The 57,671-nt window shown below is 58.8% G+C and carries 53 protein-coding genes (1 of these 53 cut by a window edge); 30 read left to right on the top strand and 23 right to left on the bottom strand.

Annotated features, from left to right (window positions below; all coding sequences use genetic code 11):
- Nucleotides 1-88: 88 nt before the first annotated feature.
- On the bottom strand, nt 89-991 hold the full coding sequence (locus tag ASB66_RS03860; protein ID WP_060717483.1) for a LysR family transcriptional regulator: 903 nt from the start codon (nt 989-991) through the stop codon (nt 89-91).
- Between the two features lie 313 nt (nt 992-1,304).
- On the opposite strand from ASB66_RS03860, the gene ASB66_RS03855 reads away from it, so the two are divergent.
- The 5 genes from ASB66_RS03855 to ASB66_RS03835 all read left to right on the top strand — a co-directional run bounded on the left by ASB66_RS03855 (nt 1,305) and on the right by ASB66_RS03835 (nt 5,109).
- Entirely contained in the window at nt 1,305-1,958 is a 654-nt protein-coding gene (locus ASB66_RS03855) for an RraA family protein (RefSeq protein ID WP_060717482.1), read from the top strand.
- A gap of 72 nt (nt 1,959-2,030) precedes the next feature.
- Complete coding sequence (locus ASB66_RS03850) at nt 2,031-2,867, top strand: ABC transporter substrate-binding protein (protein ID WP_234612824.1); 837 nt, start codon at nt 2,031-2,033, stop codon at nt 2,865-2,867.
- Between the two features lie 65 nt (nt 2,868-2,932).
- A complete protein-coding gene (locus ASB66_RS03845) occupies nt 2,933-3,628 on the top strand; it encodes an amino acid ABC transporter permease (RefSeq protein WP_060717481.1) in 696 nt (231 codons plus the stop codon).
- Between the two features lie 9 nt (nt 3,629-3,637).
- A complete protein-coding gene (locus tag ASB66_RS03840; protein WP_060717480.1) occupies nt 3,638-4,387 on the top strand; it encodes an amino acid ABC transporter permease in 750 nt (249 codons plus the stop codon).
- Nucleotides 4,384-5,109, top strand: coding sequence for an amino acid ABC transporter ATP-binding protein (locus ASB66_RS03835; RefSeq protein ID WP_060717479.1), 726 nt, complete (start codon nt 4,384-4,386; stop codon nt 5,107-5,109). The genes ASB66_RS03840 and ASB66_RS03835 overlap by 4 nt, the downstream gene beginning before the upstream one ends.
- Nucleotides 5,110-5,155: 46 nt before the next feature.
- On the opposite strand, the gene ASB66_RS03830 is transcribed toward ASB66_RS03835, so the two are convergent.
- From ASB66_RS03830 to scpA, 5 genes are all read right to left on the bottom strand, one after another.
- Nucleotides 5,156-6,037 (bottom strand): efflux RND transporter periplasmic adaptor subunit, encoded by an 882-nt coding sequence (locus ASB66_RS03830; protein WP_060717478.1) that lies wholly within the window; start codon nt 6,035-6,037, stop codon nt 5,156-5,158.
- Nucleotides 6,034-6,243 (bottom strand): DUF1656 domain-containing protein, encoded by a 210-nt coding sequence (locus tag ASB66_RS03825; RefSeq protein WP_060717477.1) that lies wholly within the window; start codon nt 6,241-6,243, stop codon nt 6,034-6,036. The genes ASB66_RS03830 and ASB66_RS03825 overlap by 4 nt, the downstream gene beginning before the upstream one ends.
- Nucleotides 6,244-6,248: 5 nt before the next feature.
- Nucleotides 6,249-8,324, bottom strand: coding sequence for an FUSC family protein (locus ASB66_RS03820; protein ID WP_060717476.1), 2,076 nt, complete (start codon nt 8,322-8,324; stop codon nt 6,249-6,251).
- 5 nt (nt 8,325-8,329) lie between these two features.
- A complete protein-coding gene (locus tag ASB66_RS03815) occupies nt 8,330-8,794 on the bottom strand; it encodes a MarR family winged helix-turn-helix transcriptional regulator (RefSeq protein ID WP_060717475.1) in 465 nt (154 codons plus the stop codon).
- A gap of 104 nt (nt 8,795-8,898) precedes the next feature.
- Nucleotides 8,899-11,037 carry a methylmalonyl-CoA mutase gene (gene scpA / locus ASB66_RS03810; RefSeq protein ID WP_114386237.1) on the bottom strand — a complete coding sequence of 713 codons (2,139 nt, stop codon included), beginning with the start codon at nt 11,035-11,037 and terminating at the stop codon, nt 8,899-8,901.
- Nucleotides 11,038-11,155: 118 nt separating this feature from the next.
- Here scpA and ASB66_RS03805 point away from each other — a divergent pair, with 118 nt between their 5' ends.
- Together ASB66_RS03805 and ASB66_RS03800 are read left to right on the top strand one after the other, a co-directional pair.
- Nucleotides 11,156-11,425, top strand: a complete 270-nt coding sequence (locus tag ASB66_RS03805) for a type II toxin-antitoxin system ParD family antitoxin (protein WP_060717473.1) — start codon at nt 11,156-11,158, stop codon at nt 11,423-11,425.
- Nucleotides 11,415-11,777: a type II toxin-antitoxin system RelE/ParE family toxin gene (locus tag ASB66_RS03800; protein WP_060717472.1), complete on the top strand. Its 363-nt coding sequence runs from the start codon at nt 11,415-11,417 to the stop codon at nt 11,775-11,777. Before ASB66_RS03805 ends, ASB66_RS03800 begins: the two co-directional genes overlap by 11 nt.
- Before the next feature lie 26 nt (nt 11,778-11,803).
- On the opposite strand, the gene ASB66_RS03795 is transcribed toward ASB66_RS03800, so the two are convergent.
- The 6 genes from ASB66_RS03795 to ASB66_RS03770 all read right to left on the bottom strand — a co-directional run bounded on the left by ASB66_RS03795 (nt 11,804) and on the right by ASB66_RS03770 (nt 20,781).
- Entirely contained in the window at nt 11,804-13,804 is a 2,001-nt protein-coding gene (locus tag ASB66_RS03795; RefSeq protein WP_060717471.1) for an acetyl-CoA carboxylase biotin carboxylase subunit, read from the bottom strand.
- A 2-nt stretch (nt 13,805-13,806) separates the two neighbouring features.
- On the bottom strand, nt 13,807-14,181 hold the full coding sequence (locus ASB66_RS03790; RefSeq protein ID WP_060717611.1) for a hypothetical protein: 375 nt from the start codon (nt 14,179-14,181) through the stop codon (nt 13,807-13,809).
- A 39-nt stretch (nt 14,182-14,220) separates the two neighbouring features.
- The gene (locus ASB66_RS03785; RefSeq protein ID WP_060717470.1) at nt 14,221-14,598 is read right to left on the bottom strand and encodes a hypothetical protein; all 378 of its coding nucleotides are present in this window, start codon (nt 14,596-14,598) and stop codon (nt 14,221-14,223) included.
- Between the two features lie 79 nt (nt 14,599-14,677).
- Nucleotides 14,678-16,210 (bottom strand): acyl-CoA carboxylase subunit beta, encoded by a 1,533-nt coding sequence (locus ASB66_RS03780; RefSeq protein ID WP_060717469.1) that lies wholly within the window; start codon nt 16,208-16,210, stop codon nt 14,678-14,680.
- 254 nt (nt 16,211-16,464) lie between these two features.
- Nucleotides 16,465-19,620, bottom strand: a complete 3,156-nt coding sequence (locus tag ASB66_RS03775; protein ID WP_060717468.1) for an efflux RND transporter permease subunit — start codon at nt 19,618-19,620, stop codon at nt 16,465-16,467.
- Between the two features lie 3 nt (nt 19,621-19,623).
- Complete coding sequence (locus ASB66_RS03770; RefSeq protein WP_060717467.1) at nt 19,624-20,781, bottom strand: efflux RND transporter periplasmic adaptor subunit; 1,158 nt, start codon at nt 20,779-20,781, stop codon at nt 19,624-19,626.
- Nucleotides 20,782-20,921: 140 nt separating this feature from the next.
- On the opposite strand from ASB66_RS03770, the gene ASB66_RS03765 reads away from it, so the two are divergent.
- The 4 genes from ASB66_RS03765 (at nt 20,922) to ASB66_RS03750 (ending at nt 24,851) form a co-directional block, all read left to right on the top strand.
- Nucleotides 20,922-21,563 carry a TetR family transcriptional regulator gene (locus ASB66_RS03765; RefSeq protein ID WP_147274006.1) on the top strand — a complete coding sequence of 214 codons (642 nt, stop codon included), beginning with the start codon at nt 20,922-20,924 and terminating at the stop codon, nt 21,561-21,563.
- A 206-nt stretch (nt 21,564-21,769) separates the two neighbouring features.
- Nucleotides 21,770-22,888 carry an acetylornithine deacetylase gene (argE, locus tag ASB66_RS03760; protein ID WP_234612826.1) on the top strand — a complete coding sequence of 373 codons (1,119 nt, stop codon included), beginning with the start codon at nt 21,770-21,772 and terminating at the stop codon, nt 22,886-22,888.
- Nucleotides 22,889-22,903: 15 nt separating this feature from the next.
- Nucleotides 22,904-23,260: a cupin domain-containing protein gene (locus tag ASB66_RS03755; protein ID WP_012654000.1), complete on the top strand. Its 357-nt coding sequence runs from the start codon at nt 22,904-22,906 to the stop codon at nt 23,258-23,260.
- 127 nt (nt 23,261-23,387) lie between these two features.
- Complete coding sequence (locus ASB66_RS03750; protein WP_060717465.1) at nt 23,388-24,851, top strand: aldehyde dehydrogenase family protein; 1,464 nt, start codon at nt 23,388-23,390, stop codon at nt 24,849-24,851.
- Nucleotides 24,852-24,932: 81 nt separating this feature from the next.
- Here ASB66_RS03750 and ASB66_RS03745 read toward each other — a convergent pair whose 3' ends face one another.
- The 3 genes from ASB66_RS03745 to ASB66_RS03735 form a co-directional block, all read right to left on the bottom strand.
- A complete protein-coding gene (locus tag ASB66_RS03745) occupies nt 24,933-25,115 on the bottom strand; it encodes a hypothetical protein (RefSeq protein WP_060717464.1) in 183 nt (60 codons plus the stop codon).
- Nucleotides 25,116-25,300: 185 nt separating this feature from the next.
- Nucleotides 25,301-26,575 (bottom strand): NAD(P)/FAD-dependent oxidoreductase, encoded by a 1,275-nt coding sequence (locus ASB66_RS03740; protein ID WP_060717463.1) that lies wholly within the window; start codon nt 26,573-26,575, stop codon nt 25,301-25,303.
- 2 nt (nt 26,576-26,577) lie between these two features.
- A complete protein-coding gene (locus ASB66_RS03735) occupies nt 26,578-27,246 on the bottom strand; it encodes a haloacid dehalogenase type II (protein ID WP_060717609.1) in 669 nt (222 codons plus the stop codon).
- 315 nt (nt 27,247-27,561) lie between these two features.
- Between ASB66_RS03735 and ASB66_RS03730 the strand changes: the two genes are divergently transcribed.
- The 7 genes from ASB66_RS03730 (at nt 27,562) to ASB66_RS03700 (ending at nt 36,134) form a co-directional block, all read left to right on the top strand.
- On the top strand, nt 27,562-28,407 hold the full coding sequence (locus ASB66_RS03730; RefSeq protein WP_060717462.1) for a GNAT family N-acetyltransferase: 846 nt from the start codon (nt 27,562-27,564) through the stop codon (nt 28,405-28,407).
- Between the two features lie 19 nt (nt 28,408-28,426).
- The gene (locus ASB66_RS03725; RefSeq protein ID WP_060717608.1) at nt 28,427-29,800 is read left to right on the top strand and encodes an aspartate aminotransferase family protein; all 1,374 of its coding nucleotides are present in this window, start codon (nt 28,427-28,429) and stop codon (nt 29,798-29,800) included.
- Between the two features lie 247 nt (nt 29,801-30,047).
- The gene (locus ASB66_RS03720) at nt 30,048-30,764 is read left to right on the top strand and encodes an HAD-IA family hydrolase (RefSeq protein ID WP_060717607.1); all 717 of its coding nucleotides are present in this window, start codon (nt 30,048-30,050) and stop codon (nt 30,762-30,764) included.
- An 82-nt stretch (nt 30,765-30,846) separates the two neighbouring features.
- A complete protein-coding gene (locus ASB66_RS03715) occupies nt 30,847-32,460 on the top strand; it encodes an ABC transporter substrate-binding protein (RefSeq protein ID WP_114386280.1) in 1,614 nt (537 codons plus the stop codon).
- Between the two features lie 187 nt (nt 32,461-32,647).
- Nucleotides 32,648-33,604, top strand: coding sequence for an ABC transporter permease (locus ASB66_RS03710; protein WP_156545073.1), 957 nt, complete (start codon nt 32,648-32,650; stop codon nt 33,602-33,604).
- Nucleotides 33,605-33,606: 2 nt separating this feature from the next.
- Entirely contained in the window at nt 33,607-34,476 is an 870-nt protein-coding gene (locus tag ASB66_RS03705; RefSeq protein WP_060717461.1) for an ABC transporter permease, read from the top strand.
- The gene (locus tag ASB66_RS03700; RefSeq protein ID WP_060717605.1) at nt 34,476-36,134 is read left to right on the top strand and encodes an ABC transporter ATP-binding protein; all 1,659 of its coding nucleotides are present in this window, start codon (nt 34,476-34,478) and stop codon (nt 36,132-36,134) included. Before ASB66_RS03705 ends, ASB66_RS03700 begins: the two co-directional genes overlap by 1 nt.
- Before the next feature lie 18 nt (nt 36,135-36,152).
- Here ASB66_RS03700 and ASB66_RS03695 read toward each other — a convergent pair whose 3' ends face one another.
- Nucleotides 36,153-36,836 carry a GntR family transcriptional regulator gene (locus tag ASB66_RS03695; RefSeq protein ID WP_060717460.1) on the bottom strand — a complete coding sequence of 228 codons (684 nt, stop codon included), beginning with the start codon at nt 36,834-36,836 and terminating at the stop codon, nt 36,153-36,155.
- A gap of 342 nt (nt 36,837-37,178) precedes the next feature.
- Between ASB66_RS03695 and ASB66_RS03690 the strand changes: the two genes are divergently transcribed.
- From ASB66_RS03690 to atzF, 10 genes are read left to right on the top strand one after another with little or no spacing between them, the layout of a single operon-like run.
- Nucleotides 37,179-38,303, top strand: coding sequence for a BMP family ABC transporter substrate-binding protein (locus ASB66_RS03690; protein ID WP_060717603.1), 1,125 nt, complete (start codon nt 37,179-37,181; stop codon nt 38,301-38,303).
- A gap of 19 nt (nt 38,304-38,322) precedes the next feature.
- Nucleotides 38,323-39,486, top strand: a complete 1,164-nt coding sequence (locus ASB66_RS03685; RefSeq protein ID WP_234612831.1) for an ABC transporter permease — start codon at nt 38,323-38,325, stop codon at nt 39,484-39,486.
- Nucleotides 39,486-40,412 carry an ABC transporter permease gene (locus tag ASB66_RS03680; RefSeq protein ID WP_012653985.1) on the top strand — a complete coding sequence of 309 codons (927 nt, stop codon included), beginning with the start codon at nt 39,486-39,488 and terminating at the stop codon, nt 40,410-40,412. The genes ASB66_RS03685 and ASB66_RS03680 overlap by 1 nt, the downstream gene beginning before the upstream one ends.
- Nucleotides 40,413-40,427: 15 nt before the next feature.
- Nucleotides 40,428-41,444 carry a formamidase gene (locus tag ASB66_RS03675; protein ID WP_060717459.1) on the top strand — a complete coding sequence of 339 codons (1,017 nt, stop codon included), beginning with the start codon at nt 40,428-40,430 and terminating at the stop codon, nt 41,442-41,444.
- An 8-nt stretch (nt 41,445-41,452) separates the two neighbouring features.
- Nucleotides 41,453-42,154: a biuret amidohydrolase gene (gene biuH, locus ASB66_RS03670; protein WP_060717458.1), complete on the top strand. Its 702-nt coding sequence runs from the start codon at nt 41,453-41,455 to the stop codon at nt 42,152-42,154.
- Nucleotides 42,151-43,212 carry a cyanuric acid amidohydrolase gene (atzD, locus tag ASB66_RS03665; RefSeq protein ID WP_060717457.1) on the top strand — a complete coding sequence of 354 codons (1,062 nt, stop codon included), beginning with the start codon at nt 42,151-42,153 and terminating at the stop codon, nt 43,210-43,212. Before biuH ends, atzD begins: the two co-directional genes overlap by 4 nt.
- Nucleotides 43,209-44,735, top strand: coding sequence for an ABC transporter ATP-binding protein (locus ASB66_RS03660; RefSeq protein ID WP_114386235.1), 1,527 nt, complete (start codon nt 43,209-43,211; stop codon nt 44,733-44,735). The genes atzD and ASB66_RS03660 overlap by 4 nt, the downstream gene beginning before the upstream one ends.
- Nucleotides 44,735-45,403 (top strand): cysteine hydrolase family protein, encoded by a 669-nt coding sequence (locus tag ASB66_RS03655; RefSeq protein WP_060717601.1) that lies wholly within the window; start codon nt 44,735-44,737, stop codon nt 45,401-45,403. The genes ASB66_RS03660 and ASB66_RS03655 overlap by 1 nt, the downstream gene beginning before the upstream one ends.
- A complete protein-coding gene (locus ASB66_RS03650) occupies nt 45,396-45,740 on the top strand; it encodes a cupin domain-containing protein (protein ID WP_060717455.1) in 345 nt (114 codons plus the stop codon). The genes ASB66_RS03655 and ASB66_RS03650 overlap by 8 nt, the downstream gene beginning before the upstream one ends.
- Nucleotides 45,741-45,743: 3 nt before the next feature.
- Nucleotides 45,744-47,540, top strand: a complete 1,797-nt coding sequence (gene atzF, locus ASB66_RS03645; protein WP_060717454.1) for an allophanate hydrolase — start codon at nt 45,744-45,746, stop codon at nt 47,538-47,540.
- Between the two features lie 180 nt (nt 47,541-47,720).
- Here the strand turns inward: atzF and ASB66_RS03640 are convergent, their stop codons facing one another.
- From ASB66_RS03640 to ASB66_RS03610, 7 genes are all read right to left on the bottom strand, one after another.
- A complete protein-coding gene (locus ASB66_RS03640; RefSeq protein ID WP_060717453.1) occupies nt 47,721-49,106 on the bottom strand; it encodes an amidase in 1,386 nt (461 codons plus the stop codon).
- Between the two features lie 25 nt (nt 49,107-49,131).
- Nucleotides 49,132-50,124: an ABC transporter ATP-binding protein gene (locus ASB66_RS03635; protein WP_060717452.1), complete on the bottom strand. Its 993-nt coding sequence runs from the start codon at nt 50,122-50,124 to the stop codon at nt 49,132-49,134.
- Nucleotides 50,121-51,119: an ABC transporter ATP-binding protein gene (locus tag ASB66_RS03630; protein ID WP_060717451.1), complete on the bottom strand. Its 999-nt coding sequence runs from the start codon at nt 51,117-51,119 to the stop codon at nt 50,121-50,123. The genes ASB66_RS03635 and ASB66_RS03630 overlap by 4 nt, the downstream gene beginning before the upstream one ends.
- On the bottom strand, nt 51,116-51,982 hold the full coding sequence (locus ASB66_RS03625; RefSeq protein WP_060717450.1) for an ABC transporter permease: 867 nt from the start codon (nt 51,980-51,982) through the stop codon (nt 51,116-51,118). The genes ASB66_RS03630 and ASB66_RS03625 overlap by 4 nt, the downstream gene beginning before the upstream one ends.
- Entirely contained in the window at nt 51,979-52,929 is a 951-nt protein-coding gene (locus ASB66_RS03620) for an ABC transporter permease (protein ID WP_114386233.1), read from the bottom strand. Before ASB66_RS03620 ends, ASB66_RS03625 begins: the two co-directional genes overlap by 4 nt.
- A gap of 141 nt (nt 52,930-53,070) precedes the next feature.
- A complete protein-coding gene (locus ASB66_RS03615; RefSeq protein WP_234823914.1) occupies nt 53,071-54,546 on the bottom strand; it encodes an ABC transporter substrate-binding protein in 1,476 nt (491 codons plus the stop codon).
- 194 nt (nt 54,547-54,740) lie between these two features.
- On the bottom strand, nt 54,741-55,643 hold the full coding sequence (locus tag ASB66_RS03610; protein ID WP_060717448.1) for a LysR family transcriptional regulator: 903 nt from the start codon (nt 55,641-55,643) through the stop codon (nt 54,741-54,743).
- 400 nt (nt 55,644-56,043) lie between these two features.
- Here ASB66_RS03610 and ASB66_RS03605 point away from each other — a divergent pair, with 400 nt between their 5' ends.
- Together ASB66_RS03605 and ASB66_RS03600 are read left to right on the top strand one after the other, a co-directional pair.
- Nucleotides 56,044-57,228: a transporter substrate-binding protein gene (locus ASB66_RS03605; RefSeq protein ID WP_081088981.1), complete on the top strand. Its 1,185-nt coding sequence runs from the start codon at nt 56,044-56,046 to the stop codon at nt 57,226-57,228.
- Nucleotides 57,225-57,671, top strand: partial view of an ANTAR domain-containing response regulator gene (locus tag ASB66_RS03600; RefSeq protein ID WP_012653969.1) — the 5' portion only. Its footprint extends 159 nt past the window's final position; the window shows 447 of its 606 coding nt (coding positions 1-447); its start codon is at nt 57,225-57,227; its stop codon lies off the right edge, out of view. The genes ASB66_RS03605 and ASB66_RS03600 overlap by 4 nt, the downstream gene beginning before the upstream one ends.

The following is a 57,671-nucleotide window of genomic DNA, read 5'->3' as shown; positions in this document are numbered from 1 at the left end:
TCACCACAGGGCACGAATATCATTGCAGGCGAGGCAACACGACTGACGAAAAGAGTGTCGCTCAAAACACAGGACGACACTCATTCGTTCAGCTCTGCAATTGCCGTGAAAAGTCGCAGATGTCGCACATCAGATCGGCAATAATCGCCGTGAATGCCGAGGGACGATCATTCCTGTAAACGGCGCTATAGGGAATCGGCGGAAGGACAGGTCTGGTCGGGATCACCACAAGCCGACCCTCATCGACCAGCGGTCGAAGACATTGTCGCGGCAGATAGGATATGCCAACGCCCGCTATCGTGAACCCCACCAGTGCCATGAGGTTGTCACTGGCAATCGCCTGCGGAAACACAAGGCCCTGAGACCGCAGCCATCTATTGTAGAACAAGCCCGTGCCTGAGCGTCCACCCTGAATGACCGCGGGATATTTGGAAAGTTGCTCAAGCGTCAGCGCCTCATCGGTCGGGGCCACCAGTCCGGGCCGGGCCATCCATGCGTTGGACACATCAGCCAGCCGCACGCAGATGACTTCATCGGAAGGAAACACTTCCGGGATCACAATCAAATCCAGTTCATCATCGCGCAGCATGGCATCCAAGGCACGGCTGGTATCCACATGTGGCTCAAGGCTGACCTTGGGATAAAGCTCGCGGATTTTTGAAATGAGCCGTGGAAACCAGGTCATGGCGGAGAGTTCTGTGACCCCCAGTCGCAGGCGTCTGGCGGGGGTTTCGCCGGAGGTCTTGAGTTCCAGAATCTGCTCCTGAAGTCGCAAGATTTCCTCGGCCATGGCCAGCAAGTGCTCGCCCTTTTCGGTCAGCCGCGCCCCCCGCTGATTTCTGTCGAAAACGGCAAGGCCGACGACCAGCTCCAGCTCCTGAATCCGTTTGGATATCGCTGATTGCGTGGTGTTGAGGCGCGTTGCGGCCCGCTCAAACGTACCCAGATGGGAAATCCAGTAGAGGGCCTCCAGCTGCCGCAGTGTGATCATGGCGCTTACCATTCCCGAAAGAGATCGACTTTAATTCCTTTTAATCTTTTTTTTTACTGTGAAAAGATCACGGATTTTGGCTTCACTGCATCGGGTCCCTTTTCCCGACAGAAACAGCCTATTTCTTGCTTTTTTCAAAAGACAATCATGATTGTTTATTGATCATGCGCCCTGTTGTTAAGCACCCGTGCAGAGCATGCTATCTCAGTTTCATTCCTAAAAGAGATCAAAGAACATTAAATAATATCGCTTTCAGAAAAGTGCGTCTGTCCTTATTTTTTCATTCAACAGAATAGAATTTTCGAGGCAAGCAATGGCGATTGAACGAAACCCCAGCGCGCAACCTGCCGACGCAGCCTTGATTGAAGGCTTTCGGCTGGCAGCAACAGCGGTTATCAGTGATAACCTATTGCGTCTTCCCGGTGCAGTCGGCCTGCTGCCCTATCATCGGGTCAGCGGGGTCATGGTGGGCACGGCCTTCACGGTGCGCACCCGCCCCGGCGATAATCTTGCCCTGCATGAAGCCCTTGAGCACATCCGCCCCGGCGACGTTCTTGTGGTTGATGGCGGCGGCGATACAAGCCGCGCCCTGATTGGCGAAATCATGATGAATATTGCCATTCACCGCAACGCGGCTGGCATGGTGATTGATGGCGCTATCCGCGATGTGGCTGCCATTGCGCAGATGGACCTGCCTTGTTTTGCCCGTGGCACCACCCATCGCGGGCCTTATAAGGATGGGCCGGGGGCGCTGAATGTGCCGGTGTCGATTGGTGGCATGGTGGTGAACCCCGGCGATATCGTGGTGGGTGATGAGGATGGCATTGTCGCCTTTTCTCAATCGATAGCGCCAGACCTGCTTCAGGCCGTGCGTGCGCAAGAAGCGCGGGAAGCCGAGATTATCAAATCCATTCAGGAAGGCCGCTACAAAGGCGCTTACGGCAAGCCGTCGCAAGCGGCTGAATAATAATAAGAAATTGAACGTTAAGAGCTCTGCAAAGGAGCCAAACTATGAACCGAAACCAGAGGGACTGAACGTATGATCTCCATGAAAACACTTTGCGGCGCGGTCGCGCTTTCCATTTTGGCGCTGTCTGCTGCCAAGGCCGACCAACTGGCCGACATCAAAGCCAAAGGCACATTGGTGTGCGGCACAATGGGCACGTTTGAGCCCTTCAGCTTCCCCGATCCCAAGACCCGTGAAACGGTGGGATACGAAGTGGACCTGTGCCAGAAAATCGCCGACGCTTTGGGCGTCAAGCTCGAACTGAAGCTTTTGGCGGTTGAAGCCCGTATTCCAGAACTGACACAAGGCCGCGTTGATATTCTCTCGGCAGCACTTGGCTATTCTGATGATCGGGCCAAGCAGATTGATTTCAGCACGGCCTCTTTCGTCAGCAACCAGATGTTTCTGACCAAATCCGCCAGCGGCATCAGCTCGATTGCCGATCTGAAGAAAGACAAGATCAGCGCCCCCAAAGGCTCCAGCTCGGAAAAATATGTCCGTGCGCTTCTGCCTGATGCGACGCTGTTGACGTTCCAAGACCCACCAAGCGCCTTCCTTGCTCTGCAACAGTCCAAGGTGAAGGCGATGATCCTGTCGGAACTTGCGCTGATCAAGTTCCAGCAACAGGCTGGCGATGGCTATAGCTTTATCAAACAGCCTGCCGCCATTGAATATTGGGGTCTGGGCGTGCGCAAGGGCGAATCGGCTTTCCTGTCTGCGGTGAATGCCGCCCTGAAGACGCTGGAAACCTCCGGCGACGGGCAAAAGATCTTCGACAAGTGGCTTGGCAAAGACACAGCCTATAAGATCGAGCGCACATTCACTCTGGATAAGCCTGCGGGAAATCCGGTGCTTGCTGACCTGAAGTAATCCAACCCCCTACCAGCACGTTTGCCTTATTGCGCGAGCGTGCTGGTTTATCATGGAGTCCTTCGATGCATGCACTCGACTTCTCCGTGGTCCTCACCGGGGATCATCTGGATTGGCTCATCAGCGGGTTTATTCTAACCATTGAGCTGGCCGTTGCCTGCTGGCTGCTGGCGTTTTTCACAGCCGTTGTGCTTTTGCTGCTGCGCAATTCCAATTTCAAGCCGGCCCAATGGTTTGTGGCCGCCTATGTGGAGGTACACCAGAACATCCCGCTGCTGGTGCAGGTGCTGTTTTGGTATTTTGCCGTGCCCGAACTCTTGCCCGAGGCGGCACGCATGTGGCTGAACGAGCGCAACAGCGAGTTTCTTCTGGCCATGTTTGCCATCTCGTTTTGCATGGCGGCCTATATGTCGGAGGCGCTTCGCAGCGGGCTAAGAGCCATTCCACCTACGCAATACGAGGCGGGTCGTGTGCTTGGCTTCGGCTATCTGCGCACCATGCGCTATATCGTCATGCCGCAGGCCATCAAATATGCCATTCCACCCCTGATCAATTATTCGCTGCTTTTGTTCAAAAACACCAGCATTGCCATGGCCATCGGGGTGCATGATCTCACCTATCAGGGCCGCCAGATTGAGAGTGATACGTTTCGCACGTTTGAAACCTTTGCCGTCATCACCGGCATTTATCTGGCCATTTCTTTCTTCATCATGGCCGCTGGCGCACTCTATGAGCGGCGACAGTTGCTGCCAAAGCGATAGGGGGTGGCTATGATTGATATTCTCCGCGACAACTGGCTACTTTTGCTGATTGGCCAATATCCCAACGGCCCTCTCGGGGGGCTGGTTGCCACCCTTCTGCTTGCCATTCTTGGCCTGCTTTTGGCGCTGCCATGCGCTTTGCTGTTGGCATTGGGCCGGGTCAGTCCCTATCGCAGCCTGCGGTTTTTATCGGGCACCATAGTGCATACGCTGCGTGGAACACCGTTTTTGATGGTGATTTTCTGGAGTTATTTCGCACTGCCGTTTTTGGTGGGCCAATCTATCAGCGGGTTTTGGACATTGGTGGGCGCTCTGGTGTTGTATGAGAGCGCTTATCTCGCCGAGGTTCTTCGCGCCGGCATCGAGGCCTTGCCGCGCGGCCAGACGGAGGCTGCCCGATCTCTCGGCCTCAGTTATCGCAGAACCATGCTTTATATCGTACTGCCGCAGGCTGTTTATAACTCCCTGCCCAGCCTGCTCAGTCAATTTGTCTCGCTGATCAAGGAAACCTCACTGGGCTATGTGATCAGCGTCAATGAGTTCACGTTTGCAGCCGCACAGGTCAATACACAGCTTCTAACCAAGCCGGTGCAGGTGTTCTCGATCTTGGCCGCCATCTATTTTCTGTTGTGTTTCTCTCTAACGCAAACCGCCAGAACCATTGAGCGGCGGATCGCACAACGACGTTTGGGAAGGTCTTCGCCCAAAAATCCAGTGACTTCCCTCAGCAACCCTCTGACGACGGAGCCAGCACCATGATTGAATTCCAGAATGTCAACAAATGGTATGGCCATTATCAATGCCTGAACAATATCACGGCAACGGTTCCCAGCGGGCAGGTGGTGGTGCTGTGCGGCCCTTCCGGCTCCGGCAAGACAACCCTGATCCGCACCATCAACCGGCTCGAAGCCATCGGGGATGGCAAGATTATCGTCAATGGTGAGGATGTGCATCGTCCCAAGATTGATATTAACAAGCTGCGCACCTCGATTGGCTTTGTCTTTCAGCAGTTCAATCTCTTTCCCCACATGTCGGTGATGGACAATCTGACCCTTGCGCCACGCAAGATCAGGGGACTGTCGCAAGAGGAAGCGACCGAGAAAGCCAAGGCGCTGCTGGATCGTGTTGGCTTGTCCGGCAAGGCCGATGCCTATCCGGGGCAATTATCCGGCGGCCAAAGCCAGCGTGTTGCCATTGCCCGGGCACTGGCAATGGAGCCACCAATCTTGCTGTTTGATGAGCCAACCAGTGCCCTTGATCCCGAAATGGTTGGCGAAGTGCTTTCCGTGATGAAAAGCCTGGCCCACAGCGGCATGACGATGATGTGCGTGACCCATGAAATGGGATTTGCGCGCGAGGTGGCGGATCGCGTCTGGTTTTTGGATGGCGGTGTGCTTTTGGAGGATGCAACACCGGAGGCGTTCTTCACCAATCCCCAGCACCCGAGAGCGCAGAAGTTTTTGTCTGACATTCGCCACTAGAACTTGTCCGTAAAAGCGGAAACCGGCTTTCGTCCGAACTCCACAGCTACTTCTGACCAGCCTGCACTTCCGGCAGGATGTCCACTGTCGCCGTCAGACCCGAGATCAGCCTTGTACCATCAGGGACATTTTCGAGATGAATGCGCACCGGCACGCGCTGCGCCAGCCGGACCCAATTGAATGTCGGAGTGATATTGACCAACAGGCCGGAGCTTGAATCGCGCTCGCGGTCCTGGATGCCTGTCGCCATGCTTTCTACCCGGCCAGTCAGCACAGTTTTCTGTCCCATGATCCGCACGGAGGCGCGGTCGCCTTCACGAATGCGCTGCAATTTGCTTTCCTCGAAATAGGCCTCGACCCGCAGTGTATCGGTGTTGACGACAGCCACAGTAGCCGTGCCTCTATTGACGAAATCGCCGACCTGAAGAGAGAAATTGCTCACCGTGCCGTTAACGGTGGACTTCACTTCGGTGCGATCCAGATCCAGCTTGGCAACATCGCGGCTGGCAAGGGCCTTGTTATAGGACGCCTGGGCCTGCTCCTGGGCGGATACCGCCTTATCACGCGCCTGGGCCGAAGCGGAATCGCCAAGCCGCTCTTCGCGTTGGCTTTCGCGGACAGCCTCATCCAGCGAGGATTTCGCCTGATCGAGATCGGCCTGCGCCTGCTCCAGCGCCAGTTCGAACCGCTTTGCATCAACCCGGAACAGAACATCGCCCTTACGGACTGTTTGGTTGTCCTTCGCCAGCACGTCGCTGACGGGGCCGGTGACATCAGGAGCAATCTCGGCGACATCGGCGCGCACGCGCCCGTCGCGCGTCCACGGCTCTTCCATATAATAAACCCAAAGGTGGTAGCCGGCGAAGAGCGCGGCGACAACGACAACCAGGGTGACAACGACCCTACCGAGAGACTTCAACATCGTCATGAGACAAACCAGCGTGTTAGAAAGGAAAGACCTGCCGTCAGCAGGACAAAGAGCGCAACATCGAAAAGGCCACGATGCCAGATGAGCCCATAAGCACCCATCCAGGCCAGCAGCTTGCGGACCACCATGCTGATCAGCAACGCGATCAGCATCACCACGAAAAGGCGCGGGATATAGACGCCATAAATATCAAATTCGGTCGGCATTGACGTTACTCTGCTGCGAAAGAAAGTGGGTGGGGGCCGGACTGCGAACCACCAACCTGCGGGGACAGGCTTGGCGGTGGCGATTGACCAAACAGCACGCGCCTGAGACCAACCAACGCGTCGGTCACACGGCGCCCGCCATCGCCCTCGTTGCGCATGATCGTCTCGAGCGCCCGGTCAATCGTCTCCTGCAACTGTGGCTGCGCTGGCCCGGCCCCACCTGTCTTCAGTCGGCGGCGATAATGGTCTGCAATGCCAGCCAGAACCTGTGAGATGAGCGTGCCGCTGTCCTGCCCAAGCGACGACCGCTGCTGTTGCAGCGTCACCACGTTGAAGCCAAGCCGGACATCGGCAAAGCCATCGACATCGCCGAGATCGCGCACATTCAACGCCGCCAACCGGGGGACAAGCTGCCCAAGCCGGTCGAGACTGCGGCTGGAAAGGCGGCCGACATCTCCCGACCGTGATCCAGAGGCCGTATCGGCAAGATCCCGCCATCCCGACTTCATCAGTCGCCGAGCCGCCAGTTCAGCCCCAAAAGGCTGGGCGACAGTGACCCAGAGTTGGGCAAAACCGAGGCCAAGCAGGGTCGCCAGCCCGCCATTGGCAAAGCTGGTCAGATCGGCGGAATACTGATCCTGAATGGCGATCAGCGTGGCACTATTGACCGCCAGCAGCATGAAAAACATGCCCATTTGAGGATTGCTCATCTTCAAGCCGATGAACAGGAACATCGGCGCCAGCGTCAGCACCAGCATTTCGAAGGACGTGACGGCCGGAAGAATGGCGAAGAGATAGACAAACGCCACCACAATCGACAGGGCTGTCCAGATCAGCATTTTGCGGATCATCGGCGCTGGCCGGTCCTGGGCGGCAAAAAACGAACAGGACACGGCGACCATGGAGACGAAACTCGCGCCCTGGCTCCAGCCGCTGGCAATCCAGAATGCGCAGGCCAATAGAATGCCCACCACAACGACAGCCACTTTCATGGCCAGCAGTGCATGATCGAAATGCCGTGAGCCCGCCAAAATACGGCGCGTGTGCAGGAGCGGCACAGTCTCCGCAGCATGACCGCCGCTGGCGATGTGATCGCGCAGTGTCAGGCAATCCTGCCAGAGTTCAACGACATCCTTCAACCGTGTCAGCAGGCTCGACATGACGAGATCATCCCAGCTACCTGGCTTATCCTGCTTCTGCAGGGCGTCGATCCGAGCCAGCAGGTTCGCGCCTGCCTTTTCCGTCTCGACGCCGCCACCCAGCTTGAACCAATCGGCGACATCATTAAGCAGCGCAATGAGGGTGTCATCCAGGCCGGATTGCTGTTTGACAGCATGCAAGCGGTCTGCCAGCGACGAAAACACAGGCAGCAGCATCAAAAGCCGGCCGCGAAGCTCGCGCGCCTGGCCGACGACATCCTTGGTTCCCGGATCGTAACTCAACTGGCTGATCATCAGGTCAAGACTGGACACGTCAGAGGCCAATTGCTGGCGTTTCAGCGGTGTAGACGGTGTCGCACCTTCGCCGCGCAAGATATCTTCGGCCCAGGCACCGGCATCGGCCAGCCAGACATTAATCCGATCACTGAACAGTCGCCCGATACTGGAAGGAAACACCACCTGATTGACGAGCGTGGCGCAGAGAATGCCGAGCGTGATTTCCTCCGACCGCGCCAACGCGACATCGAAAACGCCGCCGGGATCGCTGACGCTGGGCAAGGCAATCAGCGGCAGCGTGTAACCGGCCAGCATGAAAACATAGGCACGCGCCGAACGGTCGAGCATCGACAAAAACAACAGAGTTCCGGTCCAAAGCGCCACCACCAGGGATAAAAGCTCCGGGGCATTGACGAAGACCGGCACGAACAAAACCGCAGCACTTGCACCCAGCAATGTGCCAAGCACACGGTACAGTGCCTTGGATTTAGTGGCGCCCGCGAAGGGATTGGAAACGATATAGACCGCCGACACAGCCCAATAGGGCCGCGACAGATCAAACATCAGGGCAAGATAAAGGGCCAGCATGGCAGCCGCAAAAGCCTTGCCGGAAAACACCCAGTCTCTCCAGGTTGGTGCGACCATCGACCCTAGTCCTTCTTGTCTCGGCTCGCCCGCAGATCAACGCAGCGCTGCTGAAACTCCATTAAAACGCGCAGGGCCGTTTCAAGATCCGCCTGGGAAACGCCTTCAAAGGCCCCTGCCCGTTCGTCGTCCAGCACAGCCTCTATCCGTGCTGCCATGCGCGTGCCTTCCGGCGTCAGCCAAAGGCCCTTGGCGCGTCTGTCGGTGGGATCGTCCTTGCGCATGACCATGCCCGAGGCTTCAAGCTGATCGAGCAGCCGCACCAGCGAGGGCCCTTCGATGCCGACATGTTCGGCAAGGGTGATCTGGCGAATACCGCCCCCTAACCGCCCGATCCATACCAGCGGTGAAGCACAGGCCTCGGAAATTCCATGCTCGGCCAGCACGACATCAATCGTCCGGCGCCAGAGGCGCGCGGCCGAAAACAGCTGACTGGTCAAACGTCTGCGCGTGTCGAGATCATTGCTCATAATCGCTAGGTAGCACAGATATAATTAGTATTCAAACTATTTTGATAAAAATAATATCTCGTGCTCTATGCTGTCCAAAAAACCTCTATCGCTTCAGGGAAGCATTATTGGTTTCGCAACCGACCTTGCATGAGATCAATCACTGCTCTTGCGGCTTCGAGCACGTTTGTTCCTGGGCCGAAGACGGCTGCGACGCCGTGGTCGAGGAGGAATTGATAGTCCTGCCTTGGGATCACACCGCCAACCACGACGATGATGTTTTCGGCACCTTTGTTCTTGAGCGCCTCGACCAATTGCGGCGCAAGGGTTTTATGGCCAGCCGCCAGCGAGGACATGCCGACGACCTGCACCTTGTGGCTGACGGCCAGATCGGCGGCTTCTTCCGGGGTTTGGAACAACGGACCGGCGATGACATCAAAGCCGATATCCCCAAACGCCGAGGAAATGACTTTCGCACCCCGGTCATGGCCATCCTGGCCAAGTTTGGCCACCATAATCTTCGGCTTGCCCCCCAACGCCGTGGCAAAGTCCGATAGCTGACCGACAAGCGTCTGATATTCGGGATCGTCGTGATAGCGGTCGCCGTAAACCTTGGACACCACTTTTGGCACGGCGGTGTGGTCGCCAAACACCGCCCGCATGGCATCCGAGATTTCACCCACGGTGGCGCGCGCGCGGGCGGCATCGACCGCAGCGGCCAAAAGATTGCCTTCTCCGGTTTTGGCTATGCGGGTCAGCTCCACCAGGCTCGCCTCCACCGCTTTTGCATCCCGGCGGCGCTTGGTGTCTTCAAGGCGCTTGATCTGACCAAGGCGGACAGTGGCATTGTCGATATCGAGAATGTCGATCTCGTCTTCGGTTTCCAGCCGGTATTTGTTGACGCCAACGATCACCTCCTCGCGGCGGTCCACAGCCGCCTGGCGGCGGGTGGCGGCCTCTTCGATCAGTCGTTTGGGCAGGCCGTCAGCCACCGCCTTGGTCATGCCACCCAGGCTTTCCACCTCTTCGATCAGCGCCCAGGCCGCATCCGCCAGTTCCTTGGTCAGGCTTTCGACATAGTAAGAGCCAGCCAGCGGATCGACCACCTTGGTCACCCCTGTTTCATGCTGCAGGATCAATTGGGTATTGCGGGCAATGCGCGCGGAGAACTCGGTGGGAAGCGCAATGGCTTCATCGAAGGAATTGGTATGCAGCGATTGCGTGCCACCCAGCACTGCCGACATCGCCTCAAACGCCGTGCGGACAATGTTGTTATACGGGTCCTGCTCGGCCAGCGACACGCCTGACGTCTGACAATGGGTGCGCAGCATCAGCGAGCCCGGATTTTTGGGGTTAAATTCCTGCATGATCCGGGTCCACAGCAGCCGGGCGGCCCGCAGTTTTGCGGCTTCCATAAAGAAATTCATGCCAATGGCAAAGAAGAACGACAGCCGGCCTGCGAAGGCATCGACATCCAGGCCCTTGGCCAGCGCTGCCCGCACATATTCGCGGCCATCGGCAAGGGTGAAGGCCAATTCCTGCACCAGCGTCGCGCCCGCCTCCTGCATGTGATAGCCGGAGATCGAGATCGAGTTGAACTTCGGCATTTCTCTGGCGGTATAGTCGATAATATCAGCGACAATCCGCATCGAAGGCTCAGGCGGATAGATATAGGTGTTGCGGACCATGAACTCCTTCAGAATATCGTTCTGAATGGTGCCCGACAATTTATCCCGCGAAACGCCCTGTTCTTCGCCCGCCACAATGAAATTCGCCAATATCGGAATGACCGCGCCATTCATCGTCATCGACACCGACATTTCACCCAGCGGAATGCCGTCGAATAGGATTTTCATATCCTCGACACTGTCGATTGCCACACCCGCCTTGCCGACATCGCCTTCGACGCGCGGGTGGTCGCTGTCATAGCCGCGATGGGTGGCAAGGTCGAAGGCAACGGACAGTCCCTTCTGTCCAGCCGCCAGATTGCGCTTGTAAAAGGCATTGGAGGCTTCCGCCGTGGAAAACCCGGCATATTGGCGGATCGTCCAGGGCCGCCCGGCATACATCGTCGCGCGTGGCCCACGGGTGAAGGGCGCAAAGCCAGGCAGGCTATCGAGATGGTCCATGCCGGCAAGATCGTCGGCCGTATAAAGCGGCTTGACGGCAATGCCTTCCGGCGTTTGCCAGGTCAGGCTGTCCGGGCTGGCTTTCAGCTCCTTTTCGGCAAGCGACTGCCAATCTGCAACCGTCTTCTTCGACATCGATTAATCCCTCCACCCTTGCAGACGAAAGACGACATTCCAGCGCCTCTCCGTTCAGCTTGATTTTAATGCGACTGAGTAGTATTTTTAATAGCTAATCCTTGAGGAGCCTGTCCCCATGTCCGTGAAAGCCTCCGTTTCCATCTCCGACCAGCAAGACAAATTTGCCCGCAAGCTTGTGGAAGACGGGCGGTATTCAAGCCTGAGCGCCGTCGTGCAGCGCGGTCTCGAGCTGCTGCGGGAAGAAACAGAGATGAAGGAAGCCGAAGTTCAGGCATTGCGCGCGCTGATCGACGAGCGCAGCAAAGGTCCGTTCCTGAACGCCGAGGACAGCAGCCGAACAATCCAGCAGATGATCGCTGCGAAAAAGTCCTTTTATGGCCTTTGATTTGGTGCGGTCTGCCGCCAGCAATCGAGATCTTGACCTGATCTTTGATCACCTTGTCGAAGCCTATTTGTCTTTCGGAGATGCGATACAGGAAGCATTTGATCGCGCCTCGGCGCGTCTTCAAGCGATCGACGATGATTTGAAGGCGCTGGTCCATGCGCCCTTTCAGGGAACATTGCTGCCAAGCATCGCGCCGGACTTGCGCCATGTGACGAAAAATCGTGCGGTCATCTATTTCAAAGTGGATGAGGTTAAAAACCAGGTCCAGATCCTGGCCATCTTTTTCGGTGGGCAGGACCATCAGAGACATATGCTGGTGCGGCTGGGTGAGCGGCAGGGCGATGACGCCTGATCCTTGGCCAAAAGCACAGTCGCCCATCACTCAAATTCCATGATCAGTTCGTCCACGGCGAGGCTTTGGCCCGGTTTCGCAACCAGTTTTTTGACCACACCGCGTCGCTCGGCCTTCAGGATGTTTTCCATCTTCATCGCCTCGACCGTCGCCAGCGCCTGACCGGCCTCCACGACGTCCCCTTCAGCAACAGCAATGCCGGTCACCACACCCGGCATCGGGCAGAGCAGCATTTTTGACGTGTCGGGCGGTAATTTCCGAGGCATAAGCCGGGCAAGCTCGGCGACGCGCAGAGTGCGAACATGCGCTACGACATCCATGCCCCGCCAGCGCAGGCGGATAGCGGGACCCTTGAGGTCAATTTTAAGCCCGATGCTTTGGCCATCGACGCTAAAGATTGCCAGCGTCTGGCCAGGCTGCCACAGGCCATCGACCGCGACCACACCGCCATCGGCAAATGTCAGACTGCCGGGCTCCGCCGACAGCGTCAGCGGATAATGCCGGTCTGCCAGTTCAACGACCCAGTCACGGCCGATGGTGCGGGCGTGATTGCCCATGGTGCCGGAGACCTGCGCGGCACGGGCCTCGCGCCGCTGGTGGACAAGAGATGCAACGGCAGCAAGCGTCCGACCCGCCGTCTCATCCGGCTCCACCCCGGAAAAGCCCTCCGGAAACTCCTCGGCGATGAAGGCCGTGGTAATCTTGCCGGAGCGAAAGCGCGGATGCTGCATGACCGCCGACAGAAACGGCAGATTATGGCCAATACCCTCGACTTCGAATTGGTCCAGCGCCGCACTCATCGCGTCGATGGCTGTGATCCGATCAAGCCCCCACGTACACAGCTTGGCAACCATCGGGTCGTAATACATCGAGATTTCCCCGCCCTCGAACACCCCGGTATCGTTGCGGACCACCGTGCCATCGGCTTGCTGGCCTTCGCTGGGCGGGCGGTAGCGTGACAGCCTGCCGATCGACGGCAGGAAATTGCGATACGGATCTTCAGCATAGAGCCGACTTTCGACCGCCCAGCCGGTCAGCGTTACATCCCCTTGCGCAAAACCCAGCCTCTCGCCAGACGCCACCCGGATCATCTGCTCGACCAGATCAAGCCCGGTGATCAGTTCCGTCACCGGATGCTCCACCTGCAAGCGGGTGTTCATTTCCAGAAAGTAGAAATTGCGATTGCCATCGACGATGAATTCCACCGTACCAGCGGAATAATATCCAACCGCCTTGGCCAGCGCCACGGCCTGTTCGCCCATGGCCTTGCGGGTCTCCGCATCCAGAAACGGCGATGGCGCTTCCTCGATCACCTTCTGGTTTCGCCGCTGGATCGAACATTCGCGCTCACCGAGATAGAGCACAGTGCCATGCGTGTCGCCCAGCACCTGGATTTCGATATGGCGCGGCTGGTCAACGAATTTCTCGATAAAGATTCGGTCGTCGCCAAACGAGTTCATCGCCTCGTTCTTCGACGACTGGAAACCCTCACGCGCCTCGGCATCGTTCCAGGCGATGCGCATGCCTTTGCCACCGCCACCGGCGGACGCCTTGATCATCACGGGATAGCCGATCTCACCAGCAATCTTCACCGCTTCCTCGGCATCGGCAATCAGCCCCATATGGCCGGGTACGGTGGACACGCCAGCCTCTGCCGCCAGTTTCTTGGAGGTGATCTTGTCGCCCATCGCCTGAATGGCGCCGACCGGCGGGCCGATGAAGGCTACGCCCGCCTTATCCAGCGCCTCGGCAAAGGCGGCATTTTCCGACAAGAACCCATAGCCCGGATGCACGGCATCCGCGCCGGTTTGCCTGATCGCATCCAAAATCTTGTCAATAACGATATAGGATTGATTGGACGGCGACGGGCCGATATGCACCGCCTCATCCGCCAGCTTGACATGCAGCGCATTGGCATCGGCATCGGAATACACAGCGACAGTAGCAATGCCCATCCGCTTGGCGGTCTTGATCACCCGGCAGGCGATTTCGCCACGGTTGGCGATCAGGATTTTCGAGATTGCCATGGTCACACCCCTTCCGTGTCGTCAAAGGCCTGCGGAAAGTTCTTCCGGGCCAGTTTTTCGTTGAGTTTCAGCTTTGCCGTATAGGAGGTCGGATCAAAACCCCGCTCCGCAGCCAGAAGCTCCCGGCCAAATAGACGGCACAGCCGCTCGCCATCCAGATTGCCGCGCTCGAAAGGCTCTGCGCCAAAATACTCCCAAAGCGCCCGCACAAACCCGATATCAGCCAAAGCCACGGTCTGGTCCATGGTGCGGTGGCGCGGCATGGAGGTGAGCTTTGTCACGTTGGAATTGGCTCGGCGCAGCGTGAACTGCCATTGCGTGCCAAGAAGGCCCGCCGGGAACCCGCGATGCTTGGGCATTTCAGACACTTTAACCATCATGCAGCATCCGGCTGAAACAGGAGAGAAACCATCGCATCACACCTCAAACACATCATCGAAGGATTCCGGAAAGCTGTGGCGCGCCACCCGCTCATCGATGCGCAGCATCGCTTCATAGGACAGCGGATCGAAATCCTTTTCCACCGCCACCACTTCGCGGCCAAACAGCAGGTTGAGCCGGGCCGCATCGAGATTGCCGCGCTCGAAAGGTTCAGCGCCGAAGTGATGCCAGAGCGCGTGCAAGAAAGCCGCATCGATGCGGTGTTCCTTGGTGCCGGGATAGGCCTTGCGCGGCATGGCCTTGATGGGGGTGACGCCCCGGGGATTGGCCCGGCGAATGGTGAACTGTACACCTGTTCCGGGCATGCCGGAGGGAAATCCACGGTGCTTGGTCATATCAGGGGCCTTGGACATCCATGCCACCCTTTCTTGTCTGCCGGAACAGGTCCGATCTTGCTGTTGAAGTGAACCCGCTATCAACGTGGGCCCGTTTTTAAAGCGGAATGGTATCGTGTTTTTTCCAATGGGTCGCAACCTGCTTGCCCCGCAGCGAGGCAAAGGCCCGGGCGATGCGCTTGCGCGACGAATGCGGCATGATCACTTCGTCAATAAAGCCGCGCTCGGCCGCCACGAACGGATTGGCGAACCGCTCCTCATATTCTCTGGTGCGCGCCGCGATCTTTTCCGGGTCGCCCAGTTCGGAACGGTAGAGAATTTCCGTCGCGCCCTTGGCACCCATGACGGCGATTTCCGCCGTCGGCCAGGCATAATTCACATCAGCGCCAATATGCTTGGAGGCCATCACGTCATAGGCGCCGCCATAGGCCTTGCGGGTGATCAGCGTCACCATCGGCACGGTGGCCTCAGAATAGGCAAACAGCAGCTTGGCACCGTGCTTGATCACCCCGCCATATTCCTGCGCCACACCAGGCAGAAAGCCCGGCACATCCACCAGCGTCAGGATCGGAATGGAAAAGGCATCGCAAAACCGCACGAAACGGGCCGCCTTGCGTGAGCTATCAATATCCAGGCAGCCAGCTAGCACCATCGGCTGGTTGGCGACCACACCGACCGTCTGGCCTTCCAGCCGGATGAAGCCGGTGATGATGTTCCTGGCAAAAGCTTCTTGTAACTCGAAGAAATCGCCTTCGTCGGCCAGCGCGTGGATCAGTTCCTTCATGTCGTAAGGCTTGGTGGAACTGTCGGGGATCAGCGTGTCCAACCGCCTTTCGAGCCGGGCCGGATCATCGTAGAACGGCCTGCTCGGCGGTTTTTCGCGATTGTTCAACGGCAGGAAGTCAAACAGCAGCCGCACCTGTTCCAGCGCCTCGATATCGTTTTCAAAAGCGCCGTCGGCCACCGAGGATTTCTTCGTGTGGGTGCCTGCCCCGCCCAGCTCTTCCGCCGTGACGATTTCGTTGGTCACCGTCTTCACCACATCAGGGCCGGTGACGAACATGTAGGACGTGTCACGCACCATGAAGATGAAGTCGGTCATGGCAGGCGAATACACTGCGCCGCCCGCGCAGGGACCCATAATGACAGAGATCTGCGGAATGACGCCAGACACCTCGGCATTGCGGCGAAACACTTCGGCATAACCGGCCAGCGAGGCCACGCCTTCCTGTATCCGCGCCCCGCCCGAATCGTTGATGCCGATCACCGGCGCTCCAACCCGGACCGCCATATCCATGATCTTGCAAATCTTCTGTGCATGAGTTTCCGACAGCGAACCGCCGAGCACGGTAAAATCCTGGGAGAACACATAGACCTGGCGGCCATTGATCGTGCCCCAGCCGGTGACGACGCCATCGCCTGCCACCTTCTGACCATCCATCCCGAAATCCGTGCAGCGATGGGTCACATACATATCGTATTCTTCAAACGACCCTTCATCGAGCAAGATCTCAATCCGCTCGCGCGCCGTCAGCTTGCCCTTGGCGTGCTGCGCGTCAATCCGCTTTTCCCCACCGCCAAGACGGGCCTCGGCGCGGCGGCTTTCCAGCTGATCCAATATTGTCGGCATGTGATCCTCGTCCTCTTTCGCGCAGACCTTAAAGCATAAACGCTTAAACCGGAATCGGCTTAAGGTATCATGCAGAAAAGACATTTTATGAGGCGGGACCGTGATGCCCAATGAGAAAAGCCGCAATGGCAACAGAGTGCAATTGCGGCTTTGAAGCGTAAAAATGGCCGGAATATCATGCAAATTGACCGGATCGGAAGCTGCGATGCAATCTCCGATCCGGTCTTTTCAAACGATGCGCCTAGTCGCCCGACTTAATGGTCACTATGCGGCGCATGATGTTCGGGTGGCTTACCCAAGCCAAGCCAGGACTTCAATTTTTCACGCACTGTCTGGAAGGTGATGTAGAGCATCGGAATGACGAACAGACCAAGCGTACTGGCTGTCAACATGCCGATAAACACCGGCGTACTGACATTCTGCCGTGCCATCATCGAGGCGCCATTTGCCCAAACCAGCGGCACGAGGCCAAGGATGAAGGCAATCGACGTCATCATCACGGCGCGGAAGCGCAGCTTTGCCCCCAGCACCGCCGCATCGGCAATCGGCATGCCCTGTTCGCGGTGTTCCTTGGCGAACTCGACGATCAGGATGCCGTTTTTGGCAGCAAGGGCAATCAGCACCACGAGACCGATCTGTGCGTAGAGATCCATCGTCATATGCATCAGCACCATGCCGGCAAAGGCCCCGAATACACCCACGATGACAGAAAGCAGAACCGGTACGGGAATGGTCCAGCTTTCGTAGAGGGCAACGAGGAACAGATAGGCAAACAGCAGAGCCAACGCCAGGATGATACCCGTTTGGCCAGAGGCCTGCTGTTCCTGATAGGCCGTTCCCGTCCATTCCAGCGCAAAGCCGGATGGCAGGGTATTGGCGACCACCTGCTTGAAGGCCTCCATGGCGTCCCCGGAAGACGTGCTGGGAGCAGCCGAGCCATTGATCGTCACGGCGCGATAGTTGTTATAGCGGGTGATGACAGGTGGGCCGACGATTGTCTTCACCTCGGCAATCGACTGGAGAGGCACCATGTCACTGTTGGAGTTGCGGACATAGATGTTCCAAAGCGCCGATGTATCGCGGCGATTGGCGGCATCGCCCTGGACCTTGACCTGCCAGGTACGTCCGAACTCGTTGAAGTCGTTGACATAGGAGCCACCGAGCGTTGCCTGCAGAGCGTTGAAGATATCGCTGATGCTGATACCGAGCGCCTGTGCTTTTTCACGATCGATATCGAGATAGATCGACGGCGCATTGGCACCATAGGTGGTGAAGACACGCGCCAGTTTCGGGTTCTGATTGGCCGCGCCGACCACGCCATAGGCCACATTGGCCATGGTGGCCGGATCGGCACCCTCAAGCGATTCGATCATCGCTTCGAAACCGCCACTGGTGGAAAGACCCAGAACGGGTGGAAGGTTGAAGGGCAGAACAGTCGCGGCCTTGACCTGCTGGACCATGCCGAACGTCCGGCCAATAACTACTTGTACCTTGTCCAAGGCCGCCGGGCGGTCCGCGAAAGGTTTCAGCTTCACGATCATGAAGGCGGAATTGCTGGCCGAATAGCTGTCGAGGAAGGAATAACCGATAACCGAAGAGACATTTTCGATTTGCGGAATAGCATTCAGCAGATCTTCCACCTGCGCAACGGCACCGCTTGTCCGCGCCACCGAAGCGCCATCGGGCAATTGCACCGCGATGAAGAACGTGCCCTGGTCTTCTTCCGGAAGGAAGCCACTGGGGGTAATCTTCGACAGCCCATAGATGCCTGCACCGCCGACCCCGATGATCAACAGGGACAGGACCGCCATGCGGACCATTTTCTGAACCGCCCAGGCATAGCCGTCGCGGGTATTGTCGATACGCCGGCTGATCCAGCCCATGATGCCGCGTTTTTCGCCGGTGTGGCGCAGGAAGACGGCGCAGAGAGCAGGCGACAGCGTCAGCGCGTTAATGGCCGAGATCAGCATGGCAACGCTGATGGTGACCGAGAACTGCCGGAACAATTCACCTGATATGCCGGAGATGAAGCCGATGGGAACGAAAACCGAGAGCAGGACAAGGGTGATCGCAACAATCGGACCGGTGATCTGCCCCATGGCCTTCTTGGTGGCGGCAACCGGTGTCAGCTCCGGCTCCTCCTCCATCACGCGCTCGACATTTTCCACGACGACAATCGCGTCGTCGACGACGATGCCGATGGCAAGCACAAGAGCGAGAAGCGAGACCGTATTGGCCGAGTAGCCAAGCGCCAGCAGCACCGCGAATGTGGCGATAACGCTGACCGGGACCGCAATGATCGGGATGACCGTTGCCCGGACATTGCCGAGAAACAGGAAGACGACCACAGCCACCAGCACGAAGGCTTCGATCAGCGTATGAATGACGGATTCAATCGTGTCTTCAACGAAGGTGGTCGAGTCGTACATGACATTGGCGCGCATGCCTTCCGGCATCCGGCTGTTCAACTGTGCGATCTTGGCGCTGACGGCCGCAGCCGTGTTCAGCGCGTTGGCACCGGGAGACATGTAAATGCCCATGGCAACACCCGGATCGCCTTCGCGGCGAGAGACCGTGTCGTCGTTTTGTGCGCCCAGTTCGACACGGGCAACATCCTTCACTTTCAGGACAGAGCCGTCCTTATTGGCGCGCAGCACGATATTGCCGAATTCCTCCGGCGTTTCGAGACGGCCCTGGGTCTGGACGTTATATTGAAATGCCTGATCGTCCGGCACCGGACGTGCACCGATACGGCCAACAGGTGCCTGGACGTTCTGGGCTGAAATCGCGCTTGTGACATCCGAAGGCACCAGGCCAAGGCTGGACAAGCGGTCAACGTCGAACCAGATCCGCATCGAATACTTCATGTTGCTGAAGAGCGATGCAGAACCGACACCTGGAATACGCGAGATCTCGTCCAGGACGTTGATCGTTGCATAGTTGGTCATGAACAGCGGATCGAACTTGCCCTTCTCGCTCTGCAACATGATGAATTGCAGAATGGACGAGGATTTTTTGCTGACCGAGACACCAAGATTTTGAACGTCGCTGGGCAGCGAGGACAGAGCCGTCTGCACGCGGTTGTTGACGTTAACGGTGTTAATGTCGGCATCGCTGCCCAGAGCGAAACTGACGGTCAGCGAGTAGCTGCCATCATTACCGCTGGTGCTTTTCATGTAGAGAGCTTTGTCGACCCCAATCACCTTGGATTCGAGCGGTTGCGCAACGGTCTGCTCCAGCACTTCGGCGGAAGCGCCGGGATAGGTGGCCGTCACCTGGACCTGTGGCGGCACGATATCGGGAAGTTGTGAGACCGGTATTCTGGTCAGCGCCAGACCACCGGCAATCGTCAGCACGATGGCAATGACGATTGCCATGCGTGGACGATCAATGAAAATATTGGAAAACATCGCTTAGCCCTGCTTTGGTGCGGCGGGTGGAGCCTGGTCGGCCGGCTGTGCATTGACCGGTGTATTTGGCCGAACACGCTGGATTCCGTCTGTGATCACCTTGTCGCCTTCCTTGAGGCCATTGGTGACAACAGCCATTTCCGGCGTGGATTGTCCAAGCGTCACACGGCGCACCTGCGCAATGCTCTTGTCATCAACCACATAGACATAGGAGCCCTGCTGATCGACCATGACCGAGGCACGCGGAATGGTGAGGTAATCGGTCGGCTCGACGGTTTCGAGAATGACACGGACGAATTCGTCATTCACCAGTTCCCGATGTCCCGTCGGCAGCAGTGGATTCGGGATCGTGCCGCGCAGGGTGATGGAATCGGTATTTTCGGACACGCTGATGTCGTAGAAATCAAGCGTGCCTTCCTGGGCGTATAGTCTGCCATCGGGCAAGCGGATCTTGAGCTTCACGCTCTTTTCCAGACCGCCTTCCTTGTCGAAACGCTGTCTCAATTCGATGAGACGGCGCACCGATATGGGGAATTTCACATACATCGGGTCCTGACTGACCATCGTGGCCAAGGTTCCCGATGAGGACGACACGACATTGCCGACCGTGACCGAAGCAAGGCCGATACGACCATCGATAGGTGCGATGATATCGGTATAGCCAAGATTGATCTGCGAGGTGCGCACATCGGCTTCCGATTCAGCCACCTTGGCAATCGAGGTCCGTTGCGTGGCACGTGCGTCGTCCAGATTGCTCTGACTGCCGCTGCCCCCAGCTCGAAGCTGTTCGTTACGAGCAAGGGATATATTCGAATTTTCCAGGGTGGCCTGGTTTTCGGCAAGAGTGGCCTTCTTGGAATCCAGATCGGCCTCATAGGACTGCCGCTCGATGCGGAACAGGACCTGGCCCTTCTTGACCTCAGAGCCTTCCTTGAAAAGCTGTTCTTCCAGGAACCCGGTCACACGGGCAACGAGATTGACCGAATCCTTCGCCTCGACCCGGCCATTGACCTCGGTCGTATCATTGATCGGCTTCAGTTTGGCGATCGTGACGCCGACAGCCGGCGGTCCAGCATTTGGCATCTGCGCAAATGAGGGGGTGGAAAAGGAAAGGGCTGCAATAGCGCAACCCGCAACAAGAAATCGCTTTGTTTTTTGCATGGCTAGGAACACTCCAACGGTAGCCTCTCCGATATATATACATACATACCGTTTGTAAATAGGATTGATCGCAGTGCGTAAATATGTGATGAATTAGCGAACGACGTATCGTGCCCAACAATTTCGCCCAGGAGGACCCATTGCGGAGAACCAAGGAAGAAGCAGCGGAAACCCACATGCAGCTCCTGAATGCTGCCGAGCAACTTTTCCTCACCAAAGGCTTCGACCAGACGTCACTGGACGAGATTGCCCAGGCAGTGGGCGTGACACGCGGCGCTGTCCATTGGCATTTCAAGAACAAGCGCGGCATTCTCGAAGCCCTGCGCAACCAGGCTTTCAAGCCTTTCGAACAATTGGCGGCACGGCTTCCGGCGGATAGTTCCGTCGACGTGTTTGCCGCCCTTGAGCAGATATTGTTCGACATGCTGGCGCATCTTCAGGCCGATGAGCGGCGGCGCGGTGTGATCCGGGTCAGCCTGCATCTAGATCTTACGATAAAGGAAACCGACTCGGATGGCATTCTGAGCACGCTCAAGGGCAAGCTGCTGCCCCTCTTCCAGGTTGCCGCCGACAGGGGCCAGTTGACCGAGCCCTGGAGCCCCGCCTCCGCCGCCATGACCCTGAGCGCGACCATATCGGGCCTGATCGGCGAATGGGCCTTCGGCCGGGACAATTTTCAACTCGTACCGTATGCGCAGCAATTCGTCCGGATCGCTCTCGTGGGTTTCGGCATGCAAAGCCGGGACTGTTCGACAATTCATAGAGAGCCAGGAAAGGCCTGATCCGTCTGTCGCATGAGCGTCGGTATAATCCGCTCCCCTCAGCGTCCGGAACCGAAGATTCCACCAAATATCCCCTGCTTTCGGCAGGAAAAATACCGCTAGGCTTGTAGATTCCAGATCAGGCGCACTCGGCCTTTCCAAGGTACTGAGCTTTGCGTCTTATCAGCATTGCGCCGCATTGCGAGACCGGATCGACGGAGCGACCCTTGGACATTCTCGAACGCCTGGTGGCCTTCCCTTCCGTTGTCGGCACCGCCAATGGCGAGATTGTCAGCTTCATCCTTGATTATCTGCAAAGCCACGGCGAGGCGGTCAGCGTGCTTGTTGGCCCGGAGGGCGACCGGAGCAATCTGTTTGCCACCATCGGCCCCAAACATGTCCCCGGCTATATTCTGTCAGGTCATATGGATGTGGTGCCAGCGGGCGAAAGCGGCTGGGTAAGTGATCCTTTCCAGCTACGGCGCGAGGGTGACAGGCTTTTTGGCCGTGGCACCAGCGACATGAAGGGGTTTTTGGCCTGCGCTTTGGCCTGCGTTCCAACCCTTGCTGCCATGCCGCTTGCCCGTCCCATTCATCTTGCTTTTTCCTATGATGAAGAGGCCGGGTGCCGTGGCGTGCCGCATATGCTGATGCAACTGCCATCTCTTTGCGAAAGCCCCCTTGGGGCCATTATTGGCGAACCCAGCGGCATGCGGGCCATCCGCGCCCATAAGGGCAAGGCTGCCGCCCGCGTCACCATCACCGGACGCTCCGGCCATTCATCGCGGCCTGATCTGGGGCTGAATGCCATTCATGCCATGAGTGAGGTTCTGCTTGCCGCCCGCGATGCGGCAGGAACTTTGACACAAGGTCCATTTGAAGCGGTGTTTGAGCCGCCTTATTCCTCGCTGCAAGTGGGAACCGTGCGTGGTGGACAAGCCGTCAATATCATTCCTGATACCTGTGAGGCCGAGTTTGAAGCCCGCGCCATTTCTGGCGTTGATCCCGCAGTGCTTTTGCAGCCTGTTCGTCAGGCGGCGGACGCGTTGAAAGACAAAGGTTTTGGCGTGGAATGGACAGAGATGAGTGCTTATCCGGCACTCTCACTCCCCCAAAACGCACAGCTTGCCGCGCTGCTGTACCGACTCACAGGCACAGAGCCATTGGCAGCCGTGAGCTACGGCACCGAAGCCGGGCTTTTCCAACAAGCGGGTGTCGATGCCATCATCTGCGGCCCCGGCGATATCAGCCGCGCCCACAAGCCCAACGAATATATCCTGATGGATGAGCTGGCCACCTGCCAGACCATGATTACCGCTCTCGCAGACCACTGCTGCCAACTTTAGACCGAGGACTAATCCATGTCTCTTTTGAAAACCATCGACACCAACCCCACGTTCACGCCGAAAGAATCCAAGGCCCTGCCGGAGCGGCTGATCTCTGGCGATCCGGCTTTCAAGACCTGGCCGCAGGATGTCTGCCGTGGCGAGATGATCCACACAGGCGTATGGGAAGCCACCCCCGGCGAGACCAAATCCATCAAGGGCGAGAGCTTTGAATACTGCCATATCCTGTCGGGCGTAGTCGAAATCACCCCTGAAGGCGGCGAGCCGGTGATTTACAAGGCAGGCGATCATTTCATTATGAAACCGGGCTTTGTTGGCGTGTGGAAGACCATTGAAACGGTGAAGAAAATCTACGTCACCATCATGGCGTAAGCCGAGCTTAGAGCATCGTGCAGAAAATCGGAATCCGCACGATGCTCTAAGCTTTTGTTTGGGCATCGGATTTATCCGAAAACCGGTTCCCACTTTTCGGTCCGATGCTCTAGCCTAAGGAACCACCATGACCCTCAGCTTCGATCCAGACACCATCGCCCTGCCCATCGGCCATTTCATTGGCGATACGCTGGTGGATGCCAATGGCGCGCTCGACATGTGCCGCCCGTCGGACGGCAAGACCTATGCGGGCTGTCCTGTTGCCAATGAGGACATGGTGGATCGGGCCGTTCAAACCGCAAAACAGGCGCTGAAGACCAGCAAATGGGGCAGCGTTCGCCCGCGTGAGCGTACGATCGTTCTTCAACGCTGGGCAGACCTGATTGAGCGCGAGGCAGAAACGCTGGCCAAGCTGGAGGCTCTCTCCTCCACCCGCCCCGTTGGCCATCTGATTGCCGGGGACATTGCCGTCACCGCCGAGCAAATCCGCTTTTTTGCCGAAATGGCAGACAAGGAAGGCGACGCTCTTGTGCCGACCGATGGTGATAGCCTCGGCATGATCATGAGTGAGCCTTATGGCGTGGTGGGAGCCATCACGCCATGGAATTTCCCGGTTTCCATGGCGGGCTGGAAGCTTGGGCCAGCACTGGCCGCTGGCAATGCCGTGGTGCTGAAACCCTCGGAAATGACCCCCTTTTCCAGCATTTATCTGGCGCAATTGGCAGTGAGGGCCGGGATTCCGGCGGGGCTGATCAATATCGTGCTGGGCGACGGTCCGGTTACAGGCAATGCCATCACCGGCCACCCGGATATTGCCAAGGTCAGTTTTACCGGCTCCACCGGAGCGGGTCAGGCGATTATGGGCAATATTGCCCGCACGGGCGTCAAACCCATGACACTGGAACTGGGCGGCAAAAGCCCGCAACTGGTGTTTGCCGATGCAGATCTGGACAAGGCCGCCGCTGCCATTGCCCAAAGCATTCTCTCCAACGCAGGCCAAGCCTGCGTGGCTGGCTCACGCTTGATTGTTGAGCGCAGCGTGATGGAGCCTTTGGCAGAAGCGATCATTGTCAAAATGAAGGCGGTGAAAGCAGGCCCAACCTGGGATGCCGCAACGCAATATTCGCCGATTATCTCCCAGCGTCAGCGTGAGCGGATCGACGGCATCGTCAAGGCCGCCATTGATGCCGGGGCGGAATGTCTGACGGGCGGCGACATCATGGAAGGCGATGGGTATTTCTATACGCCAACCTTGCTCTCCCATGTCGATCAGCATTCTCCGGCGGTGACACAGGAAATTTTCGGTCCCGTCTTGACCATGCAGTCGTTTGAGCACGAGGATGAGGCGCTGGCTTTGGCCGATCACCCAACCTATGGGCTTTGTGCGGGTCTGTTCACCCGCGATCTCTCCCGCGCCCTTCACCTGACACGCTCGCTTCAGGCAGGCACGGTCTGGGTGAACCGCTATGGCCGTTCCCGCGATCACATCCTGCCGACCGGCGGCTACAAGCAGTCAGGCATCGGCAAGGATCTCGGACGCGAGGCCTATCACGCCAATCGCAAGAGCAAGAGTGTGCTGATCAGTCTTTGACCGGGTTAAAGTTTTATGTGCCGTTGCCTACCGCACAAACACGGTCACAACTCCAGTCGGCCAAACTTCAGGACAGAACAACTAATTTGAGGCGTCACCGATCTGTTTGGCAGGCGCATCCGCTTCGCTGGTTTCGTTTTTCTTCTTCTCTGCTTTATCCTGATCGTGATGCCATTTTATAGCGAAGAACATGGCCGTGCCCAACACGATAATCTTTGCCGGAAAGAAGACGATAGGGAACCAGTCCACCCAGTCGCTCGTCATTGGCCATTTCCTTTCAGAGATTCATCAATGCGGTCTCCCATAGAATAATACAGCCACACATGACATGTGCGTTTTGTCGCAAGCGCGACGCCAGACGATGGCTTGGGAGAGCATATCACGCAGACGCGCAAAGCTTTTATGCATCCGCAAATCCAGTGACCCTGCACGATTGCAGGCTGCCCTTCTCACTGAAATCTATCGAGAATCTTATAATACATGCCCACCATCGGCAAAAACCATGGCTTGCCAAAATGTCCCGGCACGGCAGGCCAATCGAGACCTTTCAGCGGATTGGCATCGGGTTTGCCCATGATGGTATCGGCCATGATCATGCCGAGGTGGGTTGAGAGCTGGGCGCCGTGGCCGGAATAGCCCATGGCGTACCACACACCATCCTGATAGCCTGCGCGGGGATAGCGATCCTTGGTCATATCCACCAGACCGCCCCAGCAATAATCGATCTCGACCTTGGCAAGCTGGGGGAAAATCGCGGCAAGGGATTGGCGCAGGATTTCGCCGCTTTTGGCGTCCGATTGTTGATCCGATGTGGCTGAAAAGCGGGCGCGACCGCCGAAAATCAACCTGTTGTCGGGCGAAAGGCGCCAGTAATTGCCGATGTTCATGGTGTTGACGCAGGTGCGGTTGCCCGGCATCACAGCAGCCACTTCCGTGTCCGACAAAGGCCGCGTGGCAATCAGAAAACTGCCGACCGGAATGATACGACGGCGGAAAAAGCTGAAATTGGGCGTGGTGTAAGCCCCGGTGGCCACCAGCACATTCTTGGCGGTCACGCGGCCCCGCGCGGTGGTCAGGCGGTGGCGGTCGCCCTGTTTTTCAATAGATGTCACAGAGGCCTGCTCGGCAATGTCAGCACCGTGGCGGTGGGCGGCTTGCGCAAGGCCCACCACATAGCGGCCCATATGCATCATGGCGCTTTTCTTGGACAGCATGGCACCATAAAAAGGTGAGCCAACCTCACTTTTTAGCTCCGATGGCGACAACAGGGCCGTGTCGGGATCGACCTCTTCATGCAATGCTTCGAAATTGCGGGCAAGCCCTTCAAAATGCAGTTGTTTTGAGGCCAGTTTCAGCTTTCCGGCACGGCGGAAATTGCAATCAATGCCTTCCTCGGCAATCAGCGCCTCGATGGTATCGATGGAACTGTCGAGCGCTTTGTAAAGGGCAATCGCCCGCTCCTTGCCCAGTTCAGCCTTGGCCCCCAGATAGCTGTGGGCCAGACCATTGTTGAGGTGCCCGCCATTACGGCCAGAGGCACCCCAGCCGATGCGTTGCCCCTCCAGCACGATCACCTTTGCCCCGGCGCGCGCCAGCTGGCGGGCCGCAGCGAGGCCTGTAAAGCCGCCGCCAATCACGGCGACATCAAAATCGCCTTCAATTGCCCCGGTGATGCCACCGGCAAATTGCGGAGCGGTGTCGTGCCAGTAGGAGAGATATTTCATCGTTAAAGACCAAACACGCCGGGCAGATCGTCAACGCCTGCGATTTCCTGATAGCCGTAATAGGGATTGGCTGGCTCGTGACCACGGTTGACCCAGACCTTGTTCTTGATGCCCAGATCATGGGCGGTCATCAGATCATAGCGGAAGGAAGACGACACATGGGTAATGTCATCAGGGCCACAGCCGAGCATGTCGAACATATATTCAAAGCCCTTCATGCGTGGCTTGTAGGATTGCGCCTGCTCTGCCGTATAGACCGCATGGAAGGGTGCGCCGAGCTTTTCGACATTGGACATGATCTGCGAATTCATGGCGTTGGACAGGATGACCAGCGGAATCTCCTTGGCCACTTTGGCAAGGCCAGCAGGCACGTCCGGGTGCGGACCCCATGTGGGTACGCGCTCGTACACAGTCTTTGCGTCTTCTTCGCGGAAGGTCACGCCGTTTCTCTTGCAGGTGCGTTCAATGGCATTGTGCACCACAGCGGCATAAGGCTTCCAATCGCCCAGAACTTCATCCAGACGATAGGCCGAGAAGTTTTTGACAAACTCATCCATATGGGCGGCTTCCAGTTGGGTGCCGTAAATGTCGCGGGCCGCTTCCGCCATCTGGAAATTGATGAGCGTACCGTAGCAATCGAAGGTGATGTATTTCGGACGGAAGGGAGCCATGGTTTTCTCGATCCTTGCAAAGCATATCGTTCGGGTTTTCCCATCATAGGCAGAGCCAACCCAACCCATTCACCGCAATTGCCACCTCTCAAAGCACAATGTTGCGTATGCAGTGGAGGATTTGGCAGAGAGTTTTGCAAAAGCCCCAGACCCGCTGTCCTCACACCCGGCAGAAATCCACACTCACGGCATAAGATGCGGCGATAATCGATCGGAACAGCCAAACATACCAAGGACGCGCCATCGTCGGGATGATCTTCTTTGCGCGCGGGTCTATCACTGAAGGACACTAAAAACAGATTTCAGGATAGTGGCATGCAGGCAAGCCAGATCGACATTATTTCCTTTGGTCCGGAACATATCGACGGCGCATTTTTGCTGTCCCAGCAGGCACAGTGGCCGCATCGCCGTGAAGACTGGGCCTTTGTGCTCTCCTTAAGCAAGGGCTTTGTGGCGCTTGAAGACGGTCACGTGGTGGGAACCGCCATGGCGACGCTGTATGGCGAGACCTGTGCAACCATCAACATGGTCATTGTCGATGCCTCCATGCGCGGGCGCGGGCTTGGTCGGAAATTGATGGATATGGCCTTGCAGGCTGCCGAGGGCAGAGAATGCCGTCTGGTGGCAACACAGGATGGCCTGCCACTCTATGAAAAGCTTGGTTTTGTCGCTTCTGGCGAGATCGTCCAGCATCAGGGCTTTGTCCAGAAGCAAGCATTCGACGCATCAGCGGTCACATGGGCTGAGCAGGATATGCTGCAAGAGTTGGCTGCCCTTGATGCGGCTGCCTTTGGCGCAGATCGGCGAAACCTCCTTCGCACGCTCGCGGAAACCGGCAAATTCGCCATTATCAGCGATGCTGGCCGCATCACCGGCTATATTGCCCTGCGTCCCTTTGGTCGCGGCGAAGTCGCGGGGCCGGTCGTGGCGGCCAATCAGGACGATGCAAAAGCCCTTTTGTCCTTTGTGTTTGCGGCAAGAGCAGGATCATTTCTGCGCGTCGATACAGCAATTGCAACAGGCCTTGCGCCGTGGTTGACGCAGCAGGGCCTTGTTCACGTGGGCGGCGGCGTGCCAATGCGACGCAACACGGCACCGACCGGTCCGAATGAATCCGTTTCTGTCAAAACCTATGCACTCGCCAGCCAGGCCCTCGGCTGATTTTTTTGGAGATCTGATAATGTTGAGCAATTCCCTGATTGAACTGGACCGTGCCCATCTCGTGCATCCGGTTGCCTCCTATCGCAGCCATGAAAAGGCTGGCGTGCGCGTTCTGAAATCAGCCAGCGGCGCAACCGTCACGGATTCCACCGGACGTCAATTGCTGGATGGCTTTGCCGGTCTGTGGTGCGTCAACGCTGGTTACGGCCAGGAAAGCATCATAGAGGCTGCCACCAAGCAATTGCGGGAACTGCCTTACGCCACCGGCTATTTCAGCCTTGGCTCGGAACCCGCCATCCGGCTGGCGGCAGAACTGGCAGACCGGGCACCCGGTGATCTCAACCATATCTATTTCACTCTCGGCGGCTCGGATGCCATCGACAGCACGATCCGCTTCATCCGCTATTATTACCATTGCAAGGGCACGCCGCAGAAGGACCAGTTCATCTCGGTGGAACAGGGCTATCATGGCTCGTCCACCGTGGGTGCGGGCCTCACGGCGCTGCCGCTGTTCCACGCCGGTTTTGGCCTGCCATTCGATTGGCAGCATAAAATTCCGTCGCACTACGCCTATCGCAACCCGGTCGGCAATGATCCCGCCGCCATTATCGCGTCATCCGTTGCAGCCTTGCGCAAGAAGGTCGAAGACCTGGGCAGTGAGCGCGTTGCTGCTTTCTATGTCGAGCCGATTCAGGGCTCCGGCGGCGTGATTGTTCCGCCCGATGGCTGGCTGAAAGCAATGAGGGATGTCTGCACCGAGCTGAACATTCTGTTTGTCGCCGATGAAGTCATCACCGGCTTTGGCCGCACCGGCCCGCTGTTTGCCTGTGCCGACGATGGCGTGGTGCCGGATCTGATGACCACTGCCAAGGGCCTTACATCGGGCTATGTACCGATGGGTGCGGTGTTCCTGTCCGATAAAATCTACAACACCATTGCCGATGGTGCCGGATCGGCGGCCATTGGCCACGGCTACACCTATTCGGCCCATCCGGTCAGTGCTGCCGTTGGCCTTGCTGTGCTGAAGCTTTATGAGGACGGCTTGCTAGACAACGGCCGCAAAATGGGTGCGCGGCTGATTGCAGGCCTGGAAAGCCTGAAAGACCACCCACTGGTGGGCGATGTGCGCGGGCGCGGCATGCTGGCCGCCATTGAAATGGTGGTGAACAAGGACAAGAAAACGCCACTGCCAGCGGCTGCCGCACCTGCCACACGGGTGTTTGAACGCGCGTGGGACAATGGCCTCGTCATTCGTGCCTTTGCCAATGGCATTCTGGGCTACGCGCCACCGCTGTGCTGCACGGAAAGCGAAATCGACGCCATTGTCGAGCGCACCAGAAAGACGCTGGATCAGACACTCGCCGACCCGGATGTTCGCGCCGCCATGGCTTAAGCTAAAGCCGGTCGGGTGAAATATCGCCAAACGATCAGATTCAGAATTTTCTGCCGCCTGAAGATCGGCATTCGGGAAGAAACAGCCCGTATCTCCTGTAATACTTCGAATGCGCCTCAGTAGAAAATGCCAGGGCGCATTCAAGATAAAAACAAAAGTTAAGCGAGGAAACCAAGGGATCGTGAGTGACAGGAACGGCATTTGCCGAGCCTGATACATGAAGATGTGCAAGCCAGAGGATGCAATGATGGCAAAGGCCTTTGCGGATTTCAAATATCTCACCTTCGACGTGGTTGGCACGCTCATTGATTTTGAGAGCGGCATTACCCATTGCCTCGCTGAGATTGCCGCCGAGACCGGTATTGCTTTGGATGGAGAACACGCCCTTTCGCTCTATCGTGCAGCTCGCTACGACGATGAGGCCTTGCTTTTTCCCGATGATCTCACCCGGGTCTACGTAAAGATCGCCCCCACCCTCGGCCTGCCAGCAGACGCTGCCTTTGGCGAGCGTCTGCGTAGCTCCGTCACCGATTGGAAGCCCTTTGCCGATAGCGTTGCTGCGCTGGCGAAGTTGAAAACCCGCTACCGGCTGATTGCCATGACCAATGCACAGCGCTGGGCCTTTACGTATTTCGATGAAGCCTTGGGCGAGCCCTTTCATGCCGCCTTCACCACTGACGACACAGCCACGGAAAAGCCTGATCCGGCGTTTTTCGAAACGGTTTTCGCTTTCGTTGAAAAGGAAGGCAACAGCCGCGCCGATATCCTGCATGTGGCGCAAAGCCAATATCACGACATCGGAATTTCACGGCAGCTCGGCTTAACCAATTGCTGGATCGAGCGACGCCATGCCCAAAAAGGCTATGGTGGCACGATCGAGCCGGAAACATTTGTGAAACCCGATTTTCACTTCACCTCCATGGCGGGACTTGCCGAGGCCGTGGAGTTGGATCGCGCCGCCTGAAGGCAACACTCGATAAAATCAGCATACGATGACGTGCCACCAAAAGGCACGCAACACAGTCAACAACAATAAGGGGAATGTCATGACAGACAAGCAGACGACAAACTGGACCGGCGCTGACGATGCCATGGTGGAAAACGCTATTCGCCGTGGTGCCACCCGCCGCGAACTGATGCAGATGATGCTGGCGGGCGGCGTTGCCCTTACCGCCGCAGGCTCCATCATGGGGCGTGCCTCAAGCGCGCTCGCCGCAACGCCGGTCAAGGGAGGATCCTTGAAAGCCGCCGGCTATTCTGCCTCAAATGCCGATACGCTGGACCCGGCCAAGGCCTCGCTCTCCACCGACTATGTGCGCTGCTGCGCGCTCTATAACCGCCTGACCATTCTCGACAAGGCTGGCGCTCCGCAGATGGAGTTGGCAGACTCGGTTGAAAGCAAGGACGCCCAGGTCTGGACGATCAAGCTGAAAAGCGGTGTGGCCTTCCACGACGGCAAGACGCTGAGTGCAGACGACGTCGTCTACTCGCTGAAGCGCCATCTCGATCCGGCTACCGGCTCCAAGGTTGCCAAGATCGCCGCCCAGATGACCGGCATCAAGGCCATCGACAAGCTGACCGTGGAAATCTCGCTCTCGCATGCCAATGCCGATCTGCCGTCCATTCTCGCCATCCATCAGTTCATGATCGTTGCCGATGGCACCACGGATTTCTCCAAGGGCAATGGCACCGGTGCCTTCGTTCTCGAAAAATTCGAGCCCGGCGTCCGCTCGATCATGAAGCGCAATGGCAATTACTGGAAAGCTGGCGGCCCGAATGTCGACAGTTTCGAATTCTTTGCCATCGGCGAGGACAATGCCCGTGTCAACGCCCTCCTGTCGGGTGACATCCAGCTGGCCGCCTCCATCAATCCTCGCTCCATGCGTCTGGTCGACACCCAGGACGGTTTCGTGCTGTCGAAGACGACATCCGGTAATTATACCAATCTCAACATGCGCATGGACATGGCGCCGGGCAATAAGAAAGACTTCATCGATGGCATGAAGCTGATCGTCAACCGCGAACAGATCATCAAATCGGCAATGCGCGGCCTTGGAGAAATCGGCAACGATCAGCCGCTCTCGTCCGCCAGCTTCTATCACAATGCCGACCTGAAGCCGAAGGCCTTCGACCCCGACAAAGCGAAATTCCATTTCCAGAAGGCGGGCGTGCTTGGCCAGTCCATCCCGGTCATCGCATCGGAAGCCGCAAGCTCTTCGATCGACATGGCGATGATTATCCAGGCATCGGCGGCAGAAATCGGCATGAAGCTCGATGTCCAACGCGTACCCTCCGATGGTTATTGGGACAAATACTGGCTGAAAGCACCGGTCCATTTCGGCAATATCAACCCACGCCCAACACCCGACATCCTGTTCTCGCTGCTCTATTCTTCCGATGCTCCGTGGAACGAAAGCCAGTATAAGTCGCCGAAATTCGACAAGATGCTGCTCGAAGCCCGTGGCCTTCTCGATCAGGCCAAACGCAAGGAAATCTACGGCGAAATGCAGGTGATGATCGCAGAGGAAGCAGGGACGGTCATTCCGGCCTATCTTTCCAACGTCGACGCCATCACTGCCAAGCTGAAAGGGCTTGAACCCAGCCCGCTGGGTGGCATGATGGGCTATGCCTTCGCCGAATATGTCTGGCTGGAAGCCTGACACCAATTCGGCAGACCTTCTACGAGCGGGCCTTGGCAAATGGCTTTGGATCGATGCGTGCTTTATCCAGCGCATCGCGGCAAAACCGTTTGCCAGCCTGGCGGCACATTATCGCGGTCAGCCGCACACCGATCACCAGAGTGCCCGAGTAATTGCCGAGGATTGATCGCCCTAACCAAGCTGGAGCATGTGCGTGAACGCCCGAGCCTTTTCCCTTGTTGTCAACAGGCTGATGATCGCCCTGATCACATTGATCATCGTGTCGCTCGCCGTTTTCATGGCGACTGCGCTGTTGCCAGGCGATACGGCAACCATGTTGCTCGGTCAGGCCGCGACACCGGAAGCCGTCGAGGGCCTGCGCCAGGCCATGCATCTCAACGATCCGGCAATTCTGCGTTTCCTGCGGTGGGCAACGGGCTTGTTGCAAGGCGATCTCGGCACCTCCTACGCCAATAACATGCCAATTGCCGAGTTGATTTCCGGCCGTCTGGTCAATTCCATGAAGCTTGCAGGCATCACCGCCCTTCTGGCTGTTCCCATCGCACTGACACTGGGGATTACATCGGCCATGCTGCGCGGTTCTCTCTATGACCGCTGCGTCACCGTGGTGACCATTGGGGTGATTTCCGTGCCGGAATTCATGATTGCCACCTCCGCCGTTCTGCTGTTTGCGGTCTATCTGAAATGGCTGCCAGCGCTGTCCTTTGCCAATGAGGTTCACACATTTGCTGGCCTGGTGCGGGTCTATGCGATGCCTGTCATCACACTCACCTTCGGCGTTTCAGCCCAGATGATCCGCATGACCCGAGCAGCGGTGATCGAAACCCTCGATACGCCCTATGTGGAAATGGCGTTGCTGAAAGGCGCCTCGCGCCGCCGCATCGTGCTGCGCCATGCGCTGCCCAATGCGCTTGGGCCAATCGTCAATGCCATGGCGCTGTCGCTGTCCTATCTGATCGGCGGGGTCATCATCGTCGAGACGATCTTCAACTATCCCGGCATTGCTAAGCTGATGGTCGATGCCGTCGCCACCCGTGACCTGCCGCTGATCCAGAGCTGCGCGATGATCTTCTGCGTCGGCTATCTGGTGTTGATCACCATTGCCGATATCGTTTCCATTCTCTCCAATCCGAGGCTGCGATGACAATGACGCCACTGAACGGCACGCCATCAACAGCACCAGTCGCCCGCAGACATCGGTCATTCGGCTATCGCATCAACGCCGTTGGCATTGCCGGTCTCACCGTTATTGCTGCCTGGGCATTGGTGGCGATCTTCGCGCCCCTGCTCATTCCGCATCCGGTCGGTGAGATCGTCGATTTCGACTATTTCGGGCCGATGAGCAAGGCGCTCTGGCTGGGCTCCGATTATCTCGGTCGGGACATGCTGTCGCGTATCATCATGGGCGCGCGCTATACGGTCGGCATTTCGCTGGCCGCCGTTACAATCGCCTGTTTTTCCGGCGTCGTGCTTGGCATGATCGCCGCCGTTGCGGGCGGGTGGATCGATACCGTGCTCAGCCGTTTTCTTGATGCGATGAACTCCATTCCCAGCAAGCTTTTCGGTCTCGTCGTGGTCGCTGCCGTCGGATCGTCGATCCCGGTTCTGGTCATCACTCTATCGGTGATCTACACGCCCGGCGCCTATCGCTTCGCCCGGGCACTGGCCGTCAACGTCAATGCCATGGATTTCATCAGCGTCGCACGCATCCGGGGCGAAAGCCTGTTCTACATCATCCGCTCCGAAATCCTGCCGAATATCACCGGACCGGTGCTGGCGGATTTTGGTCTGCGCTTTGTCTTCATCGTGTTGCTGCTTTCAGGGCTTTCCTTCCTGGGCCTCGGCGTCCAGCCGCCCAATGCAGACTGGGGCGCGTTGGTGCGTGAAAATATCGGCGGCCTGCCCTTTGCAGCCCCGGCGGTGATTTTCCCGTCGCTGGCAATTGCCAGCCTGACGATCAGCGTCAATATGCTGATCGATAATCTTCCCCGCAAGATCCGCGACAGGAGCGCATGATGGCAAACCTAGTGGAAGTCCGCGATCTGAAGGTACAGGCTACCACCGATTCCGGCCGCAAGGTCGAGATTATCAAGGGCGTCAGTCTGGATATTGCCGAAGGCGAAATCGTCGCCTTGATCGGCGAGAGCGGCTCAGGCAAAACCACCATCGCCCTGACGCTGATGGGATATACCCGCACCGGATGCCAGATAACCGGCGGCACGATCAACGTAGCCGGCAAGGACATGGCAACATTGTCGGAGCATCAACGCGCCCGGATACGCGGCACGGATGTCGCCTATGTGCCGCAATCGGCGGCGGCGGCCTTCAACCCTGCCATCCGCATCATGGATCAGGTGATCGAGGTCACCCGCATTCATGATCTGATGACGGTGGAAGACGCCCGCACCCGCGCCATCGCGCTGTTTAAAGCGCTGTCCCTCCCCAATCCCGAAACGATTGGCACACGCTATCCGCATCAGGTCTCCGGCGGCCAGTTGCAGCGCCTGTCAGCGGCCATGGCACTGATCGGCGATCCGAAGCTGGTGATTTTCGACGAGCCGACCACGGCGCTTGACGTAACGACACAGATCGAAGTGCTGCGCGCCTTCAAGTCGGTAATGCGCTCGCAAGGGATTTCCGGGGTCTATGTCTCCCATGATCTGGCCGTCGTCGCCCAAATTGCCGACCGGATCGTCGTGCTTAAGGGCGGCGAAATGCAGGAAACCGGTACCACCGCAGAGCTGCTCTCCAATGCCCAGCACCCCTACACCCGCGAACTTCTGTCTGCCTTTGAACCCAAGCCCCGCACAACACCGCTTGCCGAAGACAAGAGCCTCAAGCCGCTGCTGGAAATCGAAAACCTGATTGCTGGCTATGGCGACCTGCAAGCGGATGGCTTGCCTCTCGTGCAGGCGGTGCAGTCCGTCAACCTGACGGTGCGCAATGGCCGCAACCTCGGCATTATCGGCGAATCCGGCTGCGGCAAATCCACCTTGGCGCGCAGCATTGCCGGTCTCCTGCCGTCGGCGGCGGGCCATATCATTTTCAATGGCCGCGAACTGGGCCGCCATGCCCGCGACCGCACGCGCGACCAGCTGCGCGAAATGCAGATCGTATTCCAATCCGCCGATACGGCGCTAAACCCGGCAAAATCCATCGAGGACATCCTCGGCCGTCCGCTGACCTTTTACCATGGCATGAAGGGCAAGGCCCGCGATGCCCGCATCAACCAATTGCTCGACATGGTGCACCTGCCGCAATCGCTGCGCCAGCGCCGCCCCTCGGAACTGTCTGGTGGCCAGAAGCAACGGGTCAATTTCGCCCGCGCGCTGGCGGCGGAACCGAAGCTGATCCTGTGCGACGAAATCACCTCGGCGCTCGATACCGTAGTCGCCGCCGCCGTCATCGAGCTTTTGAAGGAATTGCAGCGCGAGCTTGGCCTGTCCTACATTTTCATCAGCCACGACTTGTCCGTGGTGGAAGCGATCTGCGACGAGATCGTCGTGATGTATGCGGGCAAAAAAGTCGAGCAGATCTCACCGCAACAGCTTGCTGCCCCGCAGCATCCCTATTCAAAACTGCTGTTTTCCTCGGTGCCGAAACTCGACCCGACCTGGCTCGATACGCTGCAACAGGATCCGGACCTGGTGAGGACCTACCGCATCAATCCGTGATGCCTGGATTTCGACACCTCAATCCCTGCCAGAAGTGTGCTGGGTCAATGTGCTGCTGGCATCGCCGACAATTTCGACATGGCGATAGGCCGCTTCGGCGGCGGCCGTTTTTTCGCCGCGCAGGATGGCGTTGACGATCGCCTCATGCTCCTGAAAGGACAGGGACAAGCGGCCCGTCAGCCGGAACTGGGCGCGGCGAAACGGCGCCAGCCGCGACCGGGTCTGCGTCACCAATTCCAGAATATGCTGGTTATGGGCGCCCTGATAGATCCGGTTGTGAAACTCGATATTATAGGCGGAATAATCCTCCGTCTGCCCCGCCTGCACAATACGGATTGAATCGCGATGCATCCGCTCCAGCCCCCGGCGCTCCTCCAGCGTCATGCGCTCCGCTGCAAGCCTGGCGCACATCCCTTCAAGCTCCGCCATGGCCTCGAACATCGAGGTCAGAAACCCACCGGTGACGTTGGTAACAACAGCGCTCTTGTTCGGCTTGCGCTCCACCAATCCCATGGCGCACAATTGTCGAAGCGCCTCGCGCACCGGCGTGCGTGACACCTCAAACCGCGTGGCAAGCGATCCTTCATCCAGCTTATCATCCGGCTTCAAGTCACCGACGATGATCAGGTCGGCAATGGCGCGCACCAGCTGTTCGACCGTATTGCCGGCACGAACAAGTTCCCGCACCCTCGGCTGATTCATTGAAATTTCCCAGTCTATTATCGTCTGTATGCAGTTTTAAAAATCACTTATTTTGGCAGGTTAACCCACTGCCCTACTGATATCAAAGCACGATTTTCATAAAAATACACAACTTTCCTGCGAACGCCTGGATTTTTCCCTGAACGATTTAGCAAATTTAATAGTCGCGCTCAAAAAATATTCATCTGAATTTTAAAAGTGCATACAGATGCACCGGCAGCAATCAGAGACCGCCAGGAAGCTCCTTTCAAGCATGGCTTTCAGATCTGGCATGGTGATTGCATACACTTTCTCAAATCATCCGCACCGGACGAGAGCCGGATCAAACAGGGGAACCCACCGATGACCAGATCGCCTTCCTTCACCCGCCGTCATTTCCTGCAAACCTCCGCCCTTGGTGCCGCCGCCGCCATCGCTGCTCCCGGCATGCTGCGTTCCGCGCAGGCTGCCGATCTCACCGTCGGCTTCATCTATGTCGGACCGAAGGATGATTATGGCTATAACCAGGCCCATGCCGAGGGCGCTGCCGTGGTCAAGGCCTTGTCCGGCGTGACAGTGGTCGAAGAGGAGAATGTGCCTGAGACCGTCGATGTCCAGAAAACCATGGAATCGATGATCAATCTGGATGGCGCCAGCCTGCTATTTCCGACCTCTTTCGGCTATTTCGACCCCCATATGCTGGCGGTGGCGCAGAAATATCCTGACGTGCAGTTTCGCCATTGCGGCGGCCTCTGGCAGAAGGGCAAGAACCCCGACAATACCGGCAGCTATTTCGGCTACATCTTCCAGGGCCAATATCTGAACGGCATTGCCGCCGCCTATGCGACCAAGTCGAAGAAGATCGGATTCGTTGCCGCCAAGCCCATTCCGCAAGTGGTACAGAATATCAATGCCTTCCTGCTCGGCGCCCGCTCCGTCGATCCCTCCATCACCTGCCAGGTGATCTTTACCGGCGAGTGGTCGCTGGCCGTCAAGGAAGCCGAAGCTACCAATGCGCTGGTTGATCAGGGCGTCGATGTCATCACCTGCCATGTCGACAGCCCGAAGGTGGTGGTGCAGACCGCCGCTGGCCGCGGCGCTTTCGTCTGCGGCTATCACGCCAACCAGAGCCCGCTGGCACCTGAAAAATACCTGACGGGCGCAGAATGGGCCTGGGGCAATGTCTATACCGATTTCGTCAAGAAGGCGCAGGCTGGTGAAAAGCTCGGCAATTTCGTGCGCGGCGGGTTGAAGGACGGTTTCGTCAAGATGAGCCCGCTGGGTCCCGGCGTCTCCGCTGAGGCCCGCACCAAATTTGAGGCAACACTTGCCACCATGAAGGCAGGCGGCTTTTCTGTCTTCAAAGGCGGCCAGAAGGACAACAAGGGCAATACCGTCATCCCCTCGGGCAAGGACTATGCCGAAGACGCCATTGAGTTGGAAAGCATGAACTATCTGGTCGAAGGCGTCATGGGGTCGATGGGCTGAACCAATGGAGGCGCGGGCCATGACCACGACACCTGAAAGCCGGACACCCCTGCCGCATGGCTTGCAGCCCAAGTCTGCGGGGCGTCACGCACTGCGTCCGATGGTGGAATGGCTGGCCCGCCGCGCTGAACCGGTGGCAATCACTCTGCTGGCCGTGCTGATCGGGCTTGGCCTGTTCAGCCTGTTCATCACCGCCATTGGCAAATCGCCGCTGCAACTGTTCCAGCTGATGTTTGCCGGTGGCTTCGGCTCGTGGTTTTCGCTGCAAAATGCCCTTAGCCGGGCCGCCCCGCTGCTACTGACCGCACTCTGCGTGGCGCTTCCGGCCCGCCTCGGCCTGACGATCATTGGCGCGGAGGGCGCGCTGGTATTGGGCGGCTTGGCGGCGGCGGCCATTGCCGTGCCACTCGCACCAGGCTTCAGTCCGCCAGTCCTCTGGATCGTCATGGGCTTCTGCGCCATGCTGGCGGGCGGAGTATGGATCGGCTTTGCCGGAGCGTTGAAACATTATCGCGGCGTCAATGAAACCATATCCTCGCTGCTGCTGGCCTATATCGCCATCGCGCTGATGAACCACCTGATCGAAGGGCCGCTGCGCGATCCAGCCAGCCTCAACAAGCCCTCGACCCTGCCCCTGTCCGCCACCGACATGATCGGCAAGATCCCCGGCATGGACGTGCATTGGGGGCTGGCGGTCGGCGTCATCGCCTGCATCCTCTCCTATATCGTTATCGAATGGACCAGCATCGGTTTTGCGGCGCGGATCGCTGGCGGCAATATGCGCGCCGCCCAGATCCAGGGCCTGCCGGTTGGACGTTTGATCGTCGGCTTTACAGCGCTGGCTGGCGGCTTTGCAGGCCTTGCCGGGATGATCGAAGTAGCCGCCGTGCAGGGCAGCGCCAATGGCGCGCTGGTGGCGGGCTATGGCTATACCGGCATTCTCGTCGCTTTCCTCGCCCGGCAAAATCCGCTGGCGATCATTCCCGTCGCGATTTTTCTAGGCGGCATCACCGCGTCCGGCGGCTTGATCCAGCGCCGCATGGGCCTGCCGGATGCCACCGTGCTGGTGCTTCAAGGCACGCTGTTCGTGGTCATACTGTTTTGCGAAACGCTGTATGGCCGGTTCCGCGTCTTTAATCCCGAACTTTGGAAACAGCCGGACGCCGCGAAAGGAGACCATTGATGGACGATAGCGCACTGGGCCTCTGGGGCGTGCCGCTGGCGATATTGGCGGGTGCTATCCGTGTCTCCACCCCCTTCATCTTCGTCAGCCTCGGTGAAACCCTGACGGAACGGTCGGGCCGCATCAATCTCGGCCTTGAAGGCACATTGGTGTTTGGCGCCATGGCCGCCTATGCCGTGGCGGTCATGACCGGTTCGCCCTGGGCTGGCGTGGCCGCGGCCATGGTGGCCGGATCGCTGTTTGGCCTGCTGCATGGCTTTATCTGCAAGTTTCCAAAGGTCAACGACATCGCCATCGGCATCGCGATGATGCAATTCGGGCTGGGCCTCGCCTTCTTCTTCGGCAAGCCATTCATCCAGCCGGTCGCCCCAAAACTGCCAGTGATTTCGCTTGGCTTCTGGTCGCATCTGCCGCAAATTCAGGCGGCGTTGACCATCAACATCCTGTTCGTCATCGGCCTTGTGCTGGCGCTGGTGCTCTGGTGGGCGCTGAAGAATACCCGGATCGGCCTGATCCTGCGGGTCGTCGGTGACAGTTCGGATGCGGCGCGTGCCATGGGCATAAACCCGGACACCGTGCGCCTGCTGGCAACCATGGCAGGCGGGGCGCTGGCGGCGGTGGGTGGTGCCTATTTGTCGCTGTTTTATCCCGGCTCCTGGAACGAGCGGATTTCGTCCGGCCAAGGCCTAATGGCGGTGGCGCTGGTGATTTTCGCCCGCTGGAACCCGCTCGGCTGCGTGCTGGCGTCCCTGCTGTTCGGCGGGGCTGGCGCGCTCGGTCCGGCGCTGCAATCGGTCGGCGTCAGCGAGGGCTATTATCTGTTTTATGCTGCACCTTATGTGCTGACCCTGATCATTCTCATCATCACATCGTCACCGACACGGGCGCTGTCCGGCGCTCCGGCGGCGCTGTCGCTGACCAAATAGCCACAGGAGGTTCCCATGAACGGATTGGGCGGATTGAACAAATCAGAACACGGGGTCGGCATCGGCCTCGTGCAATTGCAGCTCCCCGTCACCGTGACGCGAGAGGATCTGGCCCGCCAGACCCAGGTGATCGTTGATCTCGTCGCCAAGGCCCGGCGCAACCAGCCGGGCATGGATCTGGTGGTATTTCCCGAATATGCCCTGCACGGCCTTTCAATGGACATCAACCCTGAAATCATGTGCCGGATGGATGGGCCGGAAGTGGCCGCCTTCAAGGCCGCCTGCAAACAGAACCGCATCTGGGGCTGTTTCTCGATCATGGAATATAATCCCGGCGGCATGCCCTATAATTCCGGCATTATCATCGACGACACCGGCGAACTGAAGCTCTATTATCGCAAGATGCATCCTTGGGTGCCGGTCGAGCCATGGGAGCCGGGCGATCTCGGCATTCCCGTCATCGACGGGCCGAAGGGCGCCAAGCTGGCGCTGATCATCTGCCACGATGGCATGTTCCCGGAAATGGCCAGGGAATGCGCCTATAAGGGCACAGAAATCATGATCCGCACGGCAGGCTATACCGCACCGATCCGCGACTCCTGGCGCTTTACCAACCAGTCCAACGCTTTCTGCAATCTGATGGTGACTGCCAATGTCTGCATGTGCGGTTCCGATGGCACGTTCGACAGCATGGGCGAAGGGATGATCTGCAATTTCGATGGCTCGATCATCGCCCACGGCACATCAGGCCGCGTCAACGAGATCATCACTGCCGAGGTCCGGCCCGATCTGGTGCGCGAGGCGCGGCTGGGCTGGGGCGTGGAAAACAATATCTACCAGCTCGGCCATCGCGGCTATGTCGCGGTTGCCGGTGGGGCGCAGGACGCGCCCTATACTTATATGCACGACCTGGCAGCAGGCCGCTATCGCTTGCCTTGGGAGGATCAAGTCAAGATCACCGACGGCACAGTCTGCGGCTTTGAAAAACCCACTCGCCTCTACGGCAACCCGGCCAAATCCGCCGCCGAATAGGAGCCATCATGGATATGTCCACAGAGACAAAACTTCACACGCTTGCCGCCGATCCCTATCCCTGGCCCTATAACGGGGAGTGGCGGCCTGATAATACCGCGCTCATCATCATCGACATGCAAACCGATTTCTGCGGCCCCGGCGGCTATGTCGATCATATGGGCTATGATCTGTCTCTGGTGCGCGCGCCGATTGAGCCGATCAAGGCGGTGCTGGCAGCGATGCGCGCCAAGGGTTACCATATCATCCACACCCGCGAAGGCCATCGCCCAGATCTGGCAGATCTGCCCGCCAACAAGCGCTGGCGCTCGCAGCGCATCAAATCCGGCATCGGCGATCCAGGCCCCTGCGGCCGCATTCTGGTGCGCGGCGAGCCGGGCTGGAACATTATCGAAGAGCTGGCCCCGCTGGATGGCGAAACCATTATCGACAAGCCCGGCAAGGGGTCATTCTGCGCCACGGATCTCGAACTGATCCTCAACCAGAAGCGCATCCAGAATATCATCTTGACCGGCATCACCACCGATGTCTGCGTCCACACAACCATGCGCGAGGCCAATGACCGGGGCTTTGAATGCCTGCTGCTGGAAGATTGCTGCGGAGCGACTGATTACGGCAATCATCTCGCCGCCATCAAAATGGTGAAAATGCAGGGCGGCGTGTTCGGCGCGGTCTCCCATTCGAAAGACCTGATCGAGGCCCTGCCGTGACCACATGCTTCCGCGCCTCGGTTTACCGCGTTGCCGCCTCTGCCCCGGATGACATATCCGGCGTCGAAGCGCTGATTGGTAGCGGCCTCGATCCGCACAGCATCGTCGCGGTGCTAGGCAAGACGGAGGGCAATGGCTGCGTCAACGACTTTACCCGTGGTTTTGCCACGGCTACGTTCGAACAGCTGTTTGCCCGCCTCGGTGTAACAGGCGTTTCCATCGTCATGTCAGGCGGCACCGAAGGGGCGCTGTCGCCCCATTGGACGATTTTTGCCCGTGAACGGGTGGAGGCAGCGCCCAACCGTTCGCTCGCCATCGGCGTTGCCCGCACAGCCGATCTCCTACCCGAAAATCTGGGCCGCAAGGAACAGGTGGATCTGGTCGCCCAGGGCGTACGCACTGCCATGGCTGATGCCGGGATCGACGATCCAGCAGACGTGCATTTCGTCCAGATCAAATGCCCGCTGCTCACCTCAGCGCGGGTGGCGCAGGCCCAGGCGCGTGGCAAACGCACGGTTATTGCCGAAACGCTGAAATCCATGGGTTATTCACGCGGCGCATCAGCGCTGGGTGTGGCGGTAGCGCTGGGCGAGCTTGATATGGATGATATCAAGGATATCGACATCTGCCGCACGCTGGACCTTTATTCCGCCCGTGCCTCCACCTCGGCGGGCGTTGAACTGACCGATCACGAAATCATCGTTCTCGGCATGAGCGATCATTGGAGCGGGCCATTTGCCATGACGCATACCGTGATGTTCGACGCTATGGATGCGCCGAGCGTGCGGGCCGCCTGGTCCGACATGCCGCTTGGAAAACTGAGCGCCGTACTGGCCAAGGCCGAACCCGATCCCCGCGGCACGGTGCGGGGCAAGCGCCACACGATGCTCGAGGATAGCGACATTTCCGGCACCCGCCACGCCCGCGCCTTTGTCGGCGGTGTGCTGGCGGGCGTGTTCGGGGAAACGGACCTGTATGTGTCTGGTGGAGCTGAACATCAGGGACCGCCCGGCGGTGGGCCGGTGGCAATTATTGTCGAGCGGGAGAACGTAATATGAAGCCCAGCGGAAGTGCCATCAACATCGAGACCGCCGCCATGACCATGCGGTTCGGCAGCTTCACCGCCCTCGATGCTGTCTCCATCAAGGTGCAGGCCGGTTCGTTCCACGCCCTGCTCGGCGAAAACGGCGCGGGAAAATCGACGCTGGTCAAATGCATCATGGGCTTTTACCGCCAGACCTCGGGCCAATTGCTGGTCGAGGACCGCGAGGTGGAGATCGCCTCGCCCCGCGATGCGGCAGCGCTGGGGCTTGGCATGGTCTACCAGCATTTCACGCTGGTGCCGTCCCTGACCGGAGCGGAAAATCTGGTCATCAGCCGCAATGCGGTGCCTGCAATGATCAACTGGCGGCGCGAACGTCAGGCGCTCAAGGATTTCATGGCGACCATGCCCTTCCAGATTCCGCTGGAACGCCCAGTGCGGGAATTATCGGCGGGTGAAAAGCAGAAGCTGGAAATCATCAAGCAGCTCTACCTCGGACGCCGGTTCCTGATCCTTGACGAGCCGACATCGGTGCTGACACCCGCCGAGGCTGACGACATGCTGGGCCTGGTGCGGGGCATGACCGAGCGTGGGGCACTGACCGTGCTGATGATTTCCCACAAATTCCATGAGGTGCGCAAATTTGCCGATGCGGTGTCGGTGCTAAGGCGGGGCAAGCTGGTCGGCTCAGGCCGCACAGCCGACCTGACGACGCAGGACATGGCAGCGATGATGATCGGCGATGTTAAGCTGGCCGAACTCGACAGCCGCTTGCCGGTCGCGGACGCAAGCCCCTCCGTCCTGTCGATCCGGGGGATGAAAACCCGTGACCGCAGCGGCTTGAAAAGCATCGAGGTCGATGATCTCAAGGTCAGAGCTGGCGAAATCGTCGGGATTGCCGGCATTTCCGGCAATGGCCAGAAGGAATTTGCCGAAGTACTGGCCGGGCAACGGCCTGCCGAGGCGGGCGACATCACGGTCAAGGACCAACCCTACACCGCCACTCGTCAGGAAACGCGGGCCGCCAATGTTCGCTTTATCCCGGAAGAACCGCTGCTGAATGCCTGCGCGCCGAGAATGTCGGTGGCTGAGAACCTGAGTTTTCGCGATTTCGATGTGGATGCCGAGGGAAGGACCCGGTTCTGGCTGAATGCCAAGGCGATGCGCGAGACAGCCGGGCGGTTGATCGCCGATTTCAAGGTCAAGACCGCCTCGCCCGCCTCGCCGATTGCCTCGCTGTCGGGTGGCAATGTGCAGCGCGCCGTGCTGGCGCGGGAGCTGACCGGCGATGTCGATCTGCTGGTTGTCTCTAACCCCTGTTTCGGTCTGGATTTTTCCGCCGTCGCCGAAATCCGCGCCCGGATCATGAAGGCGCGTAACAATGGCAGCGCCGTGCTGCTGTTTTCCGAGGATCTGGATGAGTTGATGGAAATGTCCGACCGCATTGTCGTGATGTCGGATGGCAGGCTGGTGTACGAGACCCCGGCGCGCGGCGCTGACATTGCCGTGATCGGTGCCCATATGGCAGGACATGCATGATGGTGGATATCAAAGCCCAACCCTTCGCCTTCCCGTTGAAGCTGGATCAGGCGGCGCTTGTCATCATCGACATGCAGCGCGATTTCACCGAGCCGGGTGGCTTTGGCGAGACGCTCGGCAATGATGTCAGCCTCGTCAGCGCCATCGTGCCGGATGTGAAACGCCTGCTGGAGGCGGCCCGCACCCACGGTCTTACCGTCATCCACACGATGGAATGCCACAGGCCCGATCTCTCCGACCTGCCGGATGCCAAGCGCAATCGCGGCAATCCCACTTTGCGAATTGGCGATGAGGGACCGATGGGCCGCATCCTGATTGCAGGGGAATATGGCACCGGCATTCTGCCGGAACTTGCGCCTGTTGACGGCGAGTTGGTGATCGAAAAGCCCGGCAAGGGTGCGTTCTACGCCACCGCTCTCGGTGAAGAGCTTACATCTCGCGGCATTACCCAATTGATCTTCGCGGGCGTTACCACCGAGGTCTGCGTGCAGACCACGATGCGCGAGGCCAATGATCGGGGCTATGACTGCCTACTGATCGAAGAAGCCACCGCCAGCTATTTCCCGGCCTTCAAACAAGCGACCCTGGAGATGATCCGCGCCCAGGGCGGCATTGTCGGCTGGACCGCCCATCTCGACCCCTTTCTGGAGGCGCTTGCCCATGGCTGAAACGACCCGTGACAATATGCTGGCCGGGGGCTGGAAAAGCCTGCCCTATGAGGCGTTCCGTGATGGTGTGACCATTCACTGGATCCGCCGCTTTGAGGGCGACCAGCCCGGCGTTGCCCTTCTGGCCTATCAGGCCGGAGCCTCGGTTCCCCGCCACCGCCACGAAGGGCTGGAAACCATTATGGTGCTGGAAGGCAGCCAGTCGGACGAGACCGGCACCTTTGGCCCAGGCTCCTATATCGTCAATGCGGCAGGCACCGAACATTCCGTGTGGAGCATTGATGGCTGCACCGTCCTGATCCAATGGGATCGCCCCGTAACACTATTGGAAAATTGATCCATGCCATTTACTCAAGCTTTTGATATTGCATCGCTTCACGCCGCCTATGCCTCTGGCTGGACGCCACAGGAGATGATCGAAGAGGTATTTTCGCGCATCGCCGCCATCAACGATCCCGGCATTTTCCTTAAGCTTGCTGACAAGGCAGACCTGCTGGAGCAGGCCCAAGCACTCGGCGCTTTTTCACCGGAGACAAAGCCGCTCTGGGGCATTCCTTTTGCCGTCAAGGACAATATCGATGTCGCGAGCCTGCCAACCACGGCCGCCTGCCCGGACTATGCCTACACGCCCGAAACCGATGCGACTGTGGTGCGCCTGTTGAAAGACGCGGGCGCTTTGGTGATCGGCAAGACCAATCTCGACCAATTCGCCACCGGCCTGGTCGGCGTGCGCACGCCCCATGCCATTCCCCGCAATGCGATCGATCCCAAACTGGTCCCCGGCGGCTCCAGTTCCGGTTCGGCGGTGGCGACGGCGCAAGGCATTGTCAGCTTCGCGCTTGGCACCGACACGGCAGGCTCTGGCCGCATTCCAGCCGGGCTGAACAACATTGTCGGGTTGAAGCCCTCGGTCGGCGCGCTTTCGGCCACCGGCGTCATTCCCGCCTGCCGCACCCTCGATTGCGTATCGATCTTCGCGCTGACGGTGGAAGATACCCATAAGGTCTTCACCGTCGCTGCTAAACCCGACGCAACGGATGCCTATTCCCGCCCCATGCCGGTGGGCCATGCCATGGCCTCCGCACCAGTCCTGCGCATTGGCGTTCCCGCCAAGGCCGACCGTGAATTCTTCGGCGACAGCCTGATGGAAGCCGCTTTCGATAAGGCGCTGGCAGAATTGTCGACCATGGGTCACACGCTCGTGGACCTGCCGTTTTCAGGCTTTTACGAGGTCGCAAACCTGCTCTATGAAGGCGCCTGGGTGGCCGAGCGCTATGCGGCGGTCAAAGAGTTTTTCGATGCGAAGCCCGAAAGCTTCCATCCGGTGACCCATAAGATCTACAGCGCCGCCAAAACCCTGACTGCCGCGGATGCCTTTTCCGGCATGTACCGCCTGCAAGCGCTGAAGCAGCAGTTGACGCCGGTGATCGCCTCCGTCGATGTGATCTGCGTGCCGACAGCCCCAACCCATTACACGCTGGCCGATCTGGAAGAAGAGCCAATCAAGGCCAATTCACGCCTCGGCACCTATACCAATTTCGTCAATCTTCTGGACATGTGCGGCATTGCCGTGCCGACCGGCAAGCGCGGCGATGGCCTGCCCTCCAGCGTCACGCTGTTGGCACCCTTCGGTGCCGATGGCCTGACCGCAGCACTGGGGTCAGCCTTGCACAGCCGCCTTGGCACCACCGTCGGTGCCACCGGCTGGCCGCTGCCGACGTCACCAGAAAAGCCAGTGGAAAAGGCCGAGGGTCTGATCCCGGTCATCGTCGTCGGCGCGCATCTGTCCGGCATGCCGCTCAACCACCAACTGACCAGCCTCAACGCCAGCTTCCTGCGGGCTGGGACAACATCGGCCAGCTATAAGCTATTTGCCCTGCCCAACCAGACACCGCCCAAGCCCGGTCTGGTCCGGGTCGAGCAAGGTGCCGCGATTGCCGTGGAAATCTGGCAGCTGACACCCGCAGGCTTCGGCCAGTTCGTCAATATGATCCCCTCGCCAATGTGTATCGGCACGGTATTCCTGGATGACGGCTCCAGCGCCAAGGGTTTTCTCGTCGAGCCTTCGGCCCTGGAAGGTGCTGAAGACATTACGCATTTGGGTGGCTGGCGGGCGTATATCGCCAGCTTGCAATAAAGCATTTCAATGTTTTCGCTCAGAGCACCCGGCAGAGCCAGAGATTGCCTTCACCCAAGAGGAGGTCCCAAAACGCTGCGGCTCTATCTCTCTTCTCCCCAGCGGGGAGAAGGTCGCGGCAGCGGGATGAGGGGGCGGCGAAGCCGAGATATCGAAACTGTCGTGCACTTTCTGGACCCATCAAGGCTGCGGCCAAGTGCTGATCCGCCCGGTCCAACTTTCAAACAGTTTCGACAGTTTCAGCACGGTCAGATCACCAAACCTTGGACCGACGATCTGCAAGCCAATCGGCATGCCGCTGTTTGAAAAGCCGCAATTGATCGATGCCGCGGGCTGTTCCGACATGTTCCACGGCACGGTGAAGCCGATATGCTCGAAAGGCTTTTGTGGATCATTGGTTGGCGAGGCCCACTCCGCCGGGTAGGAAACGACAGGATTGACCGGCGATAGAACTGCATCGACGCGGGTAAACAGCGCGCCGCAGGTCTTGCGCATCTCGATGGTCTTGCCAAAGCCCTTGACCGCATCGACACCGCTTACGCTAGCGCCACCCTCGGCCCATTCATAGATATAGGGCAGGATCATCTGGCGCTTTTCCGTGCTGAGGGCGGCAATATCACCCCAGAACTTTGCTCGCCAGAACACATCCAGCCCATCCAGCATGGCGCGGTTCATCACCGGGCCAACCTCGAAAACCTCAGCCCCTGCCGCCTCGAACCGCTTGGCGGCAGCAATAATTGCCTCGCGCACCTCCGGTTCAGCCGCAAGACCGCAGCCAGCATCCAGCATGACACCGATTTTCATGCCGCTGATATCGATATCCTCGTCCAGCCAGTTGATCACTTCAGGCGGCAGGCTGGTCCCGTCACGCCAATCCGGGCGCGCCAAGGTCATCATCGAATAGGCCGCATCATCCACGCAGCGGGTCATCGGCCCGGCGCAACGCCCGACATAATAGGGATCGACCGGGATGCGGCCATGGCTGGGCTTGAAGCCGAACAGCCCGGTCCATCCGGCTGGCAGGCGCACCGAGCCGCCAATATCCGTTCCGATATGCAGCGGGCCGAACCCGGCAGCCCCCGCCGCCGCAGCACCGGCGCTGGAGCCGCCGGGGTTCTGGCTCAAATCCCAGGGATTGCGGCTCAATGGATGAAAACTCGACAGGCCCGAAGACAGCATGCCGTAATCCGGGCAAGTGGTCTTGGCGAAAATCACCGCGCCGTCTTCGCGCATTCGGGCCGCAATCGGCGCGTCTGCCGCAGCAGGCACAAGATCAACGGCGGCCGTGCCAAGCGGCACCGGCTGACCCTTGGTTGCGATCAGTTCCTTCAGCGAGACGGGAATGCCGTCGAGCGGGCCGAGGGCCGCACCGCGTTGCCAACGATCCGTCGAGGCGCGGGCCTGGGCGCGGGCGCTTTCGGGATCATAGAGGTAAAGCGCCTGAACCGACGGCTCGAAAGCATCGATCCGGGCCTCGACGGCATTCCAATAGTCTTCCGGCGACAGGGTCTTGGCGCTGAAACCGGCAATCAGCTCCCGGATGGTCAAATCAACAAGATCGGTCATTCCTGGCTTTCTCTATCTTATGTCTTTATCGGATGAAGCTATCGGTCCCGGCCATCACCTCGGCCCGATGGCAGGCCGCCTCACGTCCGGGCATGATCTCCCGCAACACTGGCGGCTCAATGGTGCAGCGTGTCTGCGCCAGCGGACAGCGGGCGCGGAACGCGCAGCCGATATCGGGATCGCCACTGATATCAGGCAGAGGGGCGGGCTTTTGCGGTCTGCCGAAACGGTGAACGCTTGGCTCGGCATCGGCCAGAATTTTCGTATAGGGATGCAAGGGCTGCTCGAAAACCGCATGGGCCGGTCCCTGCTCCACCAGCCTGCCGCGATACATCACCCCGACCCGATCCGCGATACAATCCACCACCGCCAGATTATGGGTGATGAACAGAAAGCTGACGCCGCGTGTACGGCGCAGATCCATCAACAGATTGAGAACCTGACCCTGGACCGAGAGATCGAGCGCCGAGACCGCCTCATCGGCCACCACAAGTTTTGGTTCGGTGATCAAAGCACGGGCAATGGCGATCCGCTGGCGCTGGCCGCCGGAAAACTCATGCGGATAGCGCTGCGCATGACCTGCCTGCAAGCCGACGCTTTCCAGCATGGCGGCGACTTTGTCGCGGATTGCTGCCTTACCCGGCCTGGGCGTCAGCACATGCAAGGGTTCAGCGATAATCCGCCCGATGGTCTGGCGCGGATCGAGCGAGCCAAACGGGTCCTGAAACACCATCTGGAAGTCCTGCCGCTTGTGCTTCAGCGCTTCTGGCGACAGCGAAAACAGATCGTCGCCATCAAACAGGACATGGCCCGATGTCGGGCGATCAAGCGCCATCACCAGCCGGGCCAGGGTGGATTTGCCACAGCCGCTTTCGCCGACAATGCCATAGATCTCGCCGCGCCCAACCGTCAGCGACACTTCGTCCAGCGCCCGGCTGGTATGCGGCTTCCCGAATAGGGGACGGCTGGTATAGTCGCGGGCAAGCATGCGGATATCGAGAAGACTGGTGTCGGTCATTCGCAGATCTCTCCTTGCTCAGCCCGCAGACAGCGCACGCCGCGATCCTCGCTCTGCCTCGACCAACCCGGCGCAGTGAGACGACACTCCGTCGCAACATCAGGGCAGCGGTCGGAAAAACAGCAGCCTTCCGGCAACTGTGCAAACCCCGGAACCGTACCGGGAATGGTGGCAAGCCTGCCCTCCTTGCCGTCCTTTCCAGGCACACGCTTAGGTACGGCAGACAGCAGGCCGCGCGTATAAGGATTGAGCGGAGAGGTCAGAACATCGCGGGTCGGCCCTTCCTCCATCCGCCTTCCGGCATAGAGCACCAGGGTTCGGTCGCACATGCGGGCGATGACGCCGAGATCGTGGCTGACGAGGATCAGCGCCATCCGATATTCGCGCACGAGATCATCGAGAATATCCAGCACTTCGGCCTGGACCGTCACATCGAGCGCCGTGGTCGGCTCATCGGCGATCATCAGCGCCGGTTTCAAGGCCAGTGCGATGGCGATGCCGACGCGCTGGCGCTGGCCGCCGGACATTTCATGCGGGTAGGTCACCGCCCTGCGCTTGGCATCGGGAATGCGGACCTGATCGAGAAGCTCCACCGCCTCGCGGCGCGCCTGCCGCCAGCTGAGACCACGATGCCAGACCAGGCCTTCAGCGATCTGGTCGCCGATGGTCATTGCTGGATTGAGCGCCGTCAGCGGCTCCTGGAAGATCATGCCGATCCGATTGCCACGGATCTTGCACAGCCGATCTTCGCTGGCGCTCAACAGGTCCTCTCCGTCAAGCAGGATCTGGCCGGTCGGGCGCGCGACGCGGGGCAAAAGTCCGATAACCGCCAGAGATGCCAGTGATTTCCCCGATCCGCTTTCACCGACAATGCCAAGCGTTTCGCCAGCCCGAAGATCGAAACTCAGGTCATCGATAATGGGCGTGGAACGGCCATCGGGGAGATCCACAGAAATGGACAGGTCGCGAATGGAGAGCAACGGTTGTTCGCTCATGAACGCCCCTTTTCACGCGGGTCGAGAAGATCGCGCAGCCCATCGCCCAGCATGTTGAAGCCGAGCACGGTGAGCGCGATGGCAAGGCCCGGCAGGATGGCAAGCCAGGGCGCGGCAGCGAGATAAGTCTGGGAATCGGCCAGCATCCGCCCCCAGGTCGGCGCTGGTGGCGGCATGCCGAGACCAAGAAAGCTCAAGCCCGCCTCAGTCAGAATGGCCAGGCCAAGCTGGATGGCGATCTGCACGATGATCTGGCTGGCAATATTGGGCAGGACATGTTCGATGGTGATCAGCACCTGCCCCTTGCCTGCGGCGCGCGCCGCCAGCACATAATCCCGCGACCAGACCTGAAGGGCCGCGCTGGCCGTGACGCGAGCAAAAACCGGCACCATGAACACGGCGATGGCGATAATGGCGGTAAACCGCCCCGTGCCGAGTAGAGCGCCGAGCATCATAGCCGACAGGATAGGCGGAATGGCAAAGATCACATCATTGATCCGCATGGTCAGCGCCTCGACCATGCCGCGCCGCGCCGCAACCGTAACGCCGAACAGCGTGCCGACGCCTGCGCCAAGCACCACAGCCGCCATTGCTGTCGACAGGGAATTCCAAGCCCCGACCATCAGCATCGAGGTCAGGTCGCGGCCCAGCTGGTCGGTTCCCAGCAGGCCATGCACCAGCGGCGGCTTAAGCTTGTAGATGATTTGCATCCGGGTTGGCGGCAGCGGTGTCCAGACCAGCGACAGAAGGGCAATCGCCACCAGCAGGATGATAATCAGCCCGCCGATCAGCAATGTCGGACGAAGAAAAAGACCAGCCGGCCGCCTACTAGACGGCTTTGAGGTTGTCACGGTTGTGGTCATTTGCCCCTGCCCCGCAATCTTGGGTCCAGCATGAGATAAGAGAGATCGACAAGGAAATTCATGATGATGACCAGGCCCGCGAAGAACAGGACGACATCCTGCATGACGATGATGTCGCGCTGGTTCAGCGCCTGATAGGCAAGCCGCCCCAGACCCGGCAGGTTGAAGACATTTTCGATCAGGATAGCCCCGGCGATCAGGAAGGTGAATTGCAGGCCAAGAATGGTCATGACCGGCACCAGCGCATTCGGCACCGCATGGCGCCAGAGCGCCGCCCGCCGTGTCAGGCCCTTGGCGCGGGCGGTGCGGACGAAATCCTCGTTCATCACCTCAAGCACCGCCGAGCGGGTAACGCGGGTCAACACGCCTGCCTGCGGCAGCGCCAGTGCGACGGCTGGCAGGGTCAGCGACAGCAGTGCGGGCCCAAACCCTGCCTGCCATCCGGCAAAGCCCCCAGCCGGCATCCAGCCGAGACTGATGGAAAAGCCGAGCACCAGCAACAGGCCGACCCAGAAGCCCGGAACAGCGATGAACAGTTGCGATAGAAAGCCAGCCGCATAATCAAAGCCGCTATTGCGCCGGGAGGCCGAAGCGACCCCCATCGGGATGGCGATTGCCATGGACAGAAGGATCGCCATCACCGCCAAAGGCAGCGTGACAGTCAGGCGCTCGCCGATCAGGCCAGCCACCGGCACGCCATAGGTATAGGACTGACCGAGATCCCCCGTCAGGGCGCCTGCCAGCCAGTGCAGATAGCGGATCGCCAGCGGTTGATCGAGGCCAAGCTCATGGCGCAGCGCCGCCAGCGTATCGGGGCTTGCCGAGGTGCCGAGCATGACGGCGGCGGGATCGCCGGGCAGCACATCCATCAAGACAAAGATCAGGATGGACACGGCAGCCAATGTCAGGACAAGGCCGCCCAGCCGCCTGAAAATAAGGGCAAGCATTTCCGGTTTTCCTTCCGCACGGATTTTTAGGGACCGGCTCCGTGCAAGGACGAAACAGTCAATCTCAAGTGCATTTTTATCGGGCCAATCGGCCTTCCCATCGGGAGGGCGATGACCGTTTCAGGTCACCGCCGATCAGGATCAATCCTCCCAATGCACATCCGTCAGAACATTGGCGGGGATCGGTTCGTTTTCCCACAAGCCCTTGATCTTCTTGTTCCACACACCAAGCTTCGGCATCACGAACAGATAGAGGGCGGGAACGTCCTCCGCCAAAATCTGCTGCGCCTGACCGTAAAGCGTGGCCTGGGCCGCCGGATCGGATGTGGCCTGGATTTTCTTGATCGTCTCGTTGAAGACCGGGTTCTTATAGTTGAAATAATAGGGGTCGCGGGCATAGATGTCGATATCCATTGGCTCGGCGTGAGCAACGATGGTCATGTCATAATCCGTACCCTTGAACACGTCCGAAACCCATTTTCCGGGAAACTCGGTGGGCTCGATCGTCATCGTCACGCCAATTTCGGCCAGCATAGCCTGCATGATTTCGGCGCTGCGCGGCGCATAGGTCATTTGCGGGGTCTTGATGGTGAAGCTGAACCCATTCGGATAGCCCGCTTCTTCCAGAAGCGCCTTGGCCTTTTCCGGGTTATAGGGCAGGACCTTGGTCGTATCGATATAGCCCGGATCGTTCGGCGTATAATGGCTGCCAATCACAGTGCCGTAGCCCGACCAGGCGCCTTCCACCAGTGTCGAGCGGTCGATGGCCATCATCAGCGCCTGGCGCACGCGCTTGTCGTTGAACGGCTTGCGGGTATTGTTCATGCCCGCCACGACCTTCAACTCAGTATTACCGACCACCGTCGCAAGCTTGGCGTCGTCCTTGAAACTATCCATCAGTTCCGGCGCGCTGAACTCGGGAAAGGCATCGACGCCGCCCGATTTCAGGGCCGCCGCCTGGGCCTGGGCATCGGGAATGAAACGGAACACTACCTTGTCGAGGCCGAGCTTCACCTGCTTGTTCCAGTAATCAGGATTGGCGGCAAGCTCCACCCTGTCGCCCTTGGTCCAGCTGACGAATTTGAACGGGCCAGTGCCGATGGGGTTGGTCTTGTCGTCAGCAGCACTTTTCGGAGCAACCATCACGGAAGCGGGCCACCCCAGCCAGTAGAGCAACGAACCCGCCGGTTCCTTCAGCTTCAAGACCAGCGTTGCCTTGTCCGGCGTCTCGATACTGTCGATGGCGCTGAAAAACCGTTTCTGGCCATTGGTCGAGTCCGGGCCACGCGCCCGGTCGAGCGTGAATTTCGCCACCGACGAATCAAACGCCTCGCCATCGTGGAAGGTCACGCCCTCCTGGAGCTTGAACGTATAGGTGAGGCCGTCGGGAGAAATCTCCCAGCTCTTCGCCAGTTGCGGCACGATCTTGCCGTCGCGGTCGATGGCGACCAGCCCTTCGAAAATATTCTGCCAGGTCACCTGGCCGATTGCCACAGGGGCTGCCACCGTCGGATCGAGCCCGGTCGGCTCGATATTCATGCCGAGCGTCAGCGTCCTTTGGGCAGCCGCCGCAAGACCCGGGCCGACAAACCAGACCGTCGTCGCCGCCAGCGTCATCACCGCGATGCGACGCAGAGCGCCCGGCTTGAAAAAGCGCGCATGAACCATTGTCAAATTCCCCTTCGTGAACGCTCGTTTTTCCGTGTTTACCACGGGTGGCGTCATTGCCGAAAATACTGTCATTTCGCAAGCAACCACACAATGCGGTTTTTTGTGTTCTGCGTGGAGCGCAAAACGCTACACGCACATCTTCATTTCCCCATTTGCTCGCGCATGAACCGTTCAACCGCATCCACAAGCTTTGAAGCGGCAAACGACAATTGCCGATCACCGGCGACGCACAGATCGATGGGTGTGCGGATACCGGCCCCACCGGCAATTGGGATAACCACCAGTTCGCCGGACCGGCGCTCACGCGCCACCGTCTGGGCTGGTAGCAGAGTGAGGGCCGCACCGCGCAACACCAGTTCCCGCTGCATTTCCAGCGACCCGGTCACAAAAACCGGATCAAGCTCCAGACCGGCCTTGGAAAACCAGGCATCGAAGGCCCGGCGCGCACCATAGGACCCATCCGGCACTGCCAGCGGAAAGCCAGCAAGCTCGGTGACGGTCATTTCCGCCAAGTGCGCTGCCGGATGATGGCTGGCGGCGATGACATCATAAATGATCTGCGCCCGTGCTCGCACCCGTATGCCCGGATCAGGCTCAGAAAACAGGGTAACGGCCATGTCTGCCTTGGCGCTCGACAAGGCCTCCATCGCCTGTCCGGCGCTGGAAATGGTCACCGAAAACCGGATATTGGGATAGACCAGGCTGAAATCGGCCAGTGTAGGTGCCAGCAGATTGGCCACCGTCGCACCGTTTGCGTGGATATTGACCTGACCGCGCTTCAAGCCCTGGAGATCGTCGATCAACTGATGAACATGGTTCAGCTCCCGCAAGGTCTTGCCCGCTCTTGCCGCCAGCAACTCGCCCGCCGCCGTCAACTGGATGCCCCGGCTCGACCGCTCGATCAGCACCGTACCGAAATAATGCTCCAACTGGTCGATCTGTCGGGCAAAGGCGGTCGGCTGCACGTTCAGACGCTCGGCAGCCGCGCGCATCGACCGGGTCCGCACCAGTTCATCGAAATAGATCAGTGCTTTTATGTGCATGCCCGTTCATCCCCGCCGCAGCAGAATTGCCAGATTTCTCTACTCCTTCCAAGTCCTGCCTGGGGTGATGTTTTTCCCATATTCGCCCTATCGCTCCGTTGAGCGTACTCGTTGCAGAAGATACGAGCGCGCAACCATTGAAGCCTAATAAATAAGCTAAAATTCTTATTGACTATATTTTAACCGGAGCATAGCCTGCATACACGCTCCTGAAAATCCCCTGGGGATTGAGGGACAAAATGGTCGCCTGACATATTCGATAAAAATTGTCCTGGCAGCCGATCACATGGCTTTGATGCCGCAGGCAAACACGCCCCGCTACTCGTCTTCACGGACGGGCCGGGGCTTTTTTTATGCGCGATTTCTCCACTAGGAAAGATCGCTAGACCAGAGAGACTGCATGACAAGGATGACCGTTCCGATTTCGATCCTGTTCTCGACCACCGGACCTTATGCGGCACTTGGTCGGGAAGCTGTCGATGGAGCGATGGCGGCCATTGCGCAGATCAATACGGATGCGGCATTTGCCGTTCAAATCGAGGCGAAACTGGCTGATCCCGGCGGCAATGCCGAGCGCTATGGACTGATGGCGGAAGCGGCCACCCGCGACGATGGCTGCAAACATATCATCGGCGCCATCACCTCCTGGAGCCGCAAGGAAATTCTGCCGGTGGTCGAACGGTCCGGCGCCCTGCTCTGGTATGCCTTTCCCTATGAAGGATATGAGGCGAGCGACAGCGCGCTTTATCTCGGCGCCTGTCCCAACCAGCACCTTCTGCCGCTGTTTGCGCATGTTCTGCCACGGTTCGGGCGGCGGCCTTTCATTGTCGGGTCCAATTATATCTGGGGATGGGAAGTCAGTAGGATCGCCCGGGAACTCACCGAGGCCAGCGGCGGTCAGGTCGTCGCTGATCGTTATATGCCGCTCGGCTCCACCCAGGTCGATCACCTGATTGCCGAAATCCGCCAGAAGCGGCCCGATTTCATCCTGAGCAATCTCGTCGGCCAATCGGCTGCCGCCTTTCTGGCCGCCTATGACGCCCTGCGGCGCGAAGACCCCGATTTCGGCCCGGAACACTGTCCTGTCACCGCCTGCAATCTCTGCGAAACGGATCTCGCCGTTCTGGAGCCATCCGCGCGGATTGGGCATATCACCACCTCTGTTTATTTCCAGGGACTGGAGAGCGAAGAAAACCAGGAGTTCAAGGCCGGAATCGCACGGCGTCACGGTCAGGACCGCCGCCTGACCACGCCTTTCGTTTCCGCCTATACCGCTGTGATGGCTCTGGCGCAGGCCATTGCCGATGTGGGTAGCGACATGCCGGAGGCCGTGCGCCATGCCGCCACAAACCGGCTGTTTCGCACCCCGCTTGGGCCATTGAAAATCGACCCCCGCACCCAGCACGCCGCGCTTCGTCCGCATATCGCACTTTCGGACCACGATGGTTCCTTCACACTGTTTCAGAGTGCGGCGGCACCTATAGAGGCCGATCCCTATCTGGTGCGTAGCCAACCGAAGCGAATCGAAGACACTCCACCCGCGCCTCAACCCCAGATGTCACCATCGCTGAAGGTGATCAAATGAAGCGGCCCGAACGTCCTCTGCTTGCCAATTGGCATGCGATCATCCTGCATCGCCCGCATCCTTCCGTCGATGCGCTACAACGCCAGCTCGAACTCCTGCATATCCGGGTGACGGTCGCCTGGCCGCAACTGGACGAGAGCCATGCCGGGGCCGACATCGTATTTTTCGATGCCGATATGGGTCATGACGGTCAGTTTCCCTGGCCAGCCGGCTTTGCGCCAATGCCGATGATTGCGCTGATCGGCTCGGAAACCCCTGGGCGGATCGAATGGGCGCTGTCGCAAGGCTCCAATGCTCATCTGTTGAAACCGGTTGGCTCTACCGGCGCCTATAGCGCCCTGTTGATCGCCGCTCATGCCTATCAGGCCGCCCGCAGCCAAGCCGATGACATCCGCAACCTTGAAAACCGTGTCCGCCAAAGGCCGGTCGTGGTGCATGCCGTG

This window comes from Gillisella vitis (assembly GCF_001541345.2).
Lineage (GTDB): Bacteria > Pseudomonadota > Alphaproteobacteria > Rhizobiales > Rhizobiaceae > Allorhizobium > Allorhizobium vitis.
The sequence above is the reverse complement of the archived record's forward strand: the minus strand, read 5'-3'. Positions and strand labels throughout refer to the sequence as shown.

Bases quoted from the DNA above. Each gene is read 5' to 3' on its own strand.
- ASB66_RS03860 (WP_060717483.1), bottom strand. From the start codon at position 991: ATGATCACACTGCGGCAGCTGGAGGCCCTCTACTGGATTTCCCATCTG.
- ASB66_RS03855 (WP_060717482.1), top strand. From the start codon at position 1,305: ATGGCGATTGAACGAAACCCCAGCGCGCAACCTGCCGACGCAGCCTTG.
- ASB66_RS03850 (WP_234612824.1), top strand. From the start codon at position 2,031: ATGATCTCCATGAAAACACTTTGCGGCGCGGTCGCGCTTTCCATTTTG.
- ASB66_RS03845 (WP_060717481.1), top strand. From the start codon at position 2,933: ATGCATGCACTCGACTTCTCCGTGGTCCTCACCGGGGATCATCTGGAT.
- ASB66_RS03840 (WP_060717480.1), top strand. From the start codon at position 3,638: ATGATTGATATTCTCCGCGACAACTGGCTACTTTTGCTGATTGGCCAA.
- ASB66_RS03835 (WP_060717479.1), top strand. From the start codon at position 4,384: ATGATTGAATTCCAGAATGTCAACAAATGGTATGGCCATTATCAATGC.
- ASB66_RS03830 (WP_060717478.1), bottom strand. From the start codon at position 6,037: ATGACGATGTTGAAGTCTCTCGGTAGGGTCGTTGTCACCCTGGTTGTC.
- ASB66_RS03825 (WP_060717477.1), bottom strand. From the start codon at position 6,243: ATGCCGACCGAATTTGATATTTATGGCGTCTATATCCCGCGCCTTTTC.
- ASB66_RS03820 (WP_060717476.1), bottom strand. From the start codon at position 8,324: ATGGTCGCACCAACCTGGAGAGACTGGGTGTTTTCCGGCAAGGCTTTT.
- ASB66_RS03815 (WP_060717475.1), bottom strand. From the start codon at position 8,794: ATGAGCAATGATCTCGACACGCGCAGACGTTTGACCAGTCAGCTGTTT.
- scpA (WP_114386237.1), bottom strand. From the start codon at position 11,037: ATGTCGAAGAAGACGGTTGCAGATTGGCAGTCGCTTGCCGAAAAGGAG.
- ASB66_RS03805 (WP_060717473.1), top strand. From the start codon at position 11,156: ATGTCCGTGAAAGCCTCCGTTTCCATCTCCGACCAGCAAGACAAATTT.
- ASB66_RS03800 (WP_060717472.1), top strand. From the start codon at position 11,415: ATGGCCTTTGATTTGGTGCGGTCTGCCGCCAGCAATCGAGATCTTGAC.
- ASB66_RS03795 (WP_060717471.1), bottom strand. From the start codon at position 13,804: ATGGCAATCTCGAAAATCCTGATCGCCAACCGTGGCGAAATCGCCTGC.
- ASB66_RS03790 (WP_060717611.1), bottom strand. From the start codon at position 14,181: ATGGTTAAAGTGTCTGAAATGCCCAAGCATCGCGGGTTCCCGGCGGGC.
- ASB66_RS03785 (WP_060717470.1), bottom strand. From the start codon at position 14,598: ATGTCCAAGGCCCCTGATATGACCAAGCACCGTGGATTTCCCTCCGGC.
- ASB66_RS03780 (WP_060717469.1), bottom strand. From the start codon at position 16,210: ATGCCGACAATATTGGATCAGCTGGAAAGCCGCCGCGCCGAGGCCCGT.
- ASB66_RS03775 (WP_060717468.1), bottom strand. From the start codon at position 19,620: ATGTTTTCCAATATTTTCATTGATCGTCCACGCATGGCAATCGTCATT.
- ASB66_RS03770 (WP_060717467.1), bottom strand. From the start codon at position 20,781: ATGCAAAAAACAAAGCGATTTCTTGTTGCGGGTTGCGCTATTGCAGCC.
- ASB66_RS03755 (WP_012654000.1), top strand. From the start codon at position 22,904: ATGTCTCTTTTGAAAACCATCGACACCAACCCCACGTTCACGCCGAAA.
- ASB66_RS03750 (WP_060717465.1), top strand. From the start codon at position 23,388: ATGACCCTCAGCTTCGATCCAGACACCATCGCCCTGCCCATCGGCCAT.
- ASB66_RS03745 (WP_060717464.1), bottom strand. From the start codon at position 25,115: ATGACGAGCGACTGGGTGGACTGGTTCCCTATCGTCTTCTTTCCGGCA.
- ASB66_RS03740 (WP_060717463.1), bottom strand. From the start codon at position 26,575: ATGAAATATCTCTCCTACTGGCACGACACCGCTCCGCAATTTGCCGGT.
- ASB66_RS03735 (WP_060717609.1), bottom strand. From the start codon at position 27,246: ATGGCTCCCTTCCGTCCGAAATACATCACCTTCGATTGCTACGGTACG.
- ASB66_RS03730 (WP_060717462.1), top strand. From the start codon at position 27,562: ATGCAGGCAAGCCAGATCGACATTATTTCCTTTGGTCCGGAACATATC.
- ASB66_RS03725 (WP_060717608.1), top strand. From the start codon at position 28,427: ATGTTGAGCAATTCCCTGATTGAACTGGACCGTGCCCATCTCGTGCAT.
- ASB66_RS03720 (WP_060717607.1), top strand. From the start codon at position 30,048: ATGGCAAAGGCCTTTGCGGATTTCAAATATCTCACCTTCGACGTGGTT.
- ASB66_RS03715 (WP_114386280.1), top strand. From the start codon at position 30,847: ATGACAGACAAGCAGACGACAAACTGGACCGGCGCTGACGATGCCATG.
- ASB66_RS03710 (WP_156545073.1), top strand. From the start codon at position 32,648: ATGTGCGTGAACGCCCGAGCCTTTTCCCTTGTTGTCAACAGGCTGATG.
- ASB66_RS03705 (WP_060717461.1), top strand. From the start codon at position 33,607: ATGACGCCACTGAACGGCACGCCATCAACAGCACCAGTCGCCCGCAGA.
- ASB66_RS03700 (WP_060717605.1), top strand. From the start codon at position 34,476: ATGGCAAACCTAGTGGAAGTCCGCGATCTGAAGGTACAGGCTACCACC.
- ASB66_RS03695 (WP_060717460.1), bottom strand. From the start codon at position 36,836: ATGAATCAGCCGAGGGTGCGGGAACTTGTTCGTGCCGGCAATACGGTC.
- ASB66_RS03690 (WP_060717603.1), top strand. From the start codon at position 37,179: ATGACCAGATCGCCTTCCTTCACCCGCCGTCATTTCCTGCAAACCTCC.
- ASB66_RS03685 (WP_234612831.1), top strand. From the start codon at position 38,323: ATGACCACGACACCTGAAAGCCGGACACCCCTGCCGCATGGCTTGCAG.
- ASB66_RS03680 (WP_012653985.1), top strand. From the start codon at position 39,486: ATGGACGATAGCGCACTGGGCCTCTGGGGCGTGCCGCTGGCGATATTG.
- ASB66_RS03675 (WP_060717459.1), top strand. From the start codon at position 40,428: ATGAACGGATTGGGCGGATTGAACAAATCAGAACACGGGGTCGGCATC.
- biuH (WP_060717458.1), top strand. From the start codon at position 41,453: ATGGATATGTCCACAGAGACAAAACTTCACACGCTTGCCGCCGATCCC.
- ASB66_RS03660 (WP_114386235.1), top strand. From the start codon at position 43,209: ATGAAGCCCAGCGGAAGTGCCATCAACATCGAGACCGCCGCCATGACC.
- ASB66_RS03655 (WP_060717601.1), top strand. From the start codon at position 44,735: ATGGTGGATATCAAAGCCCAACCCTTCGCCTTCCCGTTGAAGCTGGAT.
- ASB66_RS03650 (WP_060717455.1), top strand. From the start codon at position 45,396: ATGGCTGAAACGACCCGTGACAATATGCTGGCCGGGGGCTGGAAAAGC.
- atzF (WP_060717454.1), top strand. From the start codon at position 45,744: ATGCCATTTACTCAAGCTTTTGATATTGCATCGCTTCACGCCGCCTAT.
- ASB66_RS03640 (WP_060717453.1), bottom strand. From the start codon at position 49,106: ATGACCGATCTTGTTGATTTGACCATCCGGGAGCTGATTGCCGGTTTC.
- ASB66_RS03635 (WP_060717452.1), bottom strand. From the start codon at position 50,124: ATGACCGACACCAGTCTTCTCGATATCCGCATGCTTGCCCGCGACTAT.
- ASB66_RS03630 (WP_060717451.1), bottom strand. From the start codon at position 51,119: ATGAGCGAACAACCGTTGCTCTCCATTCGCGACCTGTCCATTTCTGTG.
- ASB66_RS03625 (WP_060717450.1), bottom strand. From the start codon at position 51,982: ATGACCACAACCGTGACAACCTCAAAGCCGTCTAGTAGGCGGCCGGCT.
- ASB66_RS03620 (WP_114386233.1), bottom strand. From the start codon at position 52,929: ATGCTTGCCCTTATTTTCAGGCGGCTGGGCGGCCTTGTCCTGACATTG.
- ASB66_RS03615 (WP_234823914.1), bottom strand. From the start codon at position 54,546: ATGACGCTGGCGGCGACGACGGTCTGGTTTGTCGGCCCGGGTCTTGCG.
- ASB66_RS03610 (WP_060717448.1), bottom strand. From the start codon at position 55,643: ATGCACATAAAAGCACTGATCTATTTCGATGAACTGGTGCGGACCCGG.
- ASB66_RS03605 (WP_081088981.1), top strand. From the start codon at position 56,044: ATGACAAGGATGACCGTTCCGATTTCGATCCTGTTCTCGACCACCGGA.